This window comes from Zobellia barbeyronii, assembly GCF_018603515.1.
In the GTDB taxonomy this organism is placed as follows: Bacteria; Bacteroidota; Bacteroidia; order Flavobacteriales; family Flavobacteriaceae; genus Zobellia; species Zobellia barbeyronii.
This window is the reverse complement of sequence record NZ_JACATN010000001.1, coordinates 865,072-922,742: the sequence shown is the minus strand read 5'-3', so window position 1 is coordinate 922,742 and position 57,671 is coordinate 865,072. Positions and strand designations below refer to the sequence as shown.

Sequence of the window (57,671 nt, the reverse complement as noted above, 5' to 3'; positions counted from 1 at the left end):
CAAAAGAAAGTAAGCATACGAAATTTTAACAATTCTAACCTTTTCATCATAGTTATCTTCTTTTAGTTTTCCAAAAAAGAACGGAACCCAAGCTTGGTTGAAAGAATTTTGTAATAAAGCTATCACCATACCTATTTGATACCCTACCGAGTAAATTCCTACTTCGCTAAGCCCTAGCATGAACAGTATAAAAAAACGATCTGAAAAACCAATTAGATTTCCACCTAGAGTATGAAAAACTAAAGGCAAGCTAAAAGACAAAGCTTCTTTTTTATAAACCTTATCGATACGTAATATATTTAGAAATCCATTTCTATAAAGTAAAAAACATGCAATAATGCAAAAAAGAAAAGCAACCAAAAACTGAGGTATTAGCCTTCCTTCCCAACCCATTTCAAAACATACAATAAGAATTACCGATAAACCTAAGTCCAAGATTGTTTTAGACACTCTGAAAACCCCAAATTGAAGTGTTTTATACGATACCCGCCATAATATCAATAAAATCTCACTAACCTGTGAAAAAATAACATAACAAACTGCTACAATAATTATAAATGGCGGAAAATTATATGATTCAATAAAACCTTGAGCTAAAAAAGTAATAACAACTGAAATTAGCATAAAAATTAAACCTGATGAGACAAGCACTAAGAAAACAGTAGTAATAAACTTTGGCAAATCAACATCCTCAAAATAATAACGGCTAATAGACTGCACCACACTTAATCCCACAATAGGCGTAGCAATTAACGATACATTGAAAAAGATATCAATTATAGCATAATCATCTGGGCTAAGATAAGTTGTTAAAATAGGTAGCAAAAGAAATGGTATTGCAGAATTAATAACATTGAACAGCGTGAAAAAAGAAATATTCTTAAATAATTTTCTATTATTCATTCTCTTCCTTCCTTAATATCTTTTGCTCAATAACGTTATCTAAATTGCTAACAAAACCACTCTCGATAAAGTCTCTTGATTTTTGTGCAATTTTTTCTTTGTCGTAAAATTGATGATCTTTCATAATACGCTCAAATTCAATAATGGAATCTACGAATACCGTATGTCCTGAATCATTAAGAACCTCTCCATAATAGCTCGAAGCCCAATTTTTATAATCGTATAGAATATTAGGCACTCCAAAACATAATGATTCTATGGCACATGTAGAATTAATTGTCATATGAAAATCAGCTATCTTCAAACACTCGTATACATTGAAATTTCGTTCAACTCTTACATTTACCGGAAACTGAAATTCTTTATATGACTTTTTCGGATCTCTAGGCACTAACAAAAACAAGATAGTTTTGTCTCTTAAAGAGATATCATTTAAAAATTTAAACATAAATTTCTCGAAAGGATCCTGTAAACTTAATACAATGATTTTTGTAAAACCATTTTTATCGGGTAGATGCTTGGAACCGTCAATAGGAGAATTAATAAACTCTTCTAAAAAATAATATCCTATAGGAATTACATTAGAAGATTTAATGAAAAAATTATTAGCATCGAAAATCTTAGACTCATTAACACCATAAGTCAACAAATAGTCTGGGTAGAAATTGTTTCCAAAATCTTTAAATACGTTATAAGCATAGTGCAACTCATTAATTACGCCATGTTGTAACTCTACAACAGGAATATTTTTTTCCTTTAACGCTTTTATGTATCCCATTGAAGACGCAGAATAAACAAAAAAAACAATTCTTGGAGTAGCCAGCTTAAGCATTAATTTCATAAATAGATACTGAGCTCTATGATTTCTTAATACAGCCTTATAGTCTAGAGAGATACCTGATTCTTTCAGTATCTTGATGAGTATTTCTTCGTTTTCAACCTTAACATTTCTACTTAAAAAGAGACTAATTAGTTTTGCGCACGAAAAAAAAACAGTCTGACTTATAATGTTCCCGTTCTTAAGATCATCCTTTTTATAATGCTGACCAAGAGGATATGGGTTTTCAATAACTAAGGTTCTTAATTTATGTTCCGCAATAGGCTCCATAACACGATCAACGTATTTCCCGTGAATTTTTTTTCTCCTGTCAGAATTAGAAAAAACCCAAAACTTATAACGGTTAATTATTAATAACTGCTTTAAACCATAAAACAATGTTACCAAAAGCTCATTGATTAAGCTTTTATTGATTTTTACAGTTCTGGATGTTAGTCCTTCCTTAGTACGCAGCTCCTCATTAACTTTATATCTTAAAATCGGCCAGACACAATCTCCATCCAATTTAATTGACTGCGTATCATAGGACAATTCAATTTCTTTTAACCCCATACTGTTAGACATTTTCTAATTTTTTTTGAGAGTTTTGACAAACAAGAAACAAAATAAAAAATGCAGAGAAAAACACTACACCCCTTTCCCTCTGTAAAGTACTTTCGAATAAAAAATTAAGACCTATAAAAACAATAAAAAAAAGGAAAATATGATCTTTATTTTTAAACGCCTTGACAAGTCCTAGGAATAAAGCGAATAGAAACGGTATAAGTATTAAAAACCCATTTGAAACTAAGAAGTTTAGATATTGATTATGACTATTTTTATTTCTTAAACCCTCACAAGTAGAAAAACTAAACAAATCAATACAATTTTCATTGAGTGTTCTTATTACTGTACCCGTGCCATAGCCAAAAAAAGGTGACTTTTTTGAAACCTCAACTGATAACCTCCATAAACCAAAGCGTATTGAACTAGATTCGTTAGTTTGCTCTTGTTTCACCCAGACCTTATTGAAAGAATTAACAAGCTGCATTGAGCGCTTATAAAGTATAGGGTTGATAAGGAACATACCTGTGGCTCCCACAATAAGAGCAATTAAAAGGGCAACGCTATACTTATTTGGTTTCATAATAAACCTATGTATAAAGTAAACAGAACTAGCTATAAAAAATGTAAATATCCCGCCTTTACTAGAAGTAAATATCAAAGTCACAAAAAGAAAGGTTATAGCAGTCCATTTTATTATAAATCCATACTTCTTTTTGGTTTTATAAAAGCCTAATAAATAGAATAATGCAAAACCAATATAAATAGAAAAATAAGTAGGGTGTAAATCTAAAAAAGCTGAAAATTCAGTATAAAAAAAAATGTTTGTTTTTCTTGAAAATTCATCTAAAACATAATATTCTTCTCCTTTAAAATAGCGGTAAAATGAATTACCGAAACATAGTAGAGAAGTAAAAACGATTCCAAGAACAAAACTGAGCAAGTATTGCTCCTTTTGCTTTTTTAATATGCTCTTACCTCCAAGAAACAAGGGGAAAATAAGTAAGCTTAATTGTGTTTGTATTTTAGAAAAACCTATGTTAATATCAGATGAATAACTTAAACCGATAACCAAAATTAAATAGACAAGAATCAATAAAAAAGCTGGTTTTCGCAACCATATCCTCCTAAGATATTCTCGCTCAAAAGTTAACAGTGATGCTAATGAGTAAATAATAATCAAAACCGTTGTTAATTTTGGAGAAAGCGGAATTGAAAAAAAAAGTGCCAACAAAATATATGACTCAGATTTTCTTAAAACAGAATGGAAATTTTTAAATCTTACTTTTTTCATTATTCTTAAAAAAATCTAGTGCATAAAATAAGATAAAAAGATAAAAATAATTTGACCATGCACCAGATAACAAAGTTATTGAAACAACACAACTAAAAAAGAACAACCAAATTAAATTTGGCGAATAAAAGGTCCCGCCAATTGAACGTTTAATTTCAAGAACAAAAAAGGCAAGCATTCCTACTCCAAATAATCCCATTTCCGTTACGAGCTGTAGCGTGAAATTGTGCATACTGTATGCTGCCCACTTTTCTTGACCAGGCACTATTAGTTCTTGAATCATCAATAGAGAATTACCAGGGCCTATACCTATCATGTAAGATCTAAAAAATTCATGTATCCCCATAATCACGGCGTTAGACCGAGAATTAAAAGTCCCAATATGTTCAAGGGGAGTACCTGTGAATAAGCCGTTTGCCAGTCTAGAAATAAAATACTCAATAGTATATTTTCCTTGGATAGTATACTCCCTAGCAAAAAACAAAACCATAATTCCCATAAGGCCTATTAACCCGAAGCCAATATAACGCATTCTAAAGAGTTTAAACTTCATTATGAAATACCCTCCAAAAAAAATAATAAGCGATAGTATTGCCAATTTTGCGTCATTGTATGCTATTAAATATATAGACAGAAATATCCAAACATATTTGAAATTGGAACTTTGCTTTAAAAAGAACAGGGGAGTGAAAATTGCAAGTATAGCGGAGTATTCATTTTCATTCCAAAAGAAAATGTTAATAGCAGGAAATCTATTTTGAGTATTGAAATATACTCCACCAATAAAGTACTGTAGTAAGCCTAATACAATTAATGTTCTATATAGAATTGACAAGAAAACATATACACTTTCCTTGTTGCAGCGTTTCATTATTTCCTTATAATAGGAATAGAAGAAAAAAATAGTAATATAATAGAAATTATAAGCCCAATTAATCTCATGAAACCTAGAAGTATACGAAGCAATTAATGAGTATAAAAAAAAACCAATAATTATAAATGATAATTTGACACCTTGTTTAGTGTTTACAACAAATAGCCATAAAAATAGAAAAGGTAGAAGTACCCTAAAAAGTGTGATTTTACTTTCCATTGAGGGTCTTAAAATCGTACTGAGACCAGCTACTAAGATTATTCCTAAATGAACAAGCGTTTCTAGCTCTCTAACACTTATTTTATTTCTAAATTTTAATTGCACATATTTTGTTTTACTTATTTAATATGCCGATCCTCCAAAGGTGTTCCCTTCTCCAAGGTTTCTGTAAAACTTTTACCAAGTATTTCGTGAAAATGTTTAGGGTGCATTCCCAAACCTGGCCTAACAGACCTAACATTCTTTTTAGTAATAGCTTCACCTTTTACAACATCTTCGGCAATAAAAAGTGATCTTGAAAAATATCTACTATTCTTCTTTTTTTCTGTCAACTCATAATCAATTTTTCCCATCATTTTTTCTGCCATTCTCACAGCATCCACCATCATTTTAAATTCAGATTCATCAAGTGAAAAATGAGCATCTGCCCCGCCAATAGATTTATTAAGGATAAAATGCTTTTCGATTACTTTTGCTCCTAATGATACCGCTACTACCGGAGCCTCTATACCCAGTGTATGGTCTGACAACCCTGAATTAACCCCAAATCTTTGGATTATATCTGGTATAGTAACTAGGTTGGCATCTTCCGGATCCGCTGGATATGCAGAGGTACATTTCAGAATGGTAATATCATGATTGCCTTCCCTTTTACATGCTTCTATCGCTAATTCTATATCTTCTAAAGTAGCTACCCCTGTTGATATAATCATAGGTTTTCCTTTGGAAGCTACATATTCAATCAACGGAATATCAGTTATTTCAAAAGAAGCAATTTTATATATTGGAGTTCCTAAATCTTCTAGAAAATCTACTGCCGTTCTATCGAAAGGAGAAGAAAAACATACAAGACCCTCCTCTTTTGCGACTGAAAACAGTTCTTTATGCCATTCCCAAGGTAGCGAAGCACCCTTATAGAGGTCATAAAAATATTGACCATCCCAAGCAGTACCTTGATTAATTTTAAAATTATCGTTTCTAACGTTTAAAGTAATCGTGTCTGCCGTATAAGTCTGTAGTTTTATTGCATCTGCTCCGGCTCTTTTGGCTGCTCTAATCGTCTCTTTCGCAATGTTTAAATCGCCACCATGATTAGCTGACAATTCCGCAATAATAAAACAATTCTTAAATTCCATGACTAGTTTCTAATTTGTAAACAAAACTTGCTTCTTTCATTATTAATTTTTCTCCAATTAAGCTATAACCTGCTTTTTCGAATGCTTTGATTGACGCCCCATTCCTTTTCTTAATATAAGCAAATATAGGCTTGTCATATTTAGAAAAATAAAGTTCCGCAGATATGATTAAAAACTCAGTAGCTAACCCTTGTCCTCTAAATTCATTTTGAATAGAAACACCTACTACGGCATTTTCGCCTTTTAGCTCATATCTTACCACACCGGCTGGAACTTCATTAACTTGAACAATTAAAAACAAGTTGTCATTGTCAATGATTTTTTTCATGAACCAATTGCTATGATCATCCAAAGAAATTTGCTCAGAATTAAAAGAATTTTTTCTTACTAGCTCATCATTTGACCATTCATAAGTTAATTCTAAGTCTGTTTTTACAGCTTTTCTAAAAGAAATATTTAAAGAATTAATTAGACCTAAAATTCGGATATCACTTTTCCCATCAAAAAGGTTTTTTTGATTTTGAACGTAATCACCTGCCCTAGGTTCATCCATTAGAGCGCTTAATTTATTTTCAAAGTCTAGAACAGAATATTTTGAAAAATCCCCTGCCTTATAAAGAACGTCCTTAGAGCTCATGCTCTCATATATTCTTTCTTGATTTTTTACGTAATATCCCCCAAGAATAGGCATTTTAATAGAGCATAATTCGTAAAAAATCGTGCTTGTTGGAGCAACTGCAAAGTTACAAAGATTCATGATATTAACTAGCTCTGGCTCAGAAAGACCATCATGAAGTATTAGGTTACTCTGGTGTTCTTTTTGAAAATCGTAAATTTCTTGTTTTTTATATGCACCTCCCAAAACAATATGTATTTCCTTAATTTTAGAAATTTTTACAGCTGCTTTGGCTACTTTCAATGACAAGTCATATTTATCTGCACCTCCAAAGCAAACAAACAAAGAATCTAGGACATTTGCTTCTTTAGATTCTCTTGCTTGAGTCAAGAATCTTTGACGCAAAAGGGCATATTTGGTTCCTAGACCAAACTTTGTATATTTCTCGCTTAGAAAGTTTTTTTCATCTATATCTGGTGCATGATTAATAATTACATCTGCATACATGTGTGATTCAATTAAATCATCTATATAAACCAACTGAAAGCCTAATTTTTTTATTTGTTTTTGGTAAGAGCTTTTAAACTGATAACCATCGGCTACAACTATATGTTCAGACGAATCAAAATTTTGAGCCAACCACTCTGTCTCATTACTAATTGAAATATTTTCAGGAATCTGTATTACATCATACTCTGATGGTATTACAGATAAAGTAGAGTCTACTCGGGTTACAAAGACGAATTCATACTGCGTTTTAAGCATATCTACAACTGCAAATAAACGATACAAGTGGCCAAGACCAGTTTTAGAATTCCCATCTGCTCTGAAAATAATTTTTTTTGTCATTTTTTTTACTCTATGAATTTTACAAAAAAAATAAAACGAACAGTTCTATCTTTAAAAAATTTCAGCTTTATTCTTTATGTTTCTCAAGTAAAGAAACAGATCGGTGTAAATCATATTTTTTCAAGATTTGAATTGCAAAATCCAACTCATTCTTAGCGTCTTTAAACTGCCTCTTTTGAATATTATTAGTATTTGCCTCAAAAATATAAGGAGCATCAGTAAGAACCGCCTGAACAAGCTCCAATCCTCTTAACCCATATCTTTCGCCGAATTGCAACAAAGATGAAGTCACCAATAAATCAGAGGCATAATCAACAGTTAACCTTAAATTTTTTAATGATTTGTTTAGAACAGGATTAAAAACTCCTTTCTTATACTTCTGGTTGTTTCTAATAAACAAAGTAACATGCTCTCTGTCATTTTCAGTAAGTACATGATCAGGCATTTTGAGTAAAGACTGTGCTTTGATTACTTCAAAATTCATTCCTGTTGGCATAGTATCTGTACCAGTATAATCATTCTCTTCTAAAAGATGAAAATTTATTGTTTCGTCTAATGTATTAATATCAATAATTGGGTTATCCGCAGTTAGCCGTACTACAGTGTTATAATCCGCATCTCTTAATATTGTAATAAATCTGCTCAACACATCATCCTCTTCCCCTCGAAAACAAGTTATTTCGTTTTTAATACAAAAATCCTTTAGCAAATCGTTTTCCTTATTCTTTGAGGTGGCTATAACAATTTCTCCGTAGTGCTTTGATTTACGTAATTCTTCAATTACCCACATTAGAATAGGCTTAGCTCCCCATAGAGGTAGTGGCATCAAAACTTTACCAGGAAGACGACTGGATTGCATTCTTGCCTGAATAATAAAAACAACTTTCTTATTTTGCTGTCCATCCTCCATCTATTACAAAATTTTGACCGGTTATATAATCTGCCGCATTTGACGCTAAAAAAACGAAACAACCCGCCAGGTCTTCTGGTAAACCTACACGCCCCAGACAAGTTTTTTCCGCTAAGGCTTTTATAAAGCCTTTGTTTTCTTTTACTTTATCTGAAGGAAACGGCCCGGGGGTTATTGTATTTACATTAATATTATATTTCCCCAAGTAACTAGCGTAATACTTTGTTATCTGAATAACGCCAGCTTTCGCCGCCCCGTAATGTGGGGGATTTAAAAATTCTGGATATTCATCATATACTTCAAATTGCGGAGCTACAACTCCATACATTGAAGATACATTTAATATTTTTCCACTTCCGTTCTTCTTAAAATAAGGTATTATCTCCCTTATCCCTCTAAACACACTATTGAGCGATCCATCAATTCCGTAAGACCAATCGTCATCAGACATCTGTTCTGGAGATTGACCACGACTATAAAAAGCGTTATTAATTAATACGTCTATTTTACCTTCTTTATCATCAATAGTTTGAAAGGCCTGTTTAATTGATTCTGTAGTTGAAATATCACATTTTAAAAAATTGATATTCGAGTTAACTATACTATCCTTTGCCGCGAACGTGTTTTTAAATTTCTCCTCACTTCTTCCCAAGACATAAACTTTGGCTCCATGATGACAGAGACTTAATGTAATTGCATGACCAAGAAAACCATACCCTCCAGATATTAAAATAACCTTGTTGTCAAGATTGAATGTTTTTATCATAGTAATCTATTTTTTAGGCCATAAAGACGGCACTAAAATTTTTTCTGCAACTACTGGTATTCTAGTCTTTACAGGCTGTTTAAAAGAAATATTTTTTAAATTCTGGCTGAGTTGGTTTACATTTTCAACTCCTACAACAACTACATCAATAAATTCCTTTTCTAAAGCAAAATTAAGAAGTGCACCTGACAAATTTTCTCCAAATTCATTTTGTAAATCACTTATCAAATTTTTAACAGATTTAAAGTAAACAGGCAAGTTTTTAGGTTCAATAAAAAAAAGGCCCTGTAAAAATGCAGAACGGACATGTATTTCACAACCATTTTTCTTCAATTCCACAATATGCCTTTCAAATCTTCTATCAAAAAGGTTATACGGCACCTGAATTAAATCCGGTTCCATATTTTTTTGTAATAACGAATCTAGCTCCTCGAGACTATTTAAGGAGTACCCTATTTTCTCAACCTTTGATTGTTTTTTTAGTTCTTTAAGGTCAAACCATTGTTCTGGATTTTTCAAAAGTTCTTCAGGTCTGTGCGCTAAATATGCATAAACCTTTCCTAGTCCAAGATTTTTAAGACTTTTTTCTAATTCATCTTTTATAGAGCCTTGATTTGGAGGCATAAATTTGGATATGACTCTAAAGGAGGTCAAGTCAAATGAACCCAGCACTTTTTCTGCATTACCATATGCTGAAGCTGTATCTATATAAGCTATACTATTCTTTCCAGCATAATCCAAAATCTTTTCTATCTCTGCACTATCAGTTTTTCCTTTGGTATTTGAAATACCGTAATCAATACCAAATTGAACCGTACCTAACCCTAATTTGCTATACACTCTTTTCATAGAATTCAAGTACCTGCTCTATCACGTATTGCTGTTCTTTCGTTTCTAGTGTTGGATACATGGGTAGACTTATACATCTTTTATAATATTGCTCTGCCTGTGGCAAATCTCCTTCTTGCCAGCCTCTACTTCTGTAATAAGGCATTAAGTGACAAGGTATGTAATGTATCTGCGCGTATATTTTACAATCTCTTAAGTGATTATAAAGCCCTGTTCTATCATCTACCTCTATAATATACAAATGATAAGCATGGCCTTCTATCACATCAGACTGACCCTTAATAAACTTTTTATCACAGAAGGCGTCTTTATAAACTTTTGCAAGTTTTCTTCTTATTTCCAAGCCTTGATTTGCACGAGAAAGCTGAGAATGACCTAAGGCCGATTGAAAATCGGTTAACCGGTAATTGTAGCCTAAAGTTTGCATTTCCATATACCAAGTAGGGTATTCTGAAAAACCAGATTCGCCAGCAGCAAAGTCTATACTATTTTTAAATGTTTCACTATCCTTGGTTATTCCATGCGTTCTCAACATTAATAAAGACTTGTACAAGTCCTCATCATTTGTTGTTATCATACCTCCTTCACCAGCAGCAATATGTTTTACAGGGTGAAAAGAGAAAATAGCCAAATCAGCAAATTTCCCATTACCACATTGTTGTTGTATATCATTACTATCTTTAAAATACCCTCCCGGCGCATGACATGAGTCTTCTATAATCCATAAATCATGTTTATTTGCTAAATTGGCAAAAGCTTCCATGTCTACACTTCTACCAGCAAAATCTACTGGAATAATTCCTTTATATGTTCCTTTTGGTGACGCCAATAAGAGCTCTTCAACCTTATTTATATCTAGTAGATAAGTATCTGGTTCAATATCAGCAAATACAACTTCTCCGCCGCAATATCGAACGCAGTTAGCCGATGCTGCAAAAGTAATGGGGGTTGTTATAACCTTATCTCCTTTCTTAACATTTAAAGCAAGCGCACAGAGATGTAGTGCAGCAGTCCCATTTGCGACAGCAACAGCATATTTACTACCAACATACTCAGCAAAGGCTTCTTCGAATTCTAAAACTCTTGGGCCTTGAGTAAGATAATCAGATTTTAATGTGGCTATTACGGCATCAATATCTTCTTGAGAAATATTTTGGCGACCATATGGAATTGGTTTCATCATAATATAAAAGTTGAATCAACATGTTCCTTTATTAAATCTCTAAGACCTTGAACGGTTTCCCATTCCGTATTTTCACCCGAATTATAACTAAATCCTTGAGAGACTTTTTTAGCCTGAAACTTTTTTAAGTAATCTTCCAAATTCCACTGGTGTGTAACTGGTAAAATAGCATAGTATTCTCCTAAATCATACGTGTAAAAAGAATCTGACGGTGTAATCATCTCTTCGTGAATCTTCTCTCCTGGACGTATTCCAACCACAGGTTTCTCACATTCAGGGCCAACTGCTTCAGCAACATCAGTAATACGGTAAGAAGGTATTTTCGGAACAAAAAGTTCGCCACCCCAAGCTTCTTCTAAAGCATACATAACCATATCTACACCACCTTGCAACGAAATATTAAACCTCGTCATATTAGGATCTGTAATTGGTAAGATTCCTCCATTCTTTTTCTTGGAAATGAAAAATGGTATTACAGAACCATTTGAACCCATTACATTGCCATATCTAACTACAGAAAACCTAATTGGGCTGTCTCCCTTTATATTATTTGCTGCAACAAATAACTTATCAGAAGTTAATTTAGTAGCACCATACAAATTAATTGGAGCACAAGCTTTGTCAGTAGAAAGTGCAACAACACGTTCCACATTCGTTTCCAAACAAGCATCCACAACGTTTTGAGCACCCCCAATGTTTGTCTTTATACATTCTTCAGGATTATACTCTGCTAAATGAACATGTTTCATTGCTGCAGCATGAATTACATAATCTACCCCTTTAAAGGCCCTAATTAAACGATCGCGATCTCTTACATCTCCAATGAAATATCGAATCTGCGGATATTCCGTTTCGGAAAACTCTTGAGCCATTTGAAATTGCTTCTGCTCATCTCTTGAAAAAATTATCAGCCTTCTGATTTCAGGATACTTAGTTAGTATATGCTGTGTCAGAGCCTTTCCTAATGACCCAGTGCCTCCAGTTATCAATAGAGACTTATTTTTCATTTCAAATTTCATTTGTGCAGATATTAATTTAAAATTTTACGTTCTGTAAAACGATTTCTTTACTTTTTAGTTTGGTTTTGTACTCAAATAAGGAAATGGTAATTGCTCGAGCAAACTTCAGCTTCGTTATTATTTTTCTGGCTAGAACCAAATCGTTGACTTGGTTCGTTCTAATTTTCATAGAATACGATGCAAACTTATACCTTCGTCTTTCATCATCCAATAATTGAATATCCTCATCCCGTGGATAAATCGCTATAACTAGGTAATAATTTTGGTGGTAATTTATATTTTCTCTTTTGTAATCAACATTTATTTTTAAATCAAACTCACTAAGACCAACTTCCTCAAAGAATATGTTTTTAAAAATAAGAGATAAACTATCTTTTCTGAAACTTTCTTCTTTTACTTTGAATCGAAGTAAATCAGAACTACCAAATTCTTTGACTTCCTTTTGAGGTTTTTCATTTTTATTGGTAAATGACTCACAACCAAAAATAAAAAAAATAAAAGCAAAAGTTATTGAGAAATAACCCAATTTAGAAAACATTTGAGCTGTAAAGTTTTTATACAATGTTTACGGAATCTAATGTATTTGAAATACTTACTATCTGTTAAGAATCTTGACAAAACCTCTGTGTCTAAATATGCTTTTCCAAAACGCTATATTTAGGCCTTCTAGCAAAAGTACGATAATTCTTTGCTTTCTCAAGTTGCACCTTGTCTGCTAGTCCGTTTTCCTTCAATATTTTTTCAGCAAAACCGTACCAACTTAGAATTTCCCCATCTGTAAAATGATGAATTCCGTATGATTTACTTTGATCAATTATTAAGTTCAAAATGTATTCTGCTAGATTTCCCGCATGTGTAGGACTACCTATCTGGTCATCAATTACGCTTAAATTAGCTCCTTCTTTAGCCTTTTGAAAAATGGTTTTATAAAAGTTTTTTCCAAATTCAGAATAGAGCCAAGAAGTCCTCACAATAAAATAAGAGTCCATCAGATATTCTATATGTTGTTCACCTTTTAGTTTTGATGCTCCGTAGACATTTATTGGGTTGGTTACATCGGTCACCAGATATGGAGCCCCTTTCTCCCCATCAAAAACATAATCCGTTGAAACATGAATTAATACAGTATGCTGCTTTTTACAAATTAAAGCCAAGTTCTTTACACCATCAGCATTCACCTTATATGCCTTTTCTGGCTCTTTTTCAGAGTTTTCAACATCAGTATAAGCGGCACAGTTAATAAGGTAGCTGAACGACTCGTTAAAAAGTTTTTTTTCAATCGATTCAATACTCGTAATATCCAACTCGCTTGAAGTAGCAAAAACAAAATTTAATTGAGGATAATTGACAGCTATCTTCTCAATGCTTTTACCGAATTGACCATTGGCACCTGTGACGAGTACGGATTTCATTTGAAAAACTCTTTAAATGTAGGAAGTAGAATATCTTTTTCAGAAACAATAGGAGTTTTAATTGGGTACTGCCAATCTATTTTTAAGTCTTTATCGTTGTAAATTACTCCGCTTTCGGAAGCCGAATTGTAAAAAGCATCACATTTATACATAAATGTGGCTTCTTGGCTCAAAGTAACAAAACCATGTGCCATACCTTTTGGTATAAAAATTAAAGTTCTGTTTTTACTAGATAATTTAAGTTTATAATGTTCACCAAAAGTTGGACTATCTGGTCTTAAATCTACTATAACATCAAGAACTTCCCCGTGAACTACCTGCACCAATTTAGCTTGCGCATGAACGCCTGTCTGAAGGTGGAGTCCACGAAGCACCCCCTTGCTCGATACTGAAATATTATCTTGAACAAAATTTACCTTTTTTCCAATTGCTTCTTCAAACTTTTTCTGTTGATATGACTCAAAAAAAACGCCTCTTTCGTCTTTAAAAAGCGTTGGTTCCATTATAAAACAACCACTTAGGTTTGTTTCTGTTATTCTCATATTATTATTTTCAGCTAATTACAGCCCTAATAGATAGTTTCCATAACCGCTCTTTACAAGAGGTTTTGCTAAATTATGTAGTTGTTCGTGTGAAATATACCCCATGGTATATGCAACTTCTTCAATAGACCCCACTTTCAACCCTTGGCGTTCTTCTATAACCTCAACAAATTGCGAAGCTTGCATGAGGGAACTGAAAGTGCCCGTATCAAGCCAAGCGGTACCTCGGTCTAAAATACTTACGGTCAGTTTTTTCTCTTCCAAATACACTTTATTGATATCGGTGATTTCAAGTTCTCCCCTAGGGCTTGGTTTGATTTTTTTTGCAATCTCTACCACTTGATTATCATAAAAATATATACCAGGAACCGCATAATTGGATTTTGGGTTCCGTGGTTTTTCTTCAATTGAAATTGCTTTTCCATCTTCATCAAATTCTACCACACCATAGCGTTTAGGATCTTGTACGTGGTATCCGTAAATAATACCACCATCAGGATTATTGTTGGCTTGAAGGAGTTTTGCTAAACCGGAGCCATAAAATATATTATCGCCTAGAATCAGCGCAACTTTATCCTTTCCAATAAAAGTTTCACCAATAATAAAAGCTTCGGCCAATCCATTCGGATTTTGTTGAACTGCATATTGAAAACTACAGCCCAATTGAGTACCATCTCCTAATAATTTTTTAAAAAGAGGAATATCCTGTGGGGTAGTGATTATTAATATTTCTCTTATACCGGCGGACAAAAGTGTTGCCAGAGGATAATAAATCATAGGCTTATCATAAATAGGCATAAGTTGCTTGCTAACAGCCAAAGTAAGCGGATGTAAGCGAGTTCCTGACCCTCCGGCTAAGATGATTCCCTTCATGTTTTAACTATTCTGATATTTGCTAATATACGATGAGATGGTTTTCTTCAATCCCGAATCAAAATTGAACTGTGGTTCCCATCCCAATTCGGTTTTTATCTTATGTGCATCTATGGCATATCTAAAATCATGCCCTAAACGATCATTTACAAACGTAATTTGCTCCGTATAACTACCGCTTTCTTTAGGATGTACCTTATCTAAAATAGCACATATTGTTTTAGCAATTGAAATATTATTATGCTCATTGTCCCCACCTATAACATAGGTTTCACCACCTCTACCCTTGGTAAAAGCAACATCTATGCCTGTACAGTGATCCAACACATAAAGCCAATCCCTAATATTTTTTCCATCTCCATAAATAGGAATCTCTTCTCCTGCTAATGCCTTTCTTATGATGGTTGGAATAAGCTTTTCATCATGCTGCTTAGGTCCATAATTATTAGAACAATTACTTGTTACTACATCTAAGCCATACGTATGAAAATAGCTTCTAACCAAGAAATCGGAGGCCGCTTTTGAGGCGCTATAAGGACTATTTGGGGCGTAGGTGCTGTTTTCGTCAAAAAAACCGGATTCACCAAGACTACCATAAACCTCATCAGTTGAAATATGATGAAAGCGAGATGTTTCGTATCCTTGTTTTGGATTATTTGCTTCAATAAGCCAATGTTTTCTTGCTGCTTCAATTAACGTAAACGTACCGTTAATATTGGTTTTAACAAATGCCTCTGGACCATCAATCGAATTGTCTACATGAGATTCCGCGGCAAAGTGAATTACATCTGTAATCTGATAATCAGCAAAAGTGGAATTCACCAAATCAACATCACATATATCACCTTGGATAAACTTATACCGATTATTATTTTCTACCTCTTTAAGGTGATGAAGATTGCCAGCGTAAGTTAACTTATCAAGATTAATGATATCAATATCAGGATGTTGCTTTAAGAAAAAGGGTATAAAATTACTCCCTATGAAACCAGCTCCACCTGTAATAAGAATTTTTCTTTTGAACATTTTTAAAATTCTATAATTGTAATTCTTTAGCTTTTCTATTTAGATAGCGTGTAAAAGATACTACAAAGAATAAAATTACTAAAGCCGTGGGTATCAAGAAAAACTTATTATTGAAAAAGGGCTTCTTGTACACTTGGGTTTTCCCCATATTAATCACACTAAGGATTTCGGTCTGATCTGTAAGCTCTGATTTTTTTTCTTCAATTTCTTTAAGAAACCTATTTTTTAAGGTTAATAAACTTCCAATATTAAGAGCGCTTTCATTTTCCATGTATACAGAACCCTGAGCTCTCTCTGCGGTGTCGTTTACAAGGGTTTTTGTATAATTATCAATCAGGTTGTCTATTTGAGATATAAGCAAGGTATTCTTATCTATTCGCATTTGGGCATTTTCCCTTGTGGTCTTAATAATCTTATCAAAATACTCATTATTGTTAATGTAGTTGAGTAGTTTTTTAGCTATGGCATTGCCCTTATTGGCATCAATATATGTAAATGTTATTCGGTGCGCTATTATGCTTTTCTTGGTAAGTTCCGATCGCACAATATCAACCACAAAGCTTTCCTCCTTAAAATTTTCCAACAATTTTAAATATTGTAATTCCTGCTCTGTCTCCTCTTTTGTTTCCTCTGGATCAGTAATCGGTTGAATTTCAATCCGAAATCCTTTCAAATCTTCTATTGAAATACCAACGTCTTTAAAAAAGGTAGTGTCTTTGCTAGAAACATTGGATTGAATCTCACTAATAGCAGCATATATATATTCTGTGCTGTCAAAATTAGGTCGAACAATGGTTTCTGCCTTTAGCTTTTTATTACTCAGAGAGCTCAAAATAAAACTAATAACTATACCAATAATAATAAGACCTACCAGTATAAAAATATTTTTTTTCAGATATACAAATACACCTAAGAAAGCTATTCCCAAACGATTTATCCCCTTCGATATCATTTTGAACAACTGCCCCAAATCAATTTCATCTGAGGTATTGGCGTTAGTTGGCTTATTGTCAGACATTAAATTATGAATTAAAAATTTGTTCTAATATTTTCTCAGTAATCAAATATGTTGGCTTTACTCCTGTTGTACCTAAACCACCTGAAGCCAAAGTGCTGCCAGTTTCTAATGGATTATCAGAGGCATAATATGCATACCTTACTTTTATATCTTCTCTAACACTCTTACGTATCTTAGAAGCAGATTGTACTGCTTTTTGATAGTGAACGCCCTCCATCTCAAGACCTACCACATTCCAAGTAGATTGGTGAAAGAATTTCAATACGTCTTTATTTTGCAACGATGTCCCTAAAACAGTAACCATAGTGCCTTCAAACACTTTTAATCCGTGCCCTTCAAAATCTTGCGCGCACAATTCATTCTTGAACGGATAATTATCTGCGGTACCTTCAAAAATATGTGCAGAAGGTATCATCAAGTCCCCTTTACCACCTTCTAGTATACCTGCTTTTCCCATAATAGAAATGGAGGCTACATCTAGAAAAATAGATTCATCTCCCGTTCCTTTATATGGTTTCAATAGTTCATCTATAGTTTCATACGCTTGTTCACCAAAAGCGTAATCCATAACAAAAATTACTGGCTTATCTTTATCCGCTAGACCTTTAGGCAATTCATAACAACAAACATCTGAACCCATTTTGGCAGTATCAAATAATTGTACGTCAATATTCGTTCCTGAAAGATCATCAATTGCTATCATTCCATTCTTAGTGGCAACCTTAGTTACTTTTGAACGTAATTCTTCATTCGAAGATGAGCTTAAAGCCTCATAAATTTTTAAAGACTCTTTATTCGAAAACTCCTTTTTTAGTGCATTCTTAGCAAATAGTGAGTTCATTACACTGTGCATATTAGCACTAATAATGTGAATTGGCCTGTGCAGTAAATCGTTTCTCTGTAACGTTTCTTTTATAATATTAGCCCATCGTTCACCATGAATATGATGCCCCAGACGCTCTCTTAGTAATGCACTAAAAGTAATTACTCTTTTCTCGCCTGTAATCTCTTCTTCTATAGCTAGTTTACCCAACCAATACACAATTTCTAAAAACCGATCAGGCTGTTCTTCAGTAGAAAATTGTTTGTGAATAGCCAAAATTTCTATAAAGGAACGACCCAGAATATTAGCTGTATGAATAAGGGCCACTTCCCGTTCTGCTAAAGTTAACTCGTCTTTTTGAACTGCAGCTTCCAATTTAGCCCAATCCCTAATGGTCCTATCGGTATCTTCAATTAAAACCCTTTTACAGATTTTCTCAGATTCAATAAAAAGGAAGGTTAAGTGCGTAAGAATGTCATAGATATCCGAGCGACCTCGAGTAATCTCGATATTCATCTGTTCATCATCTATCCGATAACAATTTCTACGACGTTTTGGCGGTACAATTGGCTTAAAATGAGATTCTCTATATCCCTCATCTGAAGTCAGGTTGATAAATCGACATTGTTCAATTCCTTTTGGCAAACGCTCTAGAACATAAATTAACCCACTTAGTTCTGCCTTTTCTTCAGCAATAGAACCATAAATTTCTGGTCTTAACTGCAGCAAAGCAAATTTTAAAGATTCACCTGATACACCTGTTGGTTTATAAAAACCACGGTTGAACAAATGTCTCATTGTTATATAAAGTCGCTCAATAGCACTAGTAGATTCTTGAGCGCGCGTAGTTGTAGTTGTATTGCTCATAAACAAATTTCAACCAAAATTACGATAATTTTTTCAGTAGTAGCAAATGAGATTTTTCTTGCCTTTTTAATAATATATTGCAGAAACTAGCAGAAATAAAAAAGACCTCTACAGAGGCTTATTTATAAGAATATATTATTATAGCTGTTTCATGAACCCTTCACCTGAATACTAGAGAACAACGTTATACTCAAATAAAGGCTTATTCTTTATGTATAATAAACCATAAGAGAGGCTCTTTAGCTTATTTTAAAGCTACCTCTATTGAATTTTAAAAAAATCTTATTTAGTTTATAAACTGAATAATCTTATCAACCATCTTTGAAGCACTACTGCCTTGACCATATAAGTTGATGTTGTAACTATGAGGTTGCTTCTCTAATTCATCATTAATCTTCGATAAATCTTGAAAAAGAAGAATATTTGCATTGTCCACAAGCGTCTCTTTCCACTCTGTTTCTTTGCGTATAGTTATACACTTTCTTTTAAGCCAATATGCTTCTTTCTGCATACCGCCGCTATCCGTTATAAGACCTTCAGAATTTTGAAGATATGCCAAATTAGAAAAGTAAGACTGTGGCTCAATAAAACTAATATTCATATAATCTTCAAGATTCAAACCGTAACTAGAAGCTAGGTTTTTTGTCCTAGGGTGTAGAGAGAAGATGACCTTTTTATCAAGTTGTTCAAGAGTTTCTAGAACGTACGTCAACCTTTCCTTATCATCGGTATTATAGGGTCTATGTATAGTGGCGTAATAGTAGTTTTTTTCTTTTGGAGAGTGTTCTCTTAGCAAGTCGTTTCCTGTAACGTATTGAACCAAATCCTTCATTATATCACCTACCTCATATACACCTTTCTCTACACCCTCGTCTTTAAGGTTTTGCACAGCAATACCACTAGGAACAAATAGTAGGTCAGAAATATGATCGGTAAGTACACGATTTACCTCTTCTGGCATTTTTTTATTAAAACTTCGTAAGCCAGCTTCAATATGAAATAAGGGTATATGTAATTTTGATGCAACCAATGCGCCAGCCAAAGTTGAATTAGTATCACCATAAACCACAACACCATCAGGTTTTGTATCTTCTATGATTTTTTCTATTTCAATCATCATTTTACCCGTTTGTTCCCCATGAGGTCCACTTCCAACATGTAGTGTAAAACTTGGAGGACTCATATTGAGCTGAGTGAAAAATATCTCACTCATGTTCTCATCATAATGCTGCCCAGTGTGGACAGTTATAAGGTCTACTTTGCCCTTACATGCCAATTCAAAAGGGAAATGCTTAATAAATTGCGGTCTAGCCCCAATTATAGCTACTATTTTCATGTGATGGTTTTTCTATTTTAAAAGAGGGTGGTAATCTCCCTTCACCCCAATAGGTTTTGAGTTTCTAATATCATGGACAATTTTAATTGCTGTTCTAGCATCATCAAGCCCGTAACCCTTTCCTACAAGAATATCCTTGTATACCATAGTGTGTAAGTCTGAAAAACCCCCACTGAACTCTAGCTCTTCATCATTAATTTTAATAGACCTAAAAGTAGTCTGCCCGGCATCCTTTATTTCTTTTGGCAAGTACTTGGAATTGATTGAGAGAAACCATTTGACCCTTGCATGCTCAAACTCTAAATAGCCAGCAGCATGGTCATTTTCATGAACATGTACTATATTTTCCTGAACATCACCAAAAATCCATGATAGCATATCATAAAAGTGAACCCCTATATTTGTGGCTATTCCTCCCGACTTTTCCGCATTACCTTTCCATGAGGTTTGATACCAATGCCCTCTTGAAGTCAAATACGTAAGGTCTACTTCAAACTTAGTATCCTTCTTTGCTTGCTTCACTTTCTCGCGAAGGGCTATTATACTAGGGTGCACCCTTAACTGCAAAACATTAAATATTTTTTTACCTGTCTTTTCCTCAACATGTTGCAACTTGTCTACGTTCCACGGATTGAGCACCAATGGTTTTTCACAAATGGCGTCCGCGCCACTTCGTAGCGCAAACCTAATGTGCGCATCATGTAGATAATTTGGCGAGCAAATACTCACATAATCAAGATAGGTATCTGTCTCGTATTTTAGTTTTTCAATATGACGGTCAAAACGCTCAAATTCTACGAAAAAATCCGTGTCAGGAAAATAAGAATCAATTATACCTACACTATCTCCTTTATCAAAAGCAGCGATTAAATGGTTGCCCGTGGCTTTAATAGCCTTCATATGTCTGGGCGCAATATAACCTGCTGCTCCAATAAGTGCGAAATTTTTCATCTAAACTGTTTATAGTTTTCGAAACTATATATTCTTTTCATTTTTATCACATGTATTTCGTCGATCCCCCTGATAAAATAGGTAAGACGTCTTTTTGGACAGAGAATCTTCTAATTTATTATTCAGAAATACAATATCTTTTTAAGATTTAGGAAGATTATATCTAAGGCATAAAAGTGTTGTAAATCGTAATTTATCTTTAATCCGGTTAAAAGAAGGAAGCACTATTTTAAACGCACAACAATATCACCCTTAAGCTCATACTCTTGACCACTTTCTGGACATAATGCGTAATTTTTTTCATTGAACTCCAAACGATGTCCATACTCACCGACCCAACCTATTTGTTTGCCTGGATTCCCTACAAGAAGAGCATAATCCGGAACTTCTTTAGTAACTACAGCTCCCGCACCTATTAGACAAAATTTACCCAAGGTGTTACCACAAATAATAGTCGCATTTGCCCCTACGGAAGCTCCTTTTTTCACAAGTGTTTTTTGATAATTGTCACGACGAATAATCGCACTTCTAGGGTTGACAATATTTGTAAAAACCATTGAAGGACCAAGAAAAACATCATCCTCACAGATAACACCTGTATAAATAGAAACATTATTCTGGACCTTGACATTGTTGCCTAGCACAACTTCTGGTGATACTACTACATTTTGACCAATGTTGCAGTTGTTTCCAATAATACAATTAGACATTATATGTGAAAAATGCCATATTTTGGAATCTTCGCCTATATTACAACCATCATCTATAATCGCGGTTTCATGAAAAAAATAATTTGACTTTATCATTAATCTATTAGATAAAATTTAAAAAAACAGCTGTTTTTCGGATGAATTTACAATTTGGAACCTAATCAAATTAATAAAAGAAAAATTACTGATTTGTTATCAAAAAGTCTGAAACTGTTATTTTTTCACTCCTAACCAGTCCTGATTTGAATAGTCCAATATTTAAATTTTTAACCCTCTTTATTTTTGTGTTAATTTCTCTGCTAACATAGAATTTTCCATCACCAAAAGGAAGTGGACCAGGGGTAAAATCATAATTTTCAAAACTAGTAATATTCTTTCCCACATTTATATTTTTTTTGGACTTTTCAGGAATTAGGTGTACATAAAATCTATATTGACTAAGTTTGTTTAAATTGACATTATCCTGAAATTGTAGTACGAGTTCATAAACATCTGGCCCCTGTTTTATCAAAAACATTTTTTCTACAATAACATCATCAAAAAATGTTAAATCTTGCCCCATATCAAGAACAGCTCTATTATCAAATAAATCCTCTGTACTATAAAGATAATATTCCTTTTTCTTTGCCATTCTCTCCAACCAGGATTCTTTAGGCTCGATAAATTGATTCGCCTTAAAATATTTCTTTTTAAAATGATTACCCAGATACCTGCTAATCTGTACAGCACCAAAATAACTAGTATGTTGATAGCTTATATAACCATTTTCAAAACTTCTTTTTTCTAAACCAATTTTCTTGGAAAGCATATTAAAATCTAAATATTCATCTCCTAATTTGGAAAGACTTGTTTTAAATACTTCGTTCTTTTTAAAATAACTGTCGTTAAGTAAATCGCTATATTTTGGACTCATTACATACACTACCTTCAATCCATTCAAATCAGCAAGTGATTTAATTTTTTGAAGGTAGTACATATCCTGATTATTAATTGTGAAATTAGAGAAGTCTTTCTTGTCTTCTTTTTCATATTGCAGAGCAACTTTTTCACCCATTTCACTTTTTCTAGCAGAAAATCCTCTAAAGTCTTTTTTAAAATCCAGTTCTAGTCTTTCCATGTTATCACTTAATAGCTCCGGTTTCTTCCAGTTATCATGGTTTCTAAATAGAGGAAACATAGAATTGATCCAATCTTCGTAAGGTCTTTGAGCAATAACAGCCTGTATTTTATTATTTGAATACCTCATCCCATCTAAATTAGAATACACTCGGTATTCTCCTTTTTTGGTCTTCCAACTTTCTCCTGTTAACACGGTAAGTTGTATCACTGCTACTTTAGGACTTTGATACTGTAATGCTTCTTTTAAATTGTAATATACCTGCTCTATCTTTTGGGAGTTACTTGCTATAACAAAGCTATTTGTCCCACATATGGCATCAATAATATCCGGGTCATAAGATGAGTAGGCATGGGAATTTCCTAGAATTAGCACGTCTAAACTGTTATCAGGAAGGTCATAAAAATAACTCCACCTTTTTTTAATATCGTCGTATTCTATAAATACTCTTTGTAGCTTAAAAAAGCAAAAACAGATAAGAAATAAAACTCCAACCGCTGCTAAAAATCTAAAACTGAAAATAGATAAATTGTGCTTTTTCAGAACTCCCATAATAACCAAAAATAATTATATAAAATATAAAACATAAATAGACGGACCACCTTAAAGGTAGCCATTGATTCTTAACCCAACTTCTGACACTGTTTTTTCGCTGGACCCAATGTACAAGCAGTAATATCAATATTGATATTACTGCCAAATGAAAATCTTCTTTGTCTAGTCCTAATGAGAATAATTCAGTACCAAATAGTTTGCTCCAATTTTGCACAAAAAGATTCTCAATTATATAAAATGCATCCCCAACATTATTTGCTCTAAAAAATATCCAAGCAAAACTGACTACAGCAAATGTCTTAACACAATGAAAAAATTTAAACGAAAAATTATTTCTATCCACCTTCGTTATATTGTAGAGTCTATTAGAAATAGGTTGAATAAGCTCTTCAACAATCAAGTATACGCCATGAAGCGCTCCCCAAATAACAAAAGTCCAATTGGCTCCATGCCACAAACCACTTACCAAAAAAACAATGGCTATATTTCTATATACTTTTATTTTATTGACTTTGTTACCTCCTAAAGGGAAATATAAATAATCCCGAAACCACGTGGAAAGCGAAATATGCCACCTTCGCCAGAATTCCCGAAGGTTTTTCGAAAAATAAGGGCGGTCAAAGTTCTTCATTAGGTCATAACCTAAGACTTGAGCTGTCCCAATAGCCATATCGGAATAACCTGAAAAATCGCAAAGTATTTGAAAAGCAAAAAATACAGTGGCTAATAAAAATTGAACCCCTTCGTAATTAGTAGGATCATTGTAAACCGTATTCACCAAGACAGCTAATCGATCTGCAATTACAACTTTCTGAAAAAAACCCCAAAGGATTAGAAGTAACCCTCCCTTTATCCTTTCCCAATTAATTTTTTTAGTTTCCCTGAATTGTGGCAGCAAATGCGTTGACCTTTCAATAGGTCCAGCAACAAGCTGTGGGAAAAATGAAACAAACAAAGCATAAATACCAAAGTGTTTTTCTGGTTTTAGATTATTTCTATACACATCAATCGTGTAACCAAGTGCTTGAAAGGTGTAGAACGAGATACCAACCGGCAATAAAATATTGTATTCGCTCTTTTGCCATGTAAGACCTAGAAGGTTTGTTAAATCGCCTAGGCTATCATCGATAAAATAAAAATATTTAAAAAAAAACAGTATTGAAAGGTTAGAAATTAAGCTAATAGCAACATAAACCTTCTTTTTCTTTTTTCCCTTTTCAAAATCTAGTTCACTCTCGTTAACCTTTCCTATTAAAACACCACTTAAATAAGTTATTACTGTTGAAGTAAAAATTAATATAGCATAAGAAGGACTCCAGCACATATAAAAAAAATAGCTGGAGATTAAGAGCCAAAACCAATTGAACTTTTTAGGTAATAAATAAAACACTATAATAACACAGGGGAAGAATATTAGAAATTCTTGAGAATTAAATAACATAAATATCTGTTGGGAATTTATAATATTGATTAAAATCCATCAGTGACCCCCCTTGCTAAGGGTTACGAGAAAAACATATGATTTAAACGCTCTATGACAAATAGAGCCACTTAACATATTGAGTTGATAAAATTTTTTATTTAAATATTCTCCAAAATTACAATATTTCATAACCTTTACACGAATCTATTGTAAATCAATGAATTCTCTATTTGGGTTTTTAATTTTTTTTATACCAATCTAACTTTTAAAACCTACATACTAAAAGAAGACAACCCATCCGCCACTTTGCGATCATTAGCTAAGCGTTGTATCTTATTCTGCCCGCCCAATTTGCCAATAGATTTCATATATGCGTTAAACCCACCTTCTGCAATGCTAGTCACTTTTAATGTCTGAAGAACTTTTCCGTCAATCAAATCAAAATAATAACTGTTTTGTTTTTGCAGTGAATTATCAAGAAGCTCTACAAACTTATCCATATCCGACGGTTCCCTTTCAAACTCTACCAACCATTCATGATAGGGTAGTTGATTACTTTCTGGTGTAATCTGTGGCGCCACCGTAAACTCATTTATACTTGCTCCAGTTTCTTTTACCGCCAATTGCATAGCCTCTTCTACTTCCTTGGCAATTACGTGCTCTCCAAAAGCGGAAATAAAATGCTTAATACGACCGGAAACAATGACTTTATAGGGCTTTAAAGAAATAAACTGAATGGTATCTCCTAAATTATATGCCCATAAACCCGCATCTGTAGAAATAATCATTACATAGTTTACATTAAGCTCTACATCCTTAATTGTTAGGCGCTTTGGATTCTCTTCAAAAAACTCATCCGCTTTTACAAACTCATAAAATATACCTGAATTCAATAAAAGAAGCATCCCTTTATCTGTCTGGGAATCTTGATAAGCAAAGAATCCTTCACTTGCAGGAAACAATTCTATACTATCTACCTTTCTACCAATTAATCCTTCAAATTTGGCTCGGTAAGGTTCATAATTGACACCTCCGTAGATAAAAAGTTGAAAATTTTTGAATAGGTCTCCAACCTTCTTACCTGACTTATTTTCAAGCTTCTCAAAATACATTTGTACCCAAGAAGGTATGCCTGCGATAACGGTCATGTCCTCATTCATAGTCTCATCAACTATGGTATTGACCTTGGTTTCCCAATCGTCAATACAATTGGTCTCCCAGCTTGGCAATCGATTTTTTTGCAAATAGTTGGGTACATAATGAGCAGATATCCCTGAAAGGCGCCCTAATTTCACACCATTTTTTTCCGTTAGTTCAGGACTTCCCTGTAAAAAAATCATTCTTCCGGTAACAAAATCCGCATTGCCAGTTTCATCAATATAATTAAGAATGGCATTCCTTGAAGCATTTACTTGGTGCTTTATAGAGGTATCCGTAATTGGAATATACTTTGCACCAGAAGTAGTTCCTGAAGTTTTTGCAAAATACACTGGTTTTCCTGGCCAAAGAATATCTTCTTTCCCTGCCACAACTTCTTCAACATAGGGTTTTAAAGCCTCGTAGTCACGTATAGGAACCTTATTTACAAAGTCTTCGTGCGATTTTATGTTGTCAAAACCATGGTCAACCCCAAACTTTGTTGCACTGGCTTTTTCAAGTAATTGACGAAACACTTTTTCTTGTGTAACTATAGGATTATCTCGCCATTTTGCCGTTTGTTTGGCAATACGTTTCGCGAATATTTTGGCTCCTAGTGATTTTATTGACATAGAAAAATCAGGTATCAGTTAAAGTGCAAGTGCGCTTTTTTCTTTTGAAAGTTAATTAGTTTTAAAGTGCACCAATTAAAAATCTATGTAGTCTAAAGGGTTAACGGCATTACCATTGCTCCACAATTCAAAGTGAAGGTGAGGCCCAGTTGTATATTCACCCGTATTCCCTACGGATGCAATTACTTCGCCTGCCCTAACTACTTCTCCTTGTTTTTTGTTCAACGAACCATTGTGTTTATAAACACTCAAAAGTCCGTCTTTATGTTCTAGAATAATAACATAGCCTGTATCTGCAGTCCATTCGGAAAAAATGACCGTGCCATTGGCAACTGCTTTAATAGGCGTATCCTTAGGCGCAGTAACGTCCACTGCATAATGACGTTTTTCGGCATCATAATTATTGGATATTTCACCGCTCAAAGGAGGAAATAATTCAATTTCAGATGCAGTTGCACTACGCTCAAAAAGATTGTACTTATCCTCTAAAGCAACCTCTGCCCTTAAAAGTGAATCTTCCTTAATAGGCGTTAAATCTACACTAGATGGGTCTATCTTAAATTGTTCTCTTAGTGAATCTAGGTTAATTTCCTGAGAAGCAACATCACCCCTCAATACCATGCGTATACTCTCTAAATACCTGTTGGTATTATTTAATGAGGCAACCAAAGAATCCGTTTTATAAGTAAGATCTGTTGCTTGCTTTTTAAGCTTTGTACTTGAGTATCCCGGAATATATTCCCGTAACGGGGTAAAAGCAATAAGTAAAGTGGTTAGCGCTATTAGGCCAATAATGCAAAGTGAGCCGGTAACGAAAACGTTAAGACGACTTAATTTAAAAGAGATTTTCTCTTCAAAAGTAGATTCATTGAGAATAACCAAACGATACTTGTGAAGCAGTTTGCGTTTAATTTCTTTTCTCTTTTTGACTTTTTTCGCCATGAAGCAAATATAAAGGATGGAATCGGATTCTTATACCGTTGCTCTAAATTAATGATTCTTCCAAATACCATGGCAATCCATTCATCACATTTAAGAAAACCTGCCAAATTCTGTTAAAATAATCTGCAAGACTTTACATTTAAGGTTAACCAAGTGACTTTTTTAGTATCTTTGAATCTGTTCAAAAAATGAAAATATGACAAGTTTACAAATATTTTTAGCGATTGGCCCATGGCAAATAGGAATCGTTGTTTTAGTGGTTCTTTTATTGTTCGGAGGAAAAAAGATTCCGGAATTGATGCGTGGACTTGGAAGTGGTATCAAAGAATTTAAAGATGCATCTAAAGAAGACGATGCACTAGAAGAGAAAAAAGAATAGGTTTATACCTGATTTTTATAATCTATAACCCCTTGATTTACATCAAGGGGTTTTTTGTTTTTTATATTAATACCTTATGGTATATTTCATTTGTCAGATTTATCACACAGTTCATTCTTGGCTAAGGATTAATTAATTCTTCAGTCCGTCATTCAAACAACACCCTAACAGGCATTCACTTCTATAAACTAGGGTTTCACAACAAAAAGCAGGAGATACGTAACCTTCACCCGAAATTTACGTTATCAAAAGATAGTATTAAGGTATAATACATCGCTATTACTCCTTCATACACATCTATTTTCTATAAAAAACCACAAGCCAAATTTTAAAAATCTATTGATTTTTTAAACACCCCAATCATGAAAAAACTAATAACCGCCTTTATTTTTCTTCTGTCCTATGGTAGTTTTGCCCAGGACTTCGAAAATATGGATTCAGAAGAAATTGTAAATACTACCGAGACAGAACCGGTAAGTTTTACACCTGTTGTTGCAGAAACCTTCTCCATAAACGAAACTTTTGAAGAAGCTGCTGACAGACATGAAATTCCACATAGAACCTTTAGCGGTCTTTCTGGAACTGAGAATGGTTATTACATAATATCAGGGGTTTTCAGTAAAGAAAAAACACTGAACAAAACACTTAAGAAACTTCGTAAGAAGGGCTTTGATTCGGCAGGATATATTGTGAATCCAGAAAATGATCTTAACTATGTTTATCTAGCATACTATCCTTTTGGCCTTGAAGCCGTAGATGCTTGGGCGTCCAACTTAGATGATACTTATACAGATGACAAGTGGATTCTTGAAATAGAAAATAGTGTTGCCATAGGAGGAGAGGAAGTTGATTTAAACGAAGAGGCTGAGTCTATTGAAAATGGTATTGCACCATTGGAGGCCGTTACTGAAACTTCTGATTTATCAGAATTAGAGAAAATAGGGGAGGTTAAGAAGTTAGAAGAAATACAAACGGAAGCTACTATTGCCAACGTTACTAATGCTGTTCCTGAAACAGAAACTGAATTACAAACAGAAATTGAAGAAGAAATAGAACTAGAGACAAAAGCACCTATAAATACCATTGCAGAAACAGCTGACAAAACCAAGCTTTTACAACGTGCAGATCACTACTTTGATAAAATGTGGTACACTGAAGCTGCTGACCTTTATGAGCAAGCTTTAGAGAAAGGCGGAAAAAACCGCTCTAAAGATGTTATCCAAAAGACAGCAGACTCTTATTACTTTAACACCAATATGGAGAAAGCGTACGAATGGTACAACGTACTTTATGAAAACTACGGCAAGGAGATGTCATCTGAAAATATTTTTAAGTACGCACATTCTTTAAAAGGTACGGGAAAATATGCAAGATCAAAACGCCTTATGCGTCTTTATAATAAGAAAATGAAAGATGCGCCTGCTAGTGAATTGGCAAATAATGTTCAGGAGAACGAAACTGCTTTAGACAACATCTTGAATTCTAAAAAAGATTTTGAAATCAAAAACTTAGCGGTCAATACAGAATATTCAGATTTCTCTCCAATGTTCTTAGATTCTAATCAAGTTGTATTTTCATCTGCTAAGGATTCATCATTTTTTAATACCAGAAGGTATAAATGGAATGATCAACCTTACCTAGATTTATATGTTGCAAAAGTAAACGAAGAATCTAACGACCTTAAAAATGCACTTAAATTTTCTAAAAAAATAAACACAAAATATCATGAAGCTTCGGTAACTTTTTCTCCGGATAATAGCACCATGTATTTTACACGTAACAATTACGGCAAAAAATTAAAGAGAGATGACAAAGGTATAAACCATCTTAAAATTTATAAATCTACCAAAGTAGATAATGAGTGGACGGAAGCTGTAGAAGTATCTTTTAATAGTGACGATTATTCTACCGGTCATCCAGCATTAAGCCCTGATGGAAAACAACTATATTTTGTTTCCGATATGCCAGGTAGTTTAGGTAAGACAGATATTTTTGTAGTTGATGTTACGGAAGACGGTAGTTTCACAGAACCTAGAAACTTAGGGCCAACAATAAACACAGAACAACGCGAAATGTTCCCGTTCTTTAACGGAACTAAAATGTATTTCTCTTCTGATGGATTCACCGGTCTAGGTGGTCTGGATGTTTATGAGAGTGCTTTTGATGCAGAAGAAGGATTTGCAGAGGTTAAGAATTTGGGTCAACCTGTTAACAGTAATAAGGACGACTTTTCATATATCGTAAACGAAGAAAACCAACAAGGTTATTTTGCTTCTAATAGAGAAGGTGGTAAGGGCGATGATGATATCTACTCTTTCAAAAGATTGATTTTAGAAGAAGTTCCTGAAAACAATAATGCTATTGCTGGTGTAGTGACCGAAATGGTCACTGGAGATATAATGCCACAAGCATTAGTACAGCTTTTAGACGAAAACGGAATCAAGCTTAAAGAAATGTCAACCGAAGATGACGGAAGCTTTATTTTCGAAGACTTAAACGATTCTACTCAATACACTTTAAAAACTGTTGAACCTAAATTTATTGACAACGAAAGATTAGTAACCACTACAGTAAATGATACAGTAAAAGTTGATATTGCCATGAAGCGTCTTGAAGAAATGATCGCTATTGAAGATGGCATTAAGAAAATTAAGACTGAAATGATTTACTTTAACTTTGATAAAGCATCTATTAGACCTGATGCCGCCAAGGAATTGGATAAGTTAGTTAGTGTAATGAAAGAATTCCCGACGATAGTTATCAAAGTAGAATCGCATACGGATTCACGTGGAACCAAATCTTACAACGAGTACTTGTCAGACAAAAGGGCTAAATCTACAAGAGACTATATTATATCTCAAGGAATTGATGCCAACCGTATAGAAAGCGCTACCGGTTACGGAGAAAATAGATTGCTTAATGATTGTAATGGCTCATCTCCTTGTTCAGAAGCAGACCACTTGCTAAACAGAAGGTCAGAATTTATTATACTAAACATGTAGAATATATAAACCCCATATCTAAAAACCGCTGCCTTAATCGCAGCGGTTTTTTTGTGTCTAAGCTATAAATAAACAGTTCGCTATTTCATTTCTTTTTAATAGGTCCGTGTTTCACTTATGAGATAGTAATAGACTATCAGAAACCAACCAACAGTACTATTACCCAAATTATAATATCACCCCGAGAGAAAGAATATTCCTAATGATATAAAGAAATTATAAAACAGTCTATCAGACGGGAATCGTACACCAAAATTAGCAGCAATTTAATAAGGGAATCATTAATTCATGAACAGTCTTATATGAATGTGCTCAGATGTAGCTCCTTAATCTAGCACTAGAAGTGTTTTAAACCTTTCTCTTGGACTTGCCTTGCTTCGTATAGTAATATAGAAGCCTTCGTACGAAAAACAACTACAGGCCTTAAATTTGCGTAATTTAGAAAGTAGCTAAAACTAAAAAACGCCCATCTTTATGAGATGGGCGTTTTTAATATAAAATTAAAGTGGTTTATTTCTTAACCACAGGTGTATCTAATTGTAATGTTTTCATTATTGCCTCTAATTGAAAAAGGTCATCTCGCTTTTGAGTTGCAGGTGCAAAAACAAAACCTTCTAAAACTAACTTTCTATTATGTTCATTATCATTCAATATATACGTAAGGAAAGGTCCTGCCATTGGATAGTTTTTAATATCCCAAAGACCTCTAACCTCAACACCCTTTAAACCGGCAATTTCCACAGGATAAACATACGGCGCAAATGCAGGCTCTGTATGCATATGGGTTATCTTACCAGTAACATCTGGACCAGGAATGTATTTAGCGCCTATAGAATCGCGCATTGCCACGATATCTTTAACCAAAGTAGAATCATTATTAAAACTATTCTCAGGCATCTGATAAACGACAATATTGGCGGTACCTTTCTGAATTTCACGATCAATCCACACAAAATTGTCTTCTTGCTTGCTTACATTATAAATAGAAGGCACTTTCAAGGAAATACCAAATTTCTCCTGTAATACAGTTTCTTTATTCAATGAACGATTAAAACGTTTTTGAACCGCTTCAATCTCCATGTCTTTAAAAGAAGCAATAATCTCGTCTGCTTTCGCATCTATGTTTTCAATAAGCTCCTCTTTAGTAGTACCCTTAATAACACCAACACGCTGCGGCGTAGCGTACATATCACTTTTAATATGTGCAAGATTTAAAGAGTCTTGCTCAACATATAGAATAGACCTTGTATTTCTAATAGTACCCGTAAAAAACTTAGGTGCCAATTGTTCCATGGTAAACAAAGGCTCATCCATGGGCATACCTACCACAGGAGAAGCAAAATGACTTCTAAGACTATCACCAACGCTGCCGTTCCAAAGCTCATTGTCAATAATCACGACTACAGAATTAATTGCTCCAATAGAAGAGGGTAGGTAGGTAGTCTTCTTAGAGTCATTACAGGATAAAAGCGCTAGGGAAAAGAGTAAAATTAGTGTTCCAGCTTGTTTCATTTTGGTTTTGATTTACGATGAGCATTCGCACAATTTTAATTTTGTGCCCGGTTTTAGATTCTTACCACTAATACCGTTCCATTTTCGCAAATTATCTACAGAAATTCCAGGATATTTTTTTGAGATGGTCCAAAGGGAGTCTCCACTGCGCACTGTGTGGGTCTTTGTACCCGGTGCAAAGTTTTTTGAAGGAGTTGATGAACTTGATGAAGCAACGGCCGCCCCAGGAGTTTTTCTAGGAAAAATAGTAAGACGCTGTCCAATTCTTAAGTTGTTACTTCGTAAACCATTCCATTGTTTAATTTGGCTTACCCGAACCCCATAACGCCCGGCAATTTTACCAAGGAAGTCTCCATTACGTACTTTGTATCTAATTCTATTCTTCTCAGACTCTTTTACCAATTGCGGTAGAGGACCTTCCTTACTTTCTATTTCTTTCTTAACATGGTCATAGATGGCTCCTTCATTATTAACAAAACTTCCAACAGCATGTTTTGGTAGACGCAAAGCATTATTCTTACCTTCTATAAAAGGAATTACATAAAGCTTATAAGATGGGTTTAGAACCTTTAATTCTTCTTTACTAACACCGGTAAGCTCAGAAACCTGATCAAATGTTATCAGGCCTTTAACGTGTACAGTGTCGGTTTCAAAATAAGGTCTCTCTATTTTTTTTCCTCTTAAGCCATGCTCCTCGGCATATTCAAAAAGATACATCGTAGCCAAAAATGCAGGAACATAACCTGCCGTTTCTCTAGGTAAATACCGGCGAATATTCCAATAGTTTTTATAACCACCAGACCTTCTTATAGCCTTGTTTACATTACCTGGACCAGAATTATAGGCAGCAAGTGCCAAATCCCAATCGCCATAAATATCATAAAGTTTAGCTAAGAACTGACAAGCAGCCACAGTAGATTTTAATGGATCACTACGTTCATCTACATAGCTACTTACGTCAAGCTTGTATTGCTTTCCTGTAGGGTACATAAACTGCCAAAGACCGGTTGCACCAACATGTGATCTAGCACGTGGATTCAATGCCGATTCTACAATAGAAAGATATTTCATTTCTAAAGGAATGTCATGGTTGTCCAATTCCTGCTCAAACATTGGAAAATAGAATTGGCTTGTTGTCAACATACGCTCCATAAGATCTCTCTTTCTAAAAAGAAACGATTTTATGACGTTCTCCAATGAAGGATTGTAAGCTATGTTGAAAGGTGTTTTTTGGTTCAACCTTTCCAAACGGGCCTTTAGGGTATCCGTAGGAAGGGAAGTAGGGTAGGTCTTATCGTAATCTAATTTTTCAATCTCACGAAACATTTCATCGGATAGTGATGCGTTCGCGTAAAGCTCTTTCATCCAAAGGCTATCATACTTGGCGGCCTCGGGTAAATCTTTAAGTTTAACAGTCAAGTCTAGACTATCTTTTTTAAGGACAATAGGGCTATCATTAATTGCAGTACTATCCAGAGCCATTTGCTCCATCTGCTCAAGACCCTTTAAATCCATCGCTAAAGTATCCACGACAATTTCATCTGTTGGATTCTGAGCAACTACAACAGAATCTTTTTCTTGTTCTTGCGCCATCAAGGGCAGAGACAAAACAAGACTTGAAAATACCGTAAGGAAACGTTTTCTATTTTTTATCATCTAAAGTGCTTATGTAGCGGTGCGGGTAGTTCTTATTAATATAGGGTTACAGCGAACTGTAACCCCACTAAAATCGTACTTTTTTTCTGAAAAATAAAATTTTTATTCAATTAAACGTTACGCGCCGTTTATCGATAACGCCTTTGTTAGCCGATTATTGCAGCGATACCCGGTAAGGTTTTACCCTCTAAACTCTCTAACATAGCACCTCCGCCTGTAGATACATAACTAACCTTATCTTCAAAACCGAATTGTTTAACAGCAGCAACCGAATCACCACCACCTACAAGTGAAAATGCACCACCTTGTGTAGCTTCGTCAATATAATTACCCAAAGCGATAGTTCCTTTGGCAAAACTTTCCATTTCAAAAACACCAATAGGACCGTTCCATAAGATAGTTTTTGATTTTAAGATAACCTCCTTAAAGATTGCCAACGTTTTTGGACCTGCATCCAAACCTTGCCATCCGTCAGGAATTTTATCTACATCTACAATTTGTGTATTGGCATCATTAGCAAAATCATCTGCAGCTAAAACATCTACAGGAATATGTACTTGAACATTTTTTTCTTTGGCTTTTTTCAAAATATCCAATGCCAAATCCATTTTATCGTCCTCACAGATAGAGTCACCTACTTTACCACCTTGTGCCTTAACAAAAGTATATGTCATACCACCTCCAATAATTAGGTGGTCTACCTTATCTAAAATATTTTCTATAATAGTAATCTTTGAAGAAACTTTAGCGCCTCCTAAAATTGCCAAAACTGGTTTTTCTCCGGTTTGCATCACCTTATCTATAGCTTCAATTTCTTTAGCTAAAAGAAGACCAAAACATCTTGCTTCAGGAAAGAATTTAGCTATTACAGTAGTTGAGGCATGAGCTCTATGTGCTGTACCAAAAGCATCATTAACATAGATATCTCCTAATTTAGAAAGTTGTTCAGCAAAGGCTTCATCTCCCTTTTCTTCTTCGGCGTGGAACCTAAGGTTTTCTAATAATAGTATTTCACCTGGCTGAAGTTCAGCAACCGCTTTTTCAGCAACATCACCTACACAATCAGAAACAAACTTTACGGTAACACCTATAACTTCAGAAACTTTACTGCAAATATGTTGCAAAGATAAATCTGGGTTTACCTGTCCTTTTGGTCTTCCCAAGTGGCTCATTAAAACAGCACTTCCGCCATCTTCAAGTACCTTTATAATTGTTGGCTTGGCTGCTTCTATACGGTTAGCATCAGCTACTTTAAAATTCTCATCTAAAGGAACGTTGAAATCAACGCGAATGAGAGCTTTCTTATTTTCAAAATTAAAGTCGTTTACAGTTTTCATGTTATGCGGTTTTAGCGAGAGGCAAATGTAATAAAAAGGATGTTAGACTGGAAGTCCAAAATCGTTAGACTACAGATATTAACCATATTTAAGATGTTGACCTCCTTGGATCTTATATATTAAAAAAGTTATCTTTGGACCATGCTGTTTAATGACATTTTAGGGCTATCTCACATCAAGAACCATTTGGCTACCAGTGCCGATGCTGGCAGAGTTCCTCATGCCCAATTATTTGTAGGGCCGGAAGGTTCTGGCACCCTTCCTATGGCAATTGCTTACGCCCAATATATTATTTGCCAAAACAGTAATGGGGAAAACAATGGTGAGAACCAAAGCTGTAATTTAAAGTTTGGTTCACTATCACATCCGGATATGCATTTTGCTTTTCCCGTTGCCAATTCCGATAAGATAAAAAGCCACGCTGTTAGTAACCATTATATGGAAGAATGGCGAAAGTTTGTAAATGAGCAACCCTACGGCAACCTTTTTGATTGGTATCGCTTAATTGGTATTGAAAAAAAACAAGGCCAAATTGGAGTTGACGAAGCTCAGGACGTGGTTAGAAAACTAGTCTTAAAATCATATGAAGGTGGATATAAGGTGATGTTGATTTGGATGGCAGAAAAAATGAATACCGCTGCTTCCAATAAACTTTTAAAACTCATAGAGGAGCCTCCCAACAAAACAGTCTTCATTCTTATTACCGAAGACGAGGAACAAATTATTCAAACAATTCGTTCCCGGTGTCAAGTTTTACATTTCCCACCTCTTGCAGAAGAAGCCATGGCAAATGCCCTTGTAAAAAAAGGTGCCCTAAGAGAAGAAGCGCTACGAATTGCTCATGAAGCAAACGGAAACTTCAACAAGGCATTGGATTTAATGAACGAAGATTCTGAAGATCTGATCTTTGAAAAATGGTTCGTACAATGGGTACGCAGTGCATTTAAAGCAAAGGGCAATAAAAGCGCCATTCAAGATCTTATTATGTGGAGTGAAGAGGTAGCCAAGACCGGTCGTGAAACGCAAAAGAAATTTCTACACTATTGTATAGCGGTAATGAGGCAAGCCATGCTTATTAATTTTAATGCGAAGGAGCTCGCTTTTATGCGCATACATGCCGATGGTTTTAGCTTGGATAAATTTGCGCCCTTTGTTCATGAAAACAATATAGTCACTATTGTAAAAGAACTAGAAGATGCTATTTACCACGTGGAACGAAATGGCAATTCTAAGATTATACTTACCGATTTATCTATAAAACTAACTCGTCTTTTACACAGAAAACCTGCCTAGTCTACACTATACTACCATTTTTTTTTGGTAACTTAATGGTGCCCAACCACTAAACCAAACGACTATGGATGCTTTTCTCCACTCTGCTACTGAGCTTTTGATCTTAATATTTTTAATTATTGTCTTTATGCAAAGTGGTATTGATAAAGTATTTAATTGGAAAGAAAACCTTTCTTGGCTCAAAGAACATTTTTCAGGAACTCCTTTAGAAAATTTAGTTCCGTTACTATTAGGCACATTACTGCTTATAGAAACCGCATCAGGAATTTTATGCGCCATAGGACTATATCAGATAATAATCATGGGAGAGAGCAGCATTGCGCTTTACGGAAGTATCCTATCCTGCATCTCTTTACTAATGCTTATGTTTGGCCAACGTATGGCCAAAGACTATGAAGGAGCAAAGACCATTGCTGTCTATTTTATTCCGGCTATACTTTTAGTCTATATTCTACAGACATAAAAAAAGCGTCTACAGATTTTATCTGTAGACGCTTTTTTATAATTGTAATTGGTAATTACTTCTTGTAACTATCGTTCAAAAGTTTTACGATTTCTGAAGTCAAGTCATTGGCTTCAGAACCATATAAAACACTACCACCATCACCACCACCAAGGATATAAGCGTAGCCTTTAGATTTACCATATGCTTTTACTTCTTTCTTCACTTTACCGATAATGCTATCCATTTCTGTCTGACCTATCAATTGAAGTTGTTGATCCTCTTGTTGTAATTGCTGACCGATCATTTGACCTCTCTGTTGCATAGCAGCATATTGCTCCTGAGCTTTTTGCTGAGGCAATTTTTGAGCTTGCGCTTGAAACGCTTGTGCCTCCATTTGAAAAGCTTGTGAAATACTGTCTCTCTTTTTTGTAAGAGCATCAGCCTTTATTTTAAAAGCAGCTTCAACATCAATCTTCTCTTGATATTCTTCCATCAACTTTACATTGTCTACAAATCCAATTTTTTCTTGTTGACAAGAAACCGCTACCAACATTAAAAATACCACTACTACGTTTTTCATAATTCAATTTATTTTAATCTTCTTTTTACTCTTCGGTAATTAATTATAAAATCTGTCCTACTTAAATTCAGAAGAATTTAATTTTCGAGTTGCGCAAAAATAGAAAAGCTTTTCTAATTGTTGTCATCTTATTTATAAATGTGACTTAAGAAACCATTATTAAAGAAAGTAATTTCTGTTTCTCCAGAAAGGTTAAAAAACACCTCATAAGGATTACTTATAGCAAAAACACGTATCCATAAATGAAAATGATTAAAAACGACATCATAAAAAGGACGCTCATGAGAGATTTCAAACAAATCACCCCGTTACAAGCTACATCCTCTCAACTGGCGTTAAAAACCCTTAAAATAAGTTTTCAGCCAAATTTAAAGCTTATGGCCGCTTTTTGAGAATATAGATTACTGAAGAAGGTTGCCCATTGAAAACAGCAACACTATTTGACCATAGACCAACAAAAAAAGCTTTGATGAAATTTTGCTTGCCTGTTTTGTATTTCTCAGAAAGTATGGAAACATAAAAAGCATCAAACCACATGGGTTTTGTTTTTACTAATTCCATATCGTGTTTTGCAAACACCCTCTTAATTGCATCTTTAGAAAAATGCCAAAGGTGTCTTGGCACATCATAGGCTGCCCAAAATTCTTTATAATGTTTTGCGTCATAAGATTTAAAATTAGGAACGGCAATAATAAGCGTACCATCATCTTCTAACCGATTCAAGATATTTGCAATTTGCTCATCTAAATTTGGTAAGTGCTCCAGAACATGCCAAAGCGTAATAACCTGAAATTTGGTGTTGGGCAATTCTTCTATACTGGAAAGCAACTTCATTCTTTTTTCAAGCGAGCGAGCCCTTGCATCTTCACTTGGCTCTATTCCCTGAACAGACCATTCTCTGTTTTTGGCTTCCAACAAAAAGTCTCCAGTTCCAGCGCCAAAATCCAACAAGGTTTTATTCTCGTTTGCATACTTATTTATCAAAGACACTTTCTGAGCCAAACTAAATTTCTTCACCGCTTGATACATTTTATCAAGAAGAGATTTAGAAGCATCTGTATGCGAAATATAGGCATCACTTTCGTAATACTTATGAAGATCTTTTGGTTGGGGTTTGGTCACCAACATTTCTAGTTCTTCATCTAAAAGCAATTCAAAGTTTTCACCAGAAATTGAGAAGTCCTTAGTTTTTAAAAACGGTTTCATTATAGTTGTGCGTGGTGAGATATTCCTTTTTGAGAGTTCGAAGATAATTTAAAACTGGCTCTCTAGAAAACGAATCTTTATGAAGGCAATCTTTTTCTTTATCACTGTACACTTCAATAGCAATATACCAATTATCGGTTCGTAACATATCTTCACTATCAACATTATTATCATCTCCTTCATTATCTAATGCAGCATTCACAGTTGCTCTAAAAATTGCAGGTGCTAAATTTAAAACCTTAGTGGGAATGTCAATCTCGTAAAAAGCAAAAAAGTAGTTTTCGCCATCAATAATAAACGGGATATCATCGTAGACATTTTCATCATTCAGCTGAAACTTTGTGTTCACATAATTGTAAAAATGTGCAGCCTCTTTTGGGTCCTCAAAAATGAACATGGTTCGTTTAGAAAGACTTCTTTTAAATTTCTTTCCCTTAGTTAATTTATAGTCTTTTATCGTTGGTGCAATTCGGACAGGAATACAAGATTGAATTATTAAGGCGAAGCACAAAACAAGTAGAGCACGTTTCATTTTCAAGTCCGTTTTAGTTTAAAATTATACTACAACAAAAACTGAGCCTAAAGCAATTTTAAGACATTGCATTCGTTCTATATTAAGGGAAAAGAAAAAGGATTTCTTGTTAATCCTGACAATAGGACAAAACGAGAAACCCTTTTATTTTAAATACTTCTTAACCGCAACATACAAATCTCCAGCAAGCCTCTCATTGGCTATGGAGCATGTTTCGCTATTATAGCACCGTGTTATTTTTATTAAGAAAAATAGCCTGGAAGATACACATGTTCCACGTGGAACGTTGCTAAGTTTATCTTCCTAAATAAACTAAAAGCACACTAATATCTGAGGGATTCACACCACTTACTCTAGCCGCCTGAGCTATCGTTACTGGTTGAATAGCATTCAGTTTTTCTCGTGCTTCATAAGACAAAGATTTAAGATCTGAGTAATCAAAATTAGCAGGTATCTTAACATTTTCAAGACGCAACAACTTGTCTGCATTGTTCTTTTCTTTTGCTATATACCCAGAATATTTCACTTGGATTTCTGTCTGCTCCAGCACTTCCCTATCCAGATTATTCTCTTCCACAAAACCAGAAACAGCTTCCAATTGAAGCATGTGATCCATGGTTACTTTTGGCCTAGAAAACACTTTGAACATCTTATCAGATTGTTTAACTAAAGCAGAATTGACGCTGTCCAAAATTGGATTTACCTCCTCCGGTTTAACACTAGTTTCTCTAAAAAAGTTAACAAAAGAATCAGACTTTAACTCCTTCTCCTCCATTCTAATTAAGCGTTCTTTTTTAGCTAAACCTATTTCATAACCCTTAGGCGTAAGCCTTAAATCCGCATTATCCTGGCGAAGCAAAGTTCTATATTCCGCCCTAGAAGTAAACATACGATATGGCTCTTCTGTACCCTTTGTAATCAAATCATCTATAAGAACACCTATATAGGCTTCATCTCTTTTTAAAATGAAATCTTCTTTCTCATTAACTTTAAGATGCGCATTTATTCCTGCCATTAAGCCTTGAGAAGCTGCTTCTTCATACCCTGTAGTTCCATTAATTTGACCAGCAAAATAAAGGTTGTCCACTAGCTTAGTTTCTAGCGTATGCTTCAACTGTGTGGGCGGAAAATAATCATATTCAATAGCATATCCCGGTCTAAAAAACTTAACCTTCTCAAACCCTTTTACAGTACGCAAAGCTTTGAATTGAATATCCTCTGGCAATGAAGTAGAAAAGCCATTTACATAAACTTCTACTGTATCCCAACCTTCTGGTTCTACAAAAATTTGGTGACTATTCTTATCAGCAAAACGATTAATCTTATCTTCTATAGAAGGACAATAACGCGGACCAACACTTTTTATTCTTCCATTAAACATGGGCGAACGATCAAAACCTTCGCGCAATACATCATGAACCAATTCACTAGTATGCGTTAAAAAACAGTCGCGCTGGGTTGTTAAAACTGGCGTCCTTAAATATGAGAATTTCTCAGGAATAGCATCCCCTGGCTGAGGAGTCATAACTGAATAATCTAAAGAACGACCATCCACTCTTGGTGGAGTTCCCGTTTTCATACGACCGCTTTCAAACCCTAATTGTAATAACTGCTCGGTAATTCCGGTCGCAGCTTTCTCTCCTGCTCTACCTCCACCAAACTGTTTTTCTCCAATATGAATGAGTCCATTAAGAAAAGTACCGTTCGTTAGAATAACAGATTTTGCTCTAATATCTATACCAAGAGAACTCTTTACACCCACTGCTTTTCCATTCTCAATTAGCAAACCGCTAACCATCTCTTGATAGAAATCTACATTAGGTATATTTTCTAAAGCCAAACGCCACTCTTCAGCAAACCGCATACGATCACTCTGAGCACGCGGACTCCACATTGCAGGCCCCTTAGATTTATTCAACATTTTAAATTGAATAGCAGACTTATCCGTGATAATTCCACTCATTCCACCAAGTGCATCTATCTCACGAACTATCTGTCCTTTAGCAATTCCTCCCATAGCGGGATTACAGGACATCTGACCAATGGTCTGTAAGTTCATGGTAACCAAAAGGGTTTTTGAACCCATATTTCCAGCAGCAGCTGCAGCCTCTGCTCCAGCATGACCACCCCCAACAACTATAACATCATATTCCTCTCCAAACATCTCTTCTCCTATATAAAATGTGACTACTCTTTAAATTATCAATACCGAACTCAGTGAAAAGCAATTGGTATATTCTATTGTTCCACGTGGAACAATTTGATTTTTTCATTCTCTTTGCTTCGCATTAAAGCAACTTCATCTTCCGATTTATCTTTAAAACCAAAAAGATGTAAAACACCATGAGCCATAACTCTAAGGATTTCTTCCTCAAAAGCTATATTGAATTCATGGGCATTATCCTTTACCCTATCTACAGATATAAAAATATCACCGGCAATGAGTTTATCCTCTGTATAATCAAACGTCAAAATATCTGTATACGTATCGTGATCTAAGTATTTTTTATTCATTTCCAACACCTCTTCATCGGAACAAAAAACATAATCAATCTGACTTAATGTGCCCCCTTCTGAATCTATGACCGTGCTAAGCCAATCAACGAACTTTTGTTCGTTCTCTAAGGAAAAATCGGTATTATAATGAAACTCAATCATCGCTTTTAAAATATTCTTTAACCTTGTTTTGAAAATTTTGGCGCAAAGGTAAGCTTTGTCGATTTAAAATTTCAATTTCATTTCGATAATTCTCTAATAATGAGGGTTTAATAATAATCGGGTTTTGAAACTGATTGGTATTTGTATTACTCTCCCTTTCAGGTTTCTTTCCTTGTTTCAATGCTGCATTCTCAAGTTTAAGCATTTGATACTGAATGTTATTAATTTTAGACTGACTACGCTGTGTAACTCCATTTTCAAGTAAGTCATTCTCAAAATCTTCCATCTGCTTAATCAGCTTTTGAGCTAGTTGTTTATCTCCAGCATTAATCATGTCCTTAAGCTGCTGTTCCAGTTGCCAACGTAACATTTGCTGCTCTTTGTAAATTTCATAAATTTCCTGCAATTCAGCTTCGGACGGTCCGTTACCTCCCTGTCCAGATTCTCCGCCATGTTGTTGACCTCTTTTTCCCTTACCACTTTCACCTTCGCCCTTACTTCCGCCTTGTCCTTCTCCAGCTTTATTGCCTTCACCTTTTTTAGAATCTCCTTCACCCTCGTCTCCATCAGTTCCTTTGCCTTTTTCACCTTTACCTTCACCTTCTCCAGGCTTACCTTCTCCGGGTTTTCCTTCACCAGGTTTGCCCATACCATCCATCTTCTCTTTTAATTCCTGCTGCCCCTTAATTATGTCTGGAAGCTGAAAACCTTCTCCCTGTCCTTCCCCTTCACCAGACATCATGCTCTGTTCCATATTGTCCAGAATATTAGCAAGAAAATCTGCTAAACTATTAGATGCACTCAACACATATTTTTGATACGATACACCTTGGTATATTTGATTTTCAGCTACGCTCTCCAAGGTCTTATCAACGTTATAATACACTTCAGTAATTTGCTCATTAACAAACTCAGAAAGTTCTGCACGTCTTAAGGACAATGCAAAAAGACTATCATCTACATGCTCAAAAAGTTCGCGTAGTTCTTGTTGTTTATGGATAGCATTAGAAAACTGAGGACTATCAGAATCAACATCCTCCAAGCTATCGTACAACAACTCTTGTTTAAATGAGAAAGTAACTAAATTATCCAGTATTTGACGCAACATTTCTGCATCTTCAGTCATAGTAGCTTCGCCACCTCCTCCGGCATAAGACTTACTCAACTGCCCGCCCATCTCCTTCATTTTTTGGGCAGCTGACTTCTGCTTCTGTTCCACTTTTTTTGAAGACTCCTCCTTTTCCTCTGCTTTTGATTCGCCTGATTCCTGCTTCTTGAGCTCTTTTAAAGCCCCTTCTTGCTCTTTCTTGACATCACCTTCCTTCTCTTCATCACGGTCCAAATCAAGCGGTTTCTTTAAATCCTGATTGTCTTTTTGAAGTTCATCCAACTCCTTCATTAGGTTTTCAAAGGATTTATTAAGTTCCTCTTGCTCCTCCTTTTTGTTTTTCTCCCCCGTATTGGTAGCTGCCTTTTCCTGTTTCTTAGCTAATTTTTCCAAATCTCGAGCCAACTGATCTACCTTTTCCGTAACATAATACCGTTTGGTCAATTCCAACAACTGCTCAAGGTTACGCTCGCTACTTTGCTGCTTCTTACCCAACTCTTCCAACCGTTTTGAAAGCTCTTCTTTATTAATTTTATCAGCAATCTTATTTAGTTCATCCAATAACCTCTCATTCTTCTTTGCCTGTATTTCCTGACGTTCAAGACGTTCTTGAAGTAGTTTATTCAACTTATCGTCACTATCTAACTTATTTAGGTTTTCCTTCAGCTGCTTGCTGAATTTTTCCATTTGACTCTCCTGTTGTTGCTGCTTCTTCAAGAAATCCTTGACCTGATTCTGGTCCGTAAAATCTAACTGCCTCTTTTCTTTCTGTTCTTTATTAATATCCTTTAGGTCTTCCTGCTGTTCCTTGAACTTTTCCAAGGATTTATCAAGATTGTTAATAAGCGACTGTTGCGATTCTAGTTCCTTATTCCGTAATTGATCTTCATCCAATAACGACAGAGAGAACACTTGTGTTTGAGTTGATTTTCCTTTGTGGATAGCGTCATTATCTATTGCCTCAAAATAGAAGCTATATTTCTTGTCTTTCTGTAATTTCAGGCCCGAAGGAAAGGTGTAATAGAACTGATTAAAATTACTATTAGGGCTGCTTAATGCTATAGTTTGCTTGTTTTCACGGTCATCATCCGCATAACAAACTAATTTTATACTATTCAGTTTATAATCATCTGAAGCCTCACCAGCGTAATACGCAACATTGGGGTTAAGTGAGTCTAAGACTTGTTTAACTTTTATAGCTGGGTAAGCATCTCTAATTACCGTGAATTTATACCCCAGTTTCTCATAATCCACTACATTCTCATTGGAAGTGGCAACCTCATACTCAAGGTCTGTATATACGCGTTTATCAAAAGAAAATATACCATTATCGTTTGAAAAATTCTGAACGGTATCCTTAGTAACTAAATGAATGGTCTTTGTGTTCTCCCCGGCTATTTTCCAAGTAACCTTTGTACCCTCTGGAAACAGTGCATTACCAGTACTCTTTAAGGTTTCAGATGGTCTACCGGTATAATTAGGATAATCTAATTTCATTTGAAAATCTCCAATAACTGGTGTCTTAAGCACCTTTAAATCATAAGCTCTTGAGCGAATTCCGTTAGCCAAGAAGTAAAATTCAACGCTTTTTAATGGCGGAGTAAATGTATATCGGTACCGACCGTTATTTTCTTGCAGAACAGATTGCTTACCATCAATAACTATGGATACTGCTTCTGGCTTAATAGCGCCTTCCGTAGTAACTTCAAGAATATACTCTTTAGAGTCTAAAACACTCAAATCATTAGATAGCAACAAAAATGAAAAAGGAGCGGGTGGTTCATAAGCCATATTATAATTCACCACACGGTTCGCAGAGCCAAAAAAAGATGTGAGGTTTCCGCTAATCCAAATAAACAGCAGAATTAATACAGGTACCGCTAGGTATTTAAGGTATTTGAAGTTATCACGCAAATCTACTGCTTTAGTAAAAGGGATAAGGCTCATCCGTTCACTACGTTGGTCAATACTAGCAAGTAATAATTCCGATTGGTTTTTGTCCTCACCTAGGTCTATTAAGTTATACAGCTTATCTCCTACTTCAGGAAAATGCTTACCAATTAAAACGGACGCTTGCCTGTTGTTTATACCTTGTTTTAACCTAAAGAGATAAAATAAGGGCGTAAGAATGTATTTAAATAACAACCACAGCTCTATGGTTATGAAAGTCAATAAAAGCACCAAACGGCCGGTAGAATTAAGCCAAAGAAGGTATTCAACCCCCAAAATAGCAAAAAAGAACAGCAAACCAAACGCTATAAAAAGCAACATGCCCTTAATTAGCATTTTGGTATAGTACTTTTTAACGAAACCGTTCAGTTTCTGAAGTATATTCTGATAACCTTCCATATAACGTAAAGATAAGGAAAAAAGGACCTGAGCGTTTAAGAGCAAATCCACCCGAATGTAAGCGCGGTTTAAGCAGTATACCTTTGAGGGCTAGGGTGCTTTTTATACCTTTGCGCCATAAATTTTTAGCCATGAGCCAAAGAGTACGCGTACGTTTTGCACCCAGCCCAACAGGGCCATTGCACATTGGTGGTGTCCGCACCGCCCTATTCAACTATCTTTTCGCCAAAAAACACGGTGGTGATTTTATTCTTAGAATAGAAGATACTGATCAAAACCGTTATGTTGAAGGTGCTGAACAGTACATTATAGACTCACTAAAATGGTGTGGACTAACTTTTGACGAAGGCCCAGGTCTTAAAGGAGACTTTGGCCCATACAGACAAAGTGAGCGTAAGCATTTATATAAGCAATATGCAGAAGAGCTAATAGCCAACGGAAAGGCTTACTATGCCTTTGATACAGCAGAGAAGCTTGATTTTCACCGTAAAGACCATGAGGCTAATGGTAAGACTTTTATTTATAACTGGCACAACCGTTTAAAATTAGATAACTCTCTTTCCTTAACACCTGAAGAAGTTCAAAAACGCTTAGATGCGGGTGAAGATTATGTGGTTCGTTTTTTAACGGCTCCAGATGAAAAATTACATCTTAAGGATATAGTTCGTGGTACTATTGAAATAGACACCAATGTTCTAGATGATAAAGTTCTATTTAAAGGTGACGGAATGCCTACCTACCACCTTGCTAACATTGTTGATGACCATTTAATGGAAATTACCCATGTTATACGTGGTGAAGAATGGTTACCATCTTTGGCGCTACACCAACAGTTATATGATGCCTTTGGCTGGAAAGCTCCTGAATTTGCTCATCTACCATTAATAATGAAACCGGTAGGAAAAGGTAAACTCAGCAAACGTGATGGCGAAAAAATGGGCTTCCCTGTATTTCCACTGACTTGGAACGAGTCTAAAGGCTACAAAGAAGAAGGTTATTTTTCAGAAGCTGTTGTTAACTTCTTGGCCCTTTTAGGGTGGAATCCAGGAACAGAACAAGAGATTTTTAGTCTTGATGAATTAATTGAAACCTTTAGTTTACAACGTGTAAACAAGTCTGGTGCTCGTTTTGACCCTGATAAGACCAAATGGTACAATCAACAATATTTACAAAGCAAGGACAACAAAGAATTGGCCGACCTTTATGCTAAAATTCTAGAAACTAAATCAGTTTCTGTTGCTGATAAGTCTAGCGATTATCTTGAAAAAGTTGTTTGCCTGATTAAGGAACGTGCCGTATTCGTCTCTGACTTTTGGGAATTATCCGATTACTTTTTTGAAGCCCCTACTTCATACAATGAAAAGGCTGCCAAAAAACAATGGAAAGAAGATACTCCAGATATCCTAAACCGTTTGGTATCTATATTAGAAGGAATTACCGATTACACGTCTGAAAACGTTGAAACCACTGTAAAGGCTTGGATTGGAGAACAAGAACTATCTTTTGGAAAAGTAATGCCACCACTACGCTTGGTAATTGTTGGTGATATGAAAGGCCCACATTTATTTGATATTATGGCTATGATTGGTAAAGAAGATAGCATTGCTCGCATTCAAAAGGCGATTGCAGATTTAACTTAAAATCGATTTATATTTTTTAAAAAGGAGCAGAAATTAGTTAACCCTAATCTCTGCTCCTTTTTCGTTTATTGAAGTCAAGTGTAACAAACTCAAGAAAAGTATTACATATATACGAAGCGTTTTGTAAATTCAATCAATAACTAAAAAATCAAAAATTATGGGAAATCTTATTTGGATACCAATCATATTTTTCGTCGTTGCGACGGTGCTTTCCGGAGTCTTTATTGTTAAACAGCAAACTGCCGTTTTAATAGAAACTTTTGGGAGATTTACAAGTGTACGACAATCCGGAATTCAATTTAAAATACCTTTCGTACAGCGGATTTCAGCAAGAATGGGCCTTAAAATTCAACAGCTAGATGTAATTATTGAAACCAAAACCTTAGATGATGTATTTGTGAAACTCAAGGTTTCTGTTCAGTATGTAGTAATTAAAGAGAAAGTTTATGACGCCTTTTACAAACTGGAATATCCACACGAGCAGATTACATCTTATGTATTTGATGTTGTACGTGCCGAAGTACCTAAAATGAAGTTAGATGACGTTTTTGTAAAGAAAGATGATATTGCAATTGCAGTGAAATCTGAATTACAGGAGGCTATGCTAGACTATGGCTACGACATCATTAAGACCTTGGTAACGGATATTGACCCAGATGCTCAGGTAAAGGAAGCAATGAACCGTATTAATGCCTCTGAGCGTGAAAAAATAGCAGCACAGTTTGAAGGTGATGCTGCACGTATATTGATTGTAGAAAAAGCCAAAGCGGAAGCAGAAAGCAAGAGACTTCAAGGTATGGGTATTGCTGATCAACGTCGTGAAATAGCACGTGGATTAGAAGAATCTGTAGAAGTATTGAATAAAGTGGGTATCAACTCACAAGAAGCCTCTGCCCTAATTGTAGTTACCCAACACTATGATACCTTACAATCTATAGGTGAAGAAACGAACACGAACTTAATTCTTCTACCTAACTCTCCACAAGCAGGTAGTGACATGCTGAATAACATGGTTGCGTCCTTTACGGCAAGTAATATGATTGGTGAGTCTATGAAAAAGACACATAAAGAGAAAAAGAAAGAGTAGTATTAAATTCTTTTAAAACAAAAAAGGGCCCTCAAGAAATTATTCTTGAGGGCCCTTTTGTATTGTATATTTGGTTTAATTGAACTTTTTCAACAGCTTTTTAGCTACCATTGAAATCGTTAGTTTCTGAACAATGCCACTAAAACCACCCAACAAATGCGTTGGGTACAAACTATTCTTTGTTATCTGAACCTGCATTTTAAGGTTTTCGCGTTCTATATCCTGCTGTAGCTTCAAGATTTTTAAATCTTGGTCTATCTGCTCGAAAGAAGTATATTTTTTTGGTATCATATCTCTTCAAAATAAAGTTCGGAAAAACGAGCCATCAGTGGTTTTACCAGAGAACGACGGAACACAAAGACTAATATACCCAATAGTATATAAAACGCTCCTACGCATAAAAACCCTAAGGCCGTATTCTCCAATTCCGCACCAATCCAAAAACCAGCTGCTACTGACAAGAATAAAAGTGCCAGCACTACTGCAGTTCCTATAAAAGCTGCTTGGGCAAACCCAGTAACACCCTTCATAAGCAGTTTAAAAGCCTTTAGCTTATAAAACTCAGTGCTACTGTCTATATACGACTTGGCACTTGATTCAGCTTCTGATATGCTCTCTTTTAGTTCTTCAAAAGCCATATGCTATTTCTGTAATTGAGCATTCTTTTTCTTCAACTCGGCCAACTTGCTCTCTAGACTCATGATAATATCATCTGCCTTATAACTCATGTTAGAAATAGTATCCTCTAATTTTTGCTCAAAGTCTACCTTTTTCTCTTCAGCGGTTTTGGTTAACTCATCCGTTGCTTGAGAAATTCTGTGTGAGATATCGTCTTTAGTTTTTAAGGCGTTCTTCTTAATTTTCTTTCTTGTTTTTTCGCCTTTAGCCGGTGCATATAAAATTCCAGCCCCTACTCCTAAAATTGCTCCTGTTATAACGGCCAATAAAACATTTCCACTATCGTTTGACATAATCTGTATTTTTTAAATTAATATTCTAATAAACTATAAGAAGATTATTTTTCCACACTAAAATGGCTAAACAAACCAACTTCTTATATACTATGCAATTTACGCCAAACATTTCAGTGATATTACCTCAATCAATTTGAAAATTAACGTTTACATCATTTTAAGGGACATTTAACGGTTTTAAAGCGATTTAATAGCCAAAAATCCGATTACTGGATACATTATTAAGCTTAAATCTGTATTCCCAGCAAATCGCATTAAAATAAGTAATATTTAATGTGAATTATCAATATAAAATCTATTTACTATAGATAAAAATTATAGTAGATAATTTGGTTGTAATGCGAAAAAAAACTCCTTAAAAACAAAATGTCCTTAAGGAGTCCAGAATTTTTGAAAAAGTAAAAATCTACTTATTCTGCAATTTTGCCCAAGTGTCTCTTAAGCCAACAGTTTTATTAAAAACCAATTTCTCATTAGTTGAATCTGGGTCAACACAAAAATAACCCAAACGTTGAAATTGAAAACGATCTCCAGATTTTGCCTCTGAAAGACTAGGTTCTAAATATCCAGTAATCACTTTTAAAGAATCAGGATTAATGAATTCCATAAAATCTTTGTCTTTATGCGTATCCGGACTTTCATCTGTAAATAACCGGTCATATAATCTAACCTCTGCTTTCAAAGCATGAGCAACAGATACCCAATGCAAAGTACCTTTTACTTTGCGAAGGCTTTCTTCCGTACCACTACCACTTTTACTCTTAGGATCATATGTACATTGAATTTCTGTAATATTCCCATCGGTATCTTTGGTGCAGCTTTCTGCCTTTATGATATATCCCGATTTTAATCTAACCTCTCCTCCTAGTTTTAAACGGAAAAACTTACGATTTGCTTCCTCCTTAAAATCCTCCTTTTCAATATAAATTTCTCTAGTAAAAGGTATTTGACGTGTACCTGCTGACTCATCTTCAGGATTGTTTTCTGTATCCAACCATTCCACTTCTCCTTCCGGATAATTAGTAATAATCACCTTTACTGGGTCCAAAACACCCATAACTCTAGGAGAAATTTTATTCAAATGATCCCGTAAGTGGAATTCTAAAAGAGAAACATCTATAAGGTTGTCTCGTTTTGCAATACCTATTGTCTCAACAAAATTACGGATAGACTCTGGTGTATAACCACGTCTTCTTAACCCAGATATGGTACTCATTCTAGGATCATCCCAACCAGTTACCACATTATTTTCTACTAATTGTAGCAGCTTTCTTTTACTAACCACAGTATGGCTAAGGTTCCTACGTGCAAATTCCCGTTGCTTAGGACGTAACTTTTCTGTGTCCGTAACTTGATCTAAAAACCAATCATAAAGCTCACGGTGCATTGCAAACTCTAGCGTACAAAACGAATGCGAAACTTGTTCTATATAATCACTCTCTCCATGCGTCCAATCATACATTGGATAAATACACCAATCGGTATTTGTACGGTGATGTGCTTTATGAAGTACTCTATACATAATAGGATCACGCATCAACATATTAGAAGATGCCATATCTATTTTAGCGCGAAGTACATGTGTTCCCTCAGCAAATTTTCCATCTTTCATTTCTTGGAAGATTGCAAGATTCTCTTCTACAGAACGATCTCTAAATGGACTATTAGTTCCTTCTTGTGTTGGTGTCCCTTTTTGGATAGCCATATCTTCAGAAGACTGTTCATCTACATAAGCCTTTCCTTGCTTAATAAGTTCAATGGCCCAATCATATAATTGTTGAAAATAATCAGAAGCATACCTTTCGGTATCCCATTTGAAACCTAACCATTCCACATCCTTCTTAATAGCATCTACATACTCTTGTTCTTCCTTTGCCGGATTGGTGTCATCAAACCTTAAATTAACAGGTGCATTGTACCGTAATCCTAGTCCAAAATTTAAACAAATAGAGCTTGCATGACCAATGTGTAAATAGCCGTTGGGTTCAGGAGGAAAACGAAAGCGCAAATCCTTTTCCGAATAACCATTTTTCAAGTCCTCTTCAACAATATGTTCAATGAAATTTAACGACTCAACTGCCTCGCTCATAGGGTTAATTTTTAGTGCCACAAAGGTACGTAAAATGCAGTAATCGGGCAGCTTTCTAACTTCATTCATACAAATACCTGCATTTCACAACAATTATATCCCTTGATACAACATTAAATTCTCTACGCGTGTATTATAGCTCATATTTGTTAGTGTATTCTCCATGTCATAATCCAAATCTGACATTGAAACCTGTAGTAAACCCAAAACTACGCCTACTTATGAGACAGAAAAGAATTAACATTCCGCGAACAATATTGACAGCATTTTTAGTGCTGCTCACCACACAAATCTCTGCACAAATTGCATTGCAGGCACCAGTGCCTGCTGACAACCCCAATTTAGCGGGAACCAACACCTGGCCAAGAGCATGTGCAGATACAGACTTTAACGAGTTTTTTGTTACTATAGAATGGGCTGGAGCCGCAAATTCCGACAACACATTTATACTAGAGCTGTCAGACCCTAATGGGTCATTTGGTAGTCCTTTAGAACTTTCAACCGTAAGTGATCAAAATAGTAATAACGAGTTTACTACTAGTTTTATCCTTCCTGATAATACCAGAGGTGCTAACTATATGATGCGCGTACGAAGTACAAGTCCTGCATCAACAGGAATGGCATCCGCTGGATACTCCATGTACTTTTTAGGTTTTGATACCAACTTACACATGAGTCCGGATGGTGATGGAACTACCCCTGGAAGTTTACAAGCTTGCGGTAGCACACAAATTACTTTAACCGTAGATAACATACCGGCTGCAGATTTAAATACTTATCAGTATTCTTGGTATAGAAGCGGTACAAAACTTTCTGATAACGGACCATCTATAGTAACAGATGGAACGGGGGAATACTTTGTATTTATTGATTACGGTGACTGTACAGGTTCTGCCAATACAGAATCTAATCATATTATTATTAATTCTGGTACTAGTACAGGTATTGCAATTAACACGCCTACAACTACTGCTTTATGTGCAGGAGATACTGTTGCTCCTTTAGAAGCAAACGTACAAGATGCTACCTATATATATACATGGTATAAAGATGGTACTGAAATACAAGCTTCTCAAGTAGGTGGCTTTACATATACCATTGACACAACCAATCCTGCTTTTGTAGGAGACTATACAGTAGAAGTGAAAGGAACAGGTATCTGTACAGAAACATCTGCTGCAGTAACTATTACAAATTCAGGAGCATTTACAGTTACAAGAAATAACAATGCTAACCTTGTAGTACTTCCTTCTCAGTCTCAAACTTTAAGTATTACGACAAGCGCCAATTCACCAACCTTTGAGTGGTTTAGAAATGGTACTCCAATTCCTAGCTCTAATAGTTCTTCTTTAACCGTTAGCCAAGCCGGAACATACCACGCTGCTATTACACAAACAGGTGGTACTTGTGCATCTACTACAGTTAATTCTGAAGATACAGAGATTGTAGCGCCTACGGCATTCAGAACAGAAATAGCGTATGCTACTTCTTATGAGTCATGTACCAGTACGAGCATAGCCTTGACTGTTGACAAAATATATGCTGTATTAAGTGATGCAAGTGAAATTGATGTTACTGCAGACGTTGCCTCATCTTTTACTTATCAATGGCAGAAAGACGGAGCTAACGTAACGGGTGAAACTTCACAATCTATCAGTTTAACAAATAGCGATGAAAATGGAGCCTATACAGTAAATACTGATTTAGGTGGAATGGCCACAACATCAAACAACTTGCCAGTACAACTAGCAAGCGAAGCTCTTACAATTAGCAGTACAAGTACCGTTTATTGTAGCTCTTCAGATATAATTACTATATCTACTACTACAGACTTAACTTCTGAAACTTTTGATTGGGAACGTGATGGTGAAGCTATTAATTCATCAGATAGTTCTTTGTCAGTTACTCAACAAGGAACATACCGTTTGGTAATCAGAAAAGGTACGTGTTCTCAAGTATCAAATGAAATTAGCATCATTCCTTTAGACCCCGAGCTTATTACATTGGATGTTGAAGGAGATGTAATTTTTCCAGAAGGAAGTTCTAAAACTGTAAATGCAAATGGTGGTACTGCCTACAGATGGTTAGATGCTAACAATATTGAAATAAGCAGTTCTTCTTCAGTAACTTTTACTACAGAAGGTAGCTACTTATTGATAGCAAATATCGATAACTGTGAAATCAGTAAACCAATTACAGTAACCTATTTAGATCTATTTAATATACCTAACGTTATAACACCTAATGGTGATGGCGCAAACGATCAATGGATTGTACCTAATTCATATTCCAACAAATCTGATGTGCGTGTAATCATATATAACGCCCAAGGAGAAGAAGTCCTTAATTCAACCAACTACCAAAATAACTGGCCTGAGTCTTCAATTAGCTTCGCTAAGCAAAACATGGTTTTCTACTATGTAATTAAAAATGATAGCGAGACATTGAAACAAGGTACTATAACAGTTATTAGATAACCACCCCGCCATGAAATTTGTAAAATACATAGCACTTACTTTGCTGGCTGCCCTAACGTTTGGAAGCGTTCAGGCGCAGGAAGACGATCCAGTTTTGTTATATAGCCCAGCGTCACAGAATTTGTTGAAGTTCAACAGATTCTTGATTAACCCAACCTTTTCTACCGTTCAGGAAGACAAGTCATACATTAACCTTTTACACCGAAACCAATCGGTACAATTTAAGGATAATGACCAGACTTACTTCTTAAGTTACAGTGGTAGAATAGGAGATAAAAGTGGTTTAGGACTAAGCTTGTATACACAAAGTGTTGGAGCGGTATCTAACATTGGTGTGTTGGCCAACTATGCCTACGGGATAAAGTTGAGCGACAAAAGTAATTTTACATTTGGTGGTAACCTGGCCTATTATAGTACGGGGCTTGATCAAAACAGCATTGATGTTATTGATCTTAATGACTATAGTTTAACCGGTACTGAAGATAGCAATGTTCTTTCTTTTCAACCTGGTTTTAACATCTCTTATGGCAACATAGATTTTGGTGTTTTTGCCGAAAACTTATTCGATTATAATTTAAAGACAAGCAAGTCGTTAACAGAGTTTGGTGATAAAACATATTCTAGTCACCTTCAATATACCCATCATTTTGATAATAATGAGGGTATTATGGAGGGTAGCAGATTAATGCCAATTGCAAGAGTACGCATGAATGGTCAAAACCGATTAGCAGCAGGCGACGAGTCTCAAGATATGACTTACGGAGGTGCTGTTATTTTGGACCTACCTAAATTAGGTTGGTTACAAGGTGGTTATGACAGTTTTTACGGTGCATCTGCTGGTGCGGGTTTCAACATCAACAAAAGACTTTCTTTAGGATACACAATGGAAAAGGGTTTTGGAACCAACTTTGATAATTTTGGTGTTACCCATGAAATTTCCTTCGCCTTCTCATTTACTCCTAACCTTACCGAAGACCGTGTAATGTTAGAAGATGATTATGAAGACTCTTTGGTTGACAACGAAGAAGTTGACAAAAATGATCTTGTAGATAATGAAGAGATAGAAGAACTTAAACGTAAACTAGCTGAGAACGATGCTATCATTCAAGAATTAATGTTCCGTCAAGATTCATTGGAATCTAATCGTCAAAAAGATTTAGAGAATCGCTTTAATATGGTAATGAGTATGGTCCGAAACGAGACCAATGGCGAACGTCCTGATCTTGAAGATCGCGCCCAGAGCTTATTTATGGGAAGTAATGATCGCCCTGCTATTGCCAGTAATGACACACAAAATAGCACTGGAATACCAAACAGTACATTAACAGCTAATACATCTAACAACGGTACACCTACAAGTAAGACACCGAACAATAACATCTCTAACAACAGTACTCCAACAACGACTTTAGCTTCAAATAATACAACCCAGTCTAGGCCTACTATTGCAAAAGATAAAGTTCAAAGCAATACAACTACCAATAGTAGAACAAATTCTGGAACAACTTCTGCAGTTGCGGATAGAAGCGATGTAAAAAGTAGAAAATTCAAAAACTTAGAAGGCGTAAAAGACGGTTACTATGTAGTAGCCAATGTTTATAAAGGCGGCCAGTATATGGACAAGTTTATGAACAAACTTAATAACGATGGTTTTTCTTCGGACTATATAGACAATCCTAGTAACGGGTTAAAATATGTGTATTTAGAACGTTATGATACTTGGGAAGAAGCGGTAGCCGCACACAACAGTGGTATGAACGGTGCCTATGACGGCGCAATGTGGATTATGGATGTTGACAACCGCTACTCTAACGAAGCTTACGCTTCTAACGTAGATAAACTAAAAGAAAAATCTGCTAAATATGATACTGACGTACTACGCACAAATGCTGTAGTAAAAGACCAAATGGTATCTAATGAGTTAGATCCTAAAACTCATAAAATAGATGGTATTGGCTCTGGCTACTATATCATCGCAAATGTATTTGCAAATCCTAAAAATGCAAATCGTTTTGTAAAACTTTTAAATTCTTACGGGCTAAGTGCCAGTTACTTCATAAACCCAGATAATAACTGGAGATATGTTTATCTAAAAAGACACCAATCTTGGAACAATGCCCTCTTGTCCTACTATACCAACCTAAATGATGCGTACAATGACAAAATGTGGATTATGCGCGTCAAACCTAACCTACTAGCTTAATGAAATCAAAATCCATTAAAAAAATATTTGCGGGCGCTCTATTTTTATTGGCATTTGCAGGCTATTCACAAGAATATAATTCCTTTGAAGTTCGTTACCAGAACAACATTAAGGGGGATCTAACATTTATTTCAAACACTATTGTAAATAGGGACGGAGGCACTACTGCTACCGAACCAGAAGATCCTTACAATAACCTCAACACTAATGGGAATTTTTGGCCCTCTAGTAATCGTAACGCAGAAACAGGTGGTTACTACAATTACAATGATTACAAAAACATGCAGTACATAGATGTAGATAGTGATACCTCTACATTTAGTTCTAGTACAGCAACCTTTTCATTTCCTAATGCCGACTGTAATCTTATAAGATATGCAGGTCTATATTGGTCAGCAACGTATCCAAGAGATGATACTGCAGACCCAGTAGGTACGGCCAGAACACGGCAAATAGACCAAATAAAATTTAAAGTTCCCAATGGCACCTATGTAGATATTACAGCAGATGAAATCCTACATGACGGTCTAACGAATCCTGCTCTTAGTGCTAACGCTCCATACGCATGTTACGCAGATGTAACCAGTTTAATAACTCCTTTAGCTAATCCTCAAGGAGATTATACCATCGCTAACGTACCTAGTGCTCAAGGTTATGGTGTCTTCAATGGAACCTCTCGCATGACCGGTGGTGCAGCAGGAGGTTGGACTCTTGTTATTGTTTATGAAAACCCTAATTCTAGTGGTAAACTTATTACCACTTTTGATGGTTTTGCTAGGGTTACCGGTACCAGTAATGTTAATATAAATTACTCAGGGTTTAATACAATTCCAGTAGGTCCGGTGAGCGCAAATATTGGTGCTGCTACACTTGAAGGTGACTTTAGAATTACAGGAGACAGATTAAGAATTAGGGCTGCGAGCAGACCAAATTTTACAACCTTAAGCAACGGCACAAATCCTTCAAATAACTTCTTTAATAGTAATATTACACGTAATGGTGTACATGCTAATGATAGAGATCCATTTAGTCTAAACACATTAGGTTTTGACAGTGATATCTTTAATTTAAACAACCCAACCAATTCCGTTATACCTAATAGTGAAACTGCTGCAACCTTTAGCTTTCAGACCAATGGTGATCAGTATTATCCGTTTTTCAACTCGTTCAATATTGAAATTATTGAACCGGATATTGTTCTAGAAAAAAAGGTAGAAGATATTGCCGGTAATGATATTACAGGTCAAGGTGTTAACCTTGGTCAGATATTAGATTACGTTCTTACTTTTACAAACACCGGTAATGATGATGCTGTAAACTATACCATTCGTGATATACTTCCTATAAACGTTACCCTTGACGAGGCAAATATAGACATGCCTACCGGAACTACATATACCTACAACCCAGCAACAAGAGAGGTTGATTTTTTCATTCCGGATACGTTCGTAGAAGAGGGTGATACTCCGGCACAGATTCGTATGCGGGTTAAAGTTGCGGAAAACTGCTTTGACTTTATAGATGCCTGTACAGATCTCATACAAAACTTGGCCTACTCTACATATCAAGGCGCAATAAACGATAACCGTATTACAGATGATCCTAGTGTATCTGATTTTGATAATTGTGGATTCGTTACACCAGGTGCTACCAACTTTTTATTAGATGATTTATCTGATTGTAATTTTACCCGAAACGTTCAACTTTGCGGAGACAGTGTAACTTTAAACGCAGGAGAAAATTTTGATTCTTATATATGGGTAAGTGATGATAACGGCAAC

At 35.2% G+C, this 57,671-nt stretch carries 47 protein-coding genes (2 of these 47 only partly in view); 9 read left to right on the top strand and 38 right to left on the bottom strand.

Annotated elements, in window-relative coordinates:
• The 25 genes from HW347_RS03665 to HW347_RS03545 all read right to left on the bottom strand — a co-directional run.
• Positions 1-903: the 5' portion of a lipopolysaccharide biosynthesis protein gene (locus HW347_RS03665; protein WP_214610575.1), read on the bottom strand. Its footprint begins 366 nt before the window's first position; 903 of the gene's 1,269 nt are visible here — the first part of the coding sequence; its start codon is at positions 901-903; its stop codon lies beyond the left edge, outside the window.
• Complete coding sequence (locus HW347_RS03660) at positions 896-2,293, bottom strand: hypothetical protein (protein WP_214610574.1); 1,398 nt, start codon at positions 2,291-2,293, stop codon at positions 896-898. The genes HW347_RS03665 and HW347_RS03660 overlap by 8 nt, the downstream gene beginning before the upstream one ends.
• Before the next feature lie 4 nt (positions 2,294-2,297).
• A complete protein-coding gene (locus tag HW347_RS03655; RefSeq protein WP_214610573.1) occupies positions 2,298-3,578 on the bottom strand; it encodes an O-antigen ligase family protein in 1,281 nt (426 codons plus the stop codon).
• The gene (locus tag HW347_RS03650; RefSeq protein ID WP_214610572.1) at positions 3,559-4,449 is read right to left on the bottom strand and encodes a hypothetical protein; all 891 of its coding nucleotides are present in this window, start codon (positions 4,447-4,449) and stop codon (positions 3,559-3,561) included. The genes HW347_RS03655 and HW347_RS03650 overlap by 20 nt, the downstream gene beginning before the upstream one ends.
• 341 nt (positions 4,450-4,790) lie before the next feature.
• On the bottom strand, positions 4,791-5,807 hold the full coding sequence (pseI, locus tag HW347_RS03645; RefSeq protein ID WP_214610571.1) for a pseudaminic acid synthase: 1,017 nt from the start codon (positions 5,805-5,807) through the stop codon (positions 4,791-4,793).
• Positions 5,797-7,272 (bottom strand): UDP-2,4-diacetamido-2,4,6-trideoxy-beta-L-altropyranose hydrolase, encoded by a 1,476-nt coding sequence (gene pseG / locus HW347_RS03640; protein WP_214610570.1) that lies wholly within the window; start codon positions 7,270-7,272, stop codon positions 5,797-5,799. Before pseG ends, pseI begins: the two co-directional genes overlap by 11 nt.
• Before the next feature lie 67 nt (positions 7,273-7,339).
• Positions 7,340-8,182, bottom strand: coding sequence for a cytidylyltransferase domain-containing protein (locus HW347_RS03635; protein ID WP_214610569.1), 843 nt, complete (start codon positions 8,180-8,182; stop codon positions 7,340-7,342).
• The gene (locus HW347_RS03630) at positions 8,160-8,948 is read right to left on the bottom strand and encodes an SDR family NAD(P)-dependent oxidoreductase (protein WP_214610568.1); all 789 of its coding nucleotides are present in this window, start codon (positions 8,946-8,948) and stop codon (positions 8,160-8,162) included. The genes HW347_RS03635 and HW347_RS03630 overlap by 23 nt, the downstream gene beginning before the upstream one ends.
• A gap of 6 nt (positions 8,949-8,954) precedes the next feature.
• Positions 8,955-9,797: an aldo/keto reductase gene (locus tag HW347_RS03625; protein ID WP_225901818.1), complete on the bottom strand. Its 843-nt coding sequence runs from the start codon at positions 9,795-9,797 to the stop codon at positions 8,955-8,957.
• Positions 9,781-10,980 carry a UDP-4-amino-4,6-dideoxy-N-acetyl-beta-L-altrosamine transaminase gene (pseC, locus tag HW347_RS03620; protein WP_214610566.1) on the bottom strand — a complete coding sequence of 400 codons (1,200 nt, stop codon included), beginning with the start codon at positions 10,978-10,980 and terminating at the stop codon, positions 9,781-9,783. The genes HW347_RS03625 and pseC overlap by 17 nt, the downstream gene beginning before the upstream one ends.
• A complete protein-coding gene (gene pseB, locus HW347_RS03615) occupies positions 10,977-11,987 on the bottom strand; it encodes a UDP-N-acetylglucosamine 4,6-dehydratase (inverting) (protein ID WP_214610565.1) in 1,011 nt (336 codons plus the stop codon). The genes pseC and pseB overlap by 4 nt, the downstream gene beginning before the upstream one ends.
• A 28-nt stretch (positions 11,988-12,015) precedes the next feature.
• Complete coding sequence (locus HW347_RS03610) at positions 12,016-12,537, bottom strand: hypothetical protein (protein WP_214610564.1); 522 nt, start codon at positions 12,535-12,537, stop codon at positions 12,016-12,018.
• Positions 12,538-12,628: 91 nt separating this feature from the next.
• The gene (gene rfbD, locus HW347_RS03605) at positions 12,629-13,411 is read right to left on the bottom strand and encodes a dTDP-4-dehydrorhamnose reductase (RefSeq protein ID WP_214610563.1); all 783 of its coding nucleotides are present in this window, start codon (positions 13,409-13,411) and stop codon (positions 12,629-12,631) included.
• Positions 13,408-13,953 carry a dTDP-4-dehydrorhamnose 3,5-epimerase gene (gene rfbC, locus HW347_RS03600; RefSeq protein ID WP_214610562.1) on the bottom strand — a complete coding sequence of 182 codons (546 nt, stop codon included), beginning with the start codon at positions 13,951-13,953 and terminating at the stop codon, positions 13,408-13,410. Before rfbC ends, rfbD begins: the two co-directional genes overlap by 4 nt.
• A gap of 18 nt (positions 13,954-13,971) precedes the next feature.
• A complete protein-coding gene (gene rfbA, locus HW347_RS03595; RefSeq protein WP_214610561.1) occupies positions 13,972-14,826 on the bottom strand; it encodes a glucose-1-phosphate thymidylyltransferase RfbA in 855 nt (284 codons plus the stop codon).
• A gap of 3 nt (positions 14,827-14,829) precedes the next feature.
• Positions 14,830-15,852, bottom strand: a complete 1,023-nt coding sequence (gene rfbB / locus HW347_RS03590; RefSeq protein WP_214610560.1) for a dTDP-glucose 4,6-dehydratase — start codon at positions 15,850-15,852, stop codon at positions 14,830-14,832.
• A gap of 10 nt (positions 15,853-15,862) precedes the next feature.
• Positions 15,863-16,870, bottom strand: a complete 1,008-nt coding sequence (locus tag HW347_RS03585) for a hypothetical protein (RefSeq protein ID WP_214610559.1) — start codon at positions 16,868-16,870, stop codon at positions 15,863-15,865.
• A gap of 4 nt (positions 16,871-16,874) precedes the next feature.
• Complete coding sequence (locus tag HW347_RS03580) at positions 16,875-18,560, bottom strand: DUF6909 family protein (protein WP_214610558.1); 1,686 nt, start codon at positions 18,558-18,560, stop codon at positions 16,875-16,877.
• Between the two features lie 286 nt (positions 18,561-18,846).
• On the bottom strand, positions 18,847-19,896 hold the full coding sequence (gene wecB / locus HW347_RS03575; protein WP_214610557.1) for a non-hydrolyzing UDP-N-acetylglucosamine 2-epimerase: 1,050 nt from the start codon (positions 19,894-19,896) through the stop codon (positions 18,847-18,849).
• Between the two features lie 12 nt (positions 19,897-19,908).
• The gene (locus tag HW347_RS03570) at positions 19,909-20,847 is read right to left on the bottom strand and encodes a Gfo/Idh/MocA family protein (protein WP_214610556.1); all 939 of its coding nucleotides are present in this window, start codon (positions 20,845-20,847) and stop codon (positions 19,909-19,911) included.
• A gap of 224 nt (positions 20,848-21,071) precedes the next feature.
• Positions 21,072-21,653: an acyltransferase gene (locus HW347_RS03565; protein ID WP_214610555.1), complete on the bottom strand. Its 582-nt coding sequence runs from the start codon at positions 21,651-21,653 to the stop codon at positions 21,072-21,074.
• Positions 21,654-21,738: 85 nt separating this feature from the next.
• Positions 21,739-23,226 carry a hypothetical protein gene (locus tag HW347_RS03560; RefSeq protein WP_214610554.1) on the bottom strand — a complete coding sequence of 496 codons (1,488 nt, stop codon included), beginning with the start codon at positions 23,224-23,226 and terminating at the stop codon, positions 21,739-21,741.
• Positions 23,183-24,553 carry an MBOAT family O-acyltransferase gene (locus HW347_RS03555; protein ID WP_214610553.1) on the bottom strand — a complete coding sequence of 457 codons (1,371 nt, stop codon included), beginning with the start codon at positions 24,551-24,553 and terminating at the stop codon, positions 23,183-23,185. The genes HW347_RS03560 and HW347_RS03555 overlap by 44 nt, the downstream gene beginning before the upstream one ends.
• Before the next feature lie 371 nt (positions 24,554-24,924).
• A complete protein-coding gene (locus HW347_RS03550; protein WP_214610552.1) occupies positions 24,925-26,421 on the bottom strand; it encodes a GH3 family domain-containing protein in 1,497 nt (498 codons plus the stop codon).
• Between the two features lie 75 nt (positions 26,422-26,496).
• The gene (locus HW347_RS03545; RefSeq protein WP_194533136.1) at positions 26,497-27,363 is read right to left on the bottom strand and encodes a M23 family metallopeptidase; all 867 of its coding nucleotides are present in this window, start codon (positions 27,361-27,363) and stop codon (positions 26,497-26,499) included.
• Between the two features lie 196 nt (positions 27,364-27,559).
• On the opposite strand from HW347_RS03545, the gene tatA reads away from it, so the two are divergent.
• Positions 27,560-27,742, top strand: a complete 183-nt coding sequence (gene tatA / locus HW347_RS03540; RefSeq protein WP_155595309.1) for a twin-arginine translocase TatA/TatE family subunit — start codon at positions 27,560-27,562, stop codon at positions 27,740-27,742.
• 362 nt (positions 27,743-28,104) lie between these two features.
• A complete protein-coding gene (locus HW347_RS03535; protein WP_225901798.1) occupies positions 28,105-30,744 on the top strand; it encodes an OmpA family protein in 2,640 nt (879 codons plus the stop codon).
• A 510-nt stretch (positions 30,745-31,254) separates the two neighbouring features.
• Here the strand turns inward: HW347_RS03535 and HW347_RS03530 are convergent.
• From HW347_RS03530 to HW347_RS03520, 3 genes are all read right to left on the bottom strand, one after another.
• On the bottom strand, positions 31,255-32,256 hold the full coding sequence (locus tag HW347_RS03530; protein WP_214610551.1) for a DUF4837 family protein: 1,002 nt from the start codon (positions 32,254-32,256) through the stop codon (positions 31,255-31,257).
• Positions 32,257-32,268: 12 nt separating this feature from the next.
• On the bottom strand, positions 32,269-33,912 hold the full coding sequence (locus HW347_RS03525) for a lytic transglycosylase domain-containing protein (protein ID WP_214610550.1): 1,644 nt from the start codon (positions 33,910-33,912) through the stop codon (positions 32,269-32,271).
• A gap of 146 nt (positions 33,913-34,058) precedes the next feature.
• Entirely contained in the window at positions 34,059-35,249 is a 1,191-nt protein-coding gene (locus tag HW347_RS03520; protein ID WP_214610549.1) for a phosphoglycerate kinase, read from the bottom strand.
• Between the two features lie 141 nt (positions 35,250-35,390).
• Between HW347_RS03520 and HW347_RS03515 the strand changes: the two genes are divergently transcribed.
• Positions 35,391-36,542, top strand: a complete 1,152-nt coding sequence (locus HW347_RS03515) for a DNA polymerase III subunit (protein ID WP_214610548.1) — start codon at positions 35,391-35,393, stop codon at positions 36,540-36,542.
• A 64-nt stretch (positions 36,543-36,606) separates the two neighbouring features.
• Entirely contained in the window at positions 36,607-37,005 is a 399-nt protein-coding gene (locus HW347_RS03510) for a DoxX family protein (protein WP_214610547.1), read from the top strand.
• 55 nt (positions 37,006-37,060) lie between these two features.
• Here the strand turns inward: HW347_RS03510 and HW347_RS03505 are convergent, their stop codons facing one another.
• The 6 genes from HW347_RS03505 to HW347_RS03480 form a co-directional block, all read right to left on the bottom strand.
• Complete coding sequence (locus HW347_RS03505) at positions 37,061-37,567, bottom strand: OmpH family outer membrane protein (protein WP_214610546.1); 507 nt, start codon at positions 37,565-37,567, stop codon at positions 37,061-37,063.
• A gap of 375 nt (positions 37,568-37,942) precedes the next feature.
• The gene (locus HW347_RS03500; RefSeq protein WP_214610545.1) at positions 37,943-38,773 is read right to left on the bottom strand and encodes a class I SAM-dependent methyltransferase; all 831 of its coding nucleotides are present in this window, start codon (positions 38,771-38,773) and stop codon (positions 37,943-37,945) included.
• Positions 38,751-39,305 (bottom strand): hypothetical protein, encoded by a 555-nt coding sequence (locus HW347_RS03495; RefSeq protein WP_214610544.1) that lies wholly within the window; start codon positions 39,303-39,305, stop codon positions 38,751-38,753. Before HW347_RS03495 ends, HW347_RS03500 begins: the two co-directional genes overlap by 23 nt.
• 295 nt (positions 39,306-39,600) lie before the next feature.
• Entirely contained in the window at positions 39,601-41,469 is a 1,869-nt protein-coding gene (gene mnmG, locus HW347_RS03490) for a tRNA uridine-5-carboxymethylaminomethyl(34) synthesis enzyme MnmG (protein WP_214610543.1), read from the bottom strand.
• Positions 41,470-41,543: 74 nt separating this feature from the next.
• Entirely contained in the window at positions 41,544-41,963 is a 420-nt protein-coding gene (gene ybeY, locus HW347_RS03485; protein WP_214610542.1) for an rRNA maturation RNase YbeY, read from the bottom strand.
• The gene (locus HW347_RS03480) at positions 41,956-45,420 is read right to left on the bottom strand and encodes a DUF4175 family protein (RefSeq protein WP_214610541.1); all 3,465 of its coding nucleotides are present in this window, start codon (positions 45,418-45,420) and stop codon (positions 41,956-41,958) included. The genes ybeY and HW347_RS03480 overlap by 8 nt, the downstream gene beginning before the upstream one ends.
• A gap of 131 nt (positions 45,421-45,551) precedes the next feature.
• Between HW347_RS03480 and gltX the strand changes: the two genes are divergently transcribed.
• Together gltX and HW347_RS03470 are read left to right on the top strand one after the other, a co-directional pair.
• Positions 45,552-47,060, top strand: coding sequence for a glutamate--tRNA ligase (gene gltX / locus HW347_RS03475; RefSeq protein ID WP_214610540.1), 1,509 nt, complete (start codon positions 45,552-45,554; stop codon positions 47,058-47,060).
• Positions 47,061-47,217: 157 nt separating this feature from the next.
• Complete coding sequence (locus HW347_RS03470) at positions 47,218-48,147, top strand: SPFH domain-containing protein (protein WP_214610539.1); 930 nt, start codon at positions 47,218-47,220, stop codon at positions 48,145-48,147.
• A gap of 75 nt (positions 48,148-48,222) precedes the next feature.
• Here HW347_RS03470 and HW347_RS03465 read toward each other — a convergent pair whose 3' ends face one another.
• From HW347_RS03465 to HW347_RS03450, 4 genes are all read right to left on the bottom strand, one after another.
• Positions 48,223-48,438 (bottom strand): DUF6327 family protein, encoded by a 216-nt coding sequence (locus HW347_RS03465; protein WP_214610538.1) that lies wholly within the window; start codon positions 48,436-48,438, stop codon positions 48,223-48,225.
• On the bottom strand, positions 48,435-48,785 hold the full coding sequence (locus tag HW347_RS03460) for a hypothetical protein (RefSeq protein WP_214610537.1): 351 nt from the start codon (positions 48,783-48,785) through the stop codon (positions 48,435-48,437). Before HW347_RS03460 ends, HW347_RS03465 begins: the two co-directional genes overlap by 4 nt.
• A gap of 3 nt (positions 48,786-48,788) precedes the next feature.
• A complete protein-coding gene (locus HW347_RS03455) occupies positions 48,789-49,118 on the bottom strand; it encodes a YtxH domain-containing protein (protein ID WP_214610536.1) in 330 nt (109 codons plus the stop codon).
• 409 nt (positions 49,119-49,527) lie between these two features.
• Positions 49,528-51,210, bottom strand: a complete 1,683-nt coding sequence (locus HW347_RS03450) for a glutamine--tRNA ligase/YqeY domain fusion protein (protein ID WP_214610535.1) — start codon at positions 51,208-51,210, stop codon at positions 49,528-49,530.
• A 221-nt stretch (positions 51,211-51,431) separates the two neighbouring features.
• On the opposite strand from HW347_RS03450, the gene HW347_RS03445 reads away from it, so the two are divergent.
• The 3 genes in view from HW347_RS03445 to HW347_RS03435 are tightly spaced (at most 10 nt apart) and all read left to right on the top strand, a layout consistent with a single transcriptional unit that may run on beyond the window.
• The gene (locus HW347_RS03445; protein ID WP_214610534.1) at positions 51,432-53,687 is read left to right on the top strand and encodes a T9SS type B sorting domain-containing protein; all 2,256 of its coding nucleotides are present in this window, start codon (positions 51,432-51,434) and stop codon (positions 53,685-53,687) included.
• A gap of 10 nt (positions 53,688-53,697) precedes the next feature.
• A complete protein-coding gene (locus tag HW347_RS03440) occupies positions 53,698-55,890 on the top strand; it encodes a PorP/SprF family type IX secretion system membrane protein (protein WP_214610533.1) in 2,193 nt (730 codons plus the stop codon).
• Positions 55,890-57,671, top strand: partial view of a T9SS type B sorting domain-containing protein gene (locus tag HW347_RS03435; protein ID WP_214610532.1) — the 5' portion only. The gene runs 12,789 nt beyond the window's last position; 1,782 of the gene's 14,571 nt are visible here — the first part of the coding sequence; its start codon is at positions 55,890-55,892; the stop codon falls past the right edge of the window. The genes HW347_RS03440 and HW347_RS03435 overlap by 1 nt, the downstream gene beginning before the upstream one ends.

Excerpts from the sequence above, each read along its gene's own strand:
- HW347_RS03660 (WP_214610574.1), bottom strand. The coding sequence starts at position 2,293 with ATGGGGTTAAAAGAAATTGAATTGTCCTATGATACGCAGTCAATTAAA.
- HW347_RS03655 (WP_214610573.1), bottom strand. The coding sequence starts at position 3,578 with ATGAAAAAAGTAAGATTTAAAAATTTCCATTCTGTTTTAAGAAAATCT.
- HW347_RS03650 (WP_214610572.1), bottom strand. The coding sequence starts at position 4,449 with ATGAAACGCTGCAACAAGGAAAGTGTATATGTTTTCTTGTCAATTCTA.
- pseI (WP_214610571.1), bottom strand. The coding sequence starts at position 5,807 with ATGGAATTTAAGAATTGTTTTATTATTGCGGAATTGTCAGCTAATCAT.
- pseG (WP_214610570.1), bottom strand. The coding sequence starts at position 7,272 with ATGACAAAAAAAATTATTTTCAGAGCAGATGGGAATTCTAAAACTGGT.
- HW347_RS03635 (WP_214610569.1), bottom strand. The coding sequence starts at position 8,182 with ATGGAGGATGGACAGCAAAATAAGAAAGTTGTTTTTATTATTCAGGCA.
- HW347_RS03630 (WP_214610568.1), bottom strand. The coding sequence starts at position 8,948 with ATGATAAAAACATTCAATCTTGACAACAAGGTTATTTTAATATCTGGA.
- HW347_RS03625 (WP_225901818.1), bottom strand. The coding sequence starts at position 9,797 with ATGAAAAGAGTGTATAGCAAATTAGGGTTAGGTACGGTTCAATTTGGT.
- pseC (WP_214610566.1), bottom strand. The coding sequence starts at position 10,980 with ATGATGAAACCAATTCCATATGGTCGCCAAAATATTTCTCAAGAAGAT.
- pseB (WP_214610565.1), bottom strand. The coding sequence starts at position 11,987 with ATGAAAAATAAGTCTCTATTGATAACTGGAGGCACTGGGTCATTAGGA.
- HW347_RS03610 (WP_214610564.1), bottom strand. The coding sequence starts at position 12,537 with ATGTTTTCTAAATTGGGTTATTTCTCAATAACTTTTGCTTTTATTTTT.
- rfbD (WP_214610563.1), bottom strand. The coding sequence starts at position 13,411 with ATGAAATCCGTACTCGTCACAGGTGCCAATGGTCAATTCGGTAAAAGC.
- rfbC (WP_214610562.1), bottom strand. The coding sequence starts at position 13,953 with ATGAGAATAACAGAAACAAACCTAAGTGGTTGTTTTATAATGGAACCA.
- rfbA (WP_214610561.1), bottom strand. The coding sequence starts at position 14,826 with ATGAAGGGAATCATCTTAGCCGGAGGGTCAGGAACTCGCTTACATCCG.
- rfbB (WP_214610560.1), bottom strand. The coding sequence starts at position 15,852 with ATGTTCAAAAGAAAAATTCTTATTACAGGTGGAGCTGGTTTCATAGGG.
- HW347_RS03585 (WP_214610559.1), bottom strand. The coding sequence starts at position 16,870 with ATGTCTGACAATAAGCCAACTAACGCCAATACCTCAGATGAAATTGAT.
- HW347_RS03580 (WP_214610558.1), bottom strand. The coding sequence starts at position 18,560 with ATGAGCAATACAACTACAACTACGCGCGCTCAAGAATCTACTAGTGCT.
- wecB (WP_214610557.1), bottom strand. The coding sequence starts at position 19,896 with ATGAAAATAGTAGCTATAATTGGGGCTAGACCGCAATTTATTAAGCAT.
- HW347_RS03570 (WP_214610556.1), bottom strand. The coding sequence starts at position 20,847 with ATGAAAAATTTCGCACTTATTGGAGCAGCAGGTTATATTGCGCCCAGA.
- HW347_RS03565 (WP_214610555.1), bottom strand. The coding sequence starts at position 21,653 with ATGATAAAGTCAAATTATTTTTTTCATGAAACCGCGATTATAGATGAT.
- HW347_RS03560 (WP_214610554.1), bottom strand. The coding sequence starts at position 23,226 with ATGGGAGTTCTGAAAAAGCACAATTTATCTATTTTCAGTTTTAGATTT.
- HW347_RS03555 (WP_214610553.1), bottom strand. The coding sequence starts at position 24,553 with ATGTGCTGGAGTCCTTCTTATGCTATATTAATTTTTACTTCAACAGTA.
- HW347_RS03550 (WP_214610552.1), bottom strand. The coding sequence starts at position 26,421 with ATGTCAATAAAATCACTAGGAGCCAAAATATTCGCGAAACGTATTGCC.
- HW347_RS03545 (WP_194533136.1), bottom strand. The coding sequence starts at position 27,363 with ATGGCGAAAAAAGTCAAAAAGAGAAAAGAAATTAAACGCAAACTGCTT.
- tatA (WP_155595309.1), top strand. The coding sequence starts at position 27,560 with ATGACAAGTTTACAAATATTTTTAGCGATTGGCCCATGGCAAATAGGA.
- HW347_RS03535 (WP_225901798.1), top strand. The coding sequence starts at position 28,105 with ATGAAAAAACTAATAACCGCCTTTATTTTTCTTCTGTCCTATGGTAGT.
- HW347_RS03530 (WP_214610551.1), bottom strand. The coding sequence starts at position 32,256 with ATGAAACAAGCTGGAACACTAATTTTACTCTTTTCCCTAGCGCTTTTA.
- HW347_RS03525 (WP_214610550.1), bottom strand. The coding sequence starts at position 33,912 with ATGATAAAAAATAGAAAACGTTTCCTTACGGTATTTTCAAGTCTTGTT.
- HW347_RS03520 (WP_214610549.1), bottom strand. The coding sequence starts at position 35,249 with ATGAAAACTGTAAACGACTTTAATTTTGAAAATAAGAAAGCTCTCATT.
- HW347_RS03515 (WP_214610548.1), top strand. The coding sequence starts at position 35,391 with ATGCTGTTTAATGACATTTTAGGGCTATCTCACATCAAGAACCATTTG.
- HW347_RS03510 (WP_214610547.1), top strand. The coding sequence starts at position 36,607 with ATGGATGCTTTTCTCCACTCTGCTACTGAGCTTTTGATCTTAATATTT.
- HW347_RS03505 (WP_214610546.1), bottom strand. The coding sequence starts at position 37,567 with ATGAAAAACGTAGTAGTGGTATTTTTAATGTTGGTAGCGGTTTCTTGT.
- HW347_RS03500 (WP_214610545.1), bottom strand. The coding sequence starts at position 38,773 with ATGAAACCGTTTTTAAAAACTAAGGACTTCTCAATTTCTGGTGAAAAC.
- HW347_RS03495 (WP_214610544.1), bottom strand. The coding sequence starts at position 39,305 with ATGAAACGTGCTCTACTTGTTTTGTGCTTCGCCTTAATAATTCAATCT.
- mnmG (WP_214610543.1), bottom strand. The coding sequence starts at position 41,469 with ATGTTTGGAGAGGAATATGATGTTATAGTTGTTGGGGGTGGTCATGCT.
- ybeY (WP_214610542.1), bottom strand. The coding sequence starts at position 41,963 with ATGATTGAGTTTCATTATAATACCGATTTTTCCTTAGAGAACGAACAA.
- HW347_RS03480 (WP_214610541.1), bottom strand. The coding sequence starts at position 45,420 with ATGGAAGGTTATCAGAATATACTTCAGAAACTGAACGGTTTCGTTAAA.
- gltX (WP_214610540.1), top strand. The coding sequence starts at position 45,552 with ATGAGCCAAAGAGTACGCGTACGTTTTGCACCCAGCCCAACAGGGCCA.
- HW347_RS03470 (WP_214610539.1), top strand. The coding sequence starts at position 47,218 with ATGGGAAATCTTATTTGGATACCAATCATATTTTTCGTCGTTGCGACG.
- HW347_RS03465 (WP_214610538.1), bottom strand. The coding sequence starts at position 48,438 with ATGATACCAAAAAAATATACTTCTTTCGAGCAGATAGACCAAGATTTA.
- HW347_RS03460 (WP_214610537.1), bottom strand. The coding sequence starts at position 48,785 with ATGGCTTTTGAAGAACTAAAAGAGAGCATATCAGAAGCTGAATCAAGT.
- HW347_RS03455 (WP_214610536.1), bottom strand. The coding sequence starts at position 49,118 with ATGTCAAACGATAGTGGAAATGTTTTATTGGCCGTTATAACAGGAGCA.
- HW347_RS03450 (WP_214610535.1), bottom strand. The coding sequence starts at position 51,210 with ATGAGCGAGGCAGTTGAGTCGTTAAATTTCATTGAACATATTGTTGAA.
- HW347_RS03445 (WP_214610534.1), top strand. The coding sequence starts at position 51,432 with ATGAGACAGAAAAGAATTAACATTCCGCGAACAATATTGACAGCATTT.
- HW347_RS03440 (WP_214610533.1), top strand. The coding sequence starts at position 53,698 with ATGAAATTTGTAAAATACATAGCACTTACTTTGCTGGCTGCCCTAACG.